General features: G+C 40.5%; 57 protein-coding genes, 1 tRNA gene and 2 pseudogenes (2 of these 60 only partly in view). 36 read left to right on the top strand and 24 right to left on the bottom strand.

Going from position 1 to position 57,433, the window contains the following annotated elements; genetic code table 11:
• The 12 genes from tuf (GNP35_RS13280) to rpoC all read left to right on the top strand — a co-directional run.
• A protein-coding gene (gene tuf / locus GNP35_RS13280) for an elongation factor Tu (RefSeq protein ID WP_155696579.1) crosses the window boundary here: on the top strand, positions 1-8 show its 3' end. Its footprint begins 1,177 nt before the window's first position; only the last 8 of its 1,185 coding nucleotides appear in the window; its start codon lies off the left edge, out of view; the stop codon is at positions 6-8.
• Positions 9-250: 242 nt separating this feature from the next.
• A complete protein-coding gene (locus tag GNP35_RS16400; protein ID WP_330997820.1) occupies positions 251-1,027 on the top strand; it encodes an amidohydrolase in 777 nt (258 codons plus the stop codon).
• Positions 987-1,913 carry an amidohydrolase gene (locus tag GNP35_RS16395; protein ID WP_330997819.1) on the top strand — a complete coding sequence of 309 codons (927 nt, stop codon included), beginning with the start codon at positions 987-989 and terminating at the stop codon, positions 1,911-1,913. Before GNP35_RS16400 ends, GNP35_RS16395 begins: the two co-directional genes overlap by 41 nt.
• Positions 1,914-2,064: 151 nt before the next feature.
• A tRNA-Trp gene (locus tag GNP35_RS13270) sits at positions 2,065-2,141 on the top strand.
• Between the two features lie 84 nt (positions 2,142-2,225).
• Complete coding sequence (secE, locus tag GNP35_RS13265; protein WP_155696604.1) at positions 2,226-2,603, top strand: preprotein translocase subunit SecE; 378 nt, start codon at positions 2,226-2,228, stop codon at positions 2,601-2,603.
• Between the two features lie 3 nt (positions 2,604-2,606).
• Positions 2,607-3,230: a transcription termination/antitermination protein NusG gene (nusG, locus tag GNP35_RS13260; protein ID WP_155696602.1), complete on the top strand. Its 624-nt coding sequence runs from the start codon at positions 2,607-2,609 to the stop codon at positions 3,228-3,230.
• A gap of 178 nt (positions 3,231-3,408) precedes the next feature.
• Positions 3,409-3,837, top strand: a complete 429-nt coding sequence (gene rplK, locus GNP35_RS13255) for a 50S ribosomal protein L11 (RefSeq protein WP_155696600.1) — start codon at positions 3,409-3,411, stop codon at positions 3,835-3,837.
• 3 nt (positions 3,838-3,840) lie between these two features.
• Positions 3,841-4,542 carry a 50S ribosomal protein L1 gene (gene rplA / locus GNP35_RS13250; protein ID WP_155696598.1) on the top strand — a complete coding sequence of 234 codons (702 nt, stop codon included), beginning with the start codon at positions 3,841-3,843 and terminating at the stop codon, positions 4,540-4,542.
• Between the two features lie 217 nt (positions 4,543-4,759).
• Positions 4,760-5,248 (top strand): 50S ribosomal protein L10, encoded by a 489-nt coding sequence (gene rplJ, locus GNP35_RS13245; RefSeq protein ID WP_155696596.1) that lies wholly within the window; start codon positions 4,760-4,762, stop codon positions 5,246-5,248.
• A gap of 91 nt (positions 5,249-5,339) precedes the next feature.
• On the top strand, positions 5,340-5,702 hold the full coding sequence (gene rplL, locus GNP35_RS13240; protein WP_155696595.1) for a 50S ribosomal protein L7/L12: 363 nt from the start codon (positions 5,340-5,342) through the stop codon (positions 5,700-5,702).
• A 355-nt stretch (positions 5,703-6,057) separates the two neighbouring features.
• A complete protein-coding gene (gene rpoB, locus GNP35_RS13235; protein WP_155696593.1) occupies positions 6,058-10,086 on the top strand; it encodes a DNA-directed RNA polymerase subunit beta in 4,029 nt (1,342 codons plus the stop codon).
• Between the two features lie 96 nt (positions 10,087-10,182).
• Positions 10,183-14,337, top strand: a complete 4,155-nt coding sequence (rpoC, locus tag GNP35_RS13230; protein ID WP_330997818.1) for a DNA-directed RNA polymerase subunit beta' — start codon at positions 10,183-10,185, stop codon at positions 14,335-14,337.
• A 74-nt stretch (positions 14,338-14,411) separates the two neighbouring features.
• On the opposite strand, the gene exaC is transcribed toward rpoC, so the two are convergent.
• Positions 14,412-15,932 (bottom strand): acetaldehyde dehydrogenase ExaC, encoded by a 1,521-nt coding sequence (gene exaC, locus GNP35_RS13225; RefSeq protein ID WP_155696589.1) that lies wholly within the window; start codon positions 15,930-15,932, stop codon positions 14,412-14,414.
• A gap of 158 nt (positions 15,933-16,090) precedes the next feature.
• On the opposite strand from exaC, the gene GNP35_RS13220 reads away from it, so the two are divergent.
• From GNP35_RS13220 to tuf (GNP35_RS13200), 5 genes are all read left to right on the top strand, one after another.
• On the top strand, positions 16,091-16,999 hold the full coding sequence (locus GNP35_RS13220) for an AraC family transcriptional regulator N-terminal domain-containing protein (RefSeq protein WP_155696587.1): 909 nt from the start codon (positions 16,091-16,093) through the stop codon (positions 16,997-16,999).
• Positions 17,000-17,190: 191 nt separating this feature from the next.
• Positions 17,191-17,565 carry a 30S ribosomal protein S12 gene (rpsL, locus tag GNP35_RS13215; protein WP_155696585.1) on the top strand — a complete coding sequence of 125 codons (375 nt, stop codon included), beginning with the start codon at positions 17,191-17,193 and terminating at the stop codon, positions 17,563-17,565.
• Between the two features lie 77 nt (positions 17,566-17,642).
• Complete coding sequence (rpsG, locus tag GNP35_RS13210; protein ID WP_155696583.1) at positions 17,643-18,113, top strand: 30S ribosomal protein S7; 471 nt, start codon at positions 17,643-17,645, stop codon at positions 18,111-18,113.
• 36 nt (positions 18,114-18,149) lie between these two features.
• A complete protein-coding gene (gene fusA, locus GNP35_RS13205; RefSeq protein ID WP_155696581.1) occupies positions 18,150-20,252 on the top strand; it encodes an elongation factor G in 2,103 nt (700 codons plus the stop codon).
• 60 nt (positions 20,253-20,312) lie between these two features.
• Entirely contained in the window at positions 20,313-21,497 is a 1,185-nt protein-coding gene (gene tuf, locus GNP35_RS13200) for an elongation factor Tu (protein ID WP_155696579.1), read from the top strand.
• A 102-nt stretch (positions 21,498-21,599) separates the two neighbouring features.
• Here the strand turns inward: tuf (GNP35_RS13200) and GNP35_RS13195 are convergent, their stop codons facing one another.
• Together GNP35_RS13195 and GNP35_RS13190 are read right to left on the bottom strand one after the other, a co-directional pair.
• Positions 21,600-21,830, bottom strand: a complete 231-nt coding sequence (locus tag GNP35_RS13195) for a PGPGW domain-containing protein (protein WP_155696577.1) — start codon at positions 21,828-21,830, stop codon at positions 21,600-21,602.
• Between the two features lie 15 nt (positions 21,831-21,845).
• Positions 21,846-22,718, bottom strand: coding sequence for a DUF4097 family beta strand repeat-containing protein (locus tag GNP35_RS13190; RefSeq protein ID WP_155696575.1), 873 nt, complete (start codon positions 22,716-22,718; stop codon positions 21,846-21,848).
• A 221-nt stretch (positions 22,719-22,939) separates the two neighbouring features.
• Here GNP35_RS13190 and GNP35_RS13185 point away from each other — a divergent pair, with 221 nt between their 5' ends.
• Positions 22,940-23,734 (top strand): M48 family metalloprotease, encoded by a 795-nt coding sequence (locus tag GNP35_RS13185; protein ID WP_155696574.1) that lies wholly within the window; start codon positions 22,940-22,942, stop codon positions 23,732-23,734.
• An 81-nt stretch (positions 23,735-23,815) separates the two neighbouring features.
• Here the strand turns inward: GNP35_RS13185 and ahr are convergent, their stop codons facing one another.
• The 3 genes from ahr to GNP35_RS13170 form a co-directional block, all read right to left on the bottom strand.
• Complete coding sequence (gene ahr / locus GNP35_RS13180) at positions 23,816-24,817, bottom strand: NADPH-dependent aldehyde reductase Ahr (RefSeq protein WP_155696572.1); 1,002 nt, start codon at positions 24,815-24,817, stop codon at positions 23,816-23,818.
• A gap of 132 nt (positions 24,818-24,949) precedes the next feature.
• Positions 24,950-25,492 (bottom strand): hypothetical protein, encoded by a 543-nt coding sequence (locus GNP35_RS13175; RefSeq protein WP_155696570.1) that lies wholly within the window; start codon positions 25,490-25,492, stop codon positions 24,950-24,952.
• 226 nt (positions 25,493-25,718) lie between these two features.
• Positions 25,719-26,198 carry a Spy/CpxP family protein refolding chaperone gene (locus GNP35_RS13170; RefSeq protein ID WP_155696568.1) on the bottom strand — a complete coding sequence of 160 codons (480 nt, stop codon included), beginning with the start codon at positions 26,196-26,198 and terminating at the stop codon, positions 25,719-25,721.
• 216 nt (positions 26,199-26,414) lie between these two features.
• Between GNP35_RS13170 and GNP35_RS13165 the strand changes: the two genes are divergently transcribed.
• From GNP35_RS13165 to GNP35_RS16390, 4 genes are all read left to right on the top strand, one after another.
• Positions 26,415-27,038, top strand: a complete 624-nt coding sequence (locus GNP35_RS13165; RefSeq protein WP_230961470.1) for a response regulator — start codon at positions 26,415-26,417, stop codon at positions 27,036-27,038.
• 16 nt (positions 27,039-27,054) lie between these two features.
• Positions 27,055-28,455 (top strand): ATP-binding protein, encoded by a 1,401-nt coding sequence (locus GNP35_RS13160; RefSeq protein WP_155696566.1) that lies wholly within the window; start codon positions 27,055-27,057, stop codon positions 28,453-28,455.
• Between the two features lie 180 nt (positions 28,456-28,635).
• The gene (locus tag GNP35_RS13155) at positions 28,636-29,922 is read left to right on the top strand and encodes a multidrug effflux MFS transporter (protein ID WP_155696564.1); all 1,287 of its coding nucleotides are present in this window, start codon (positions 28,636-28,638) and stop codon (positions 29,920-29,922) included.
• Position 29,923: 1 nt separating this feature from the next.
• A complete protein-coding gene (locus tag GNP35_RS16390) occupies positions 29,924-30,463 on the top strand; it encodes a prepilin-type N-terminal cleavage/methylation domain-containing protein (RefSeq protein WP_155696562.1) in 540 nt (179 codons plus the stop codon).
• Here GNP35_RS16390 and msrA read toward each other — a convergent pair whose 3' ends face one another.
• Positions 30,464-31,837, bottom strand: coding sequence for a peptide-methionine (S)-S-oxide reductase MsrA (msrA, locus tag GNP35_RS13145; protein WP_155696560.1), 1,374 nt, complete (start codon positions 31,835-31,837; stop codon positions 30,464-30,466).
• 264 nt (positions 31,838-32,101) lie between these two features.
• Here msrA and GNP35_RS13140 point away from each other — a divergent pair, with 264 nt between their 5' ends.
• Positions 32,102-34,210, top strand: a complete 2,109-nt coding sequence (locus GNP35_RS13140) for a TonB-dependent receptor (protein WP_155696558.1) — start codon at positions 32,102-32,104, stop codon at positions 34,208-34,210.
• A gap of 141 nt (positions 34,211-34,351) precedes the next feature.
• Here GNP35_RS13140 and GNP35_RS13135 read toward each other — a convergent pair whose 3' ends face one another.
• Positions 34,352-34,864: a PepSY-associated TM helix domain-containing protein gene (locus GNP35_RS13135; RefSeq protein ID WP_196492523.1), complete on the bottom strand. Its 513-nt coding sequence runs from the start codon at positions 34,862-34,864 to the stop codon at positions 34,352-34,354.
• 89 nt (positions 34,865-34,953) lie between these two features.
• The gene (locus GNP35_RS13130; RefSeq protein ID WP_155696555.1) at positions 34,954-35,433 is read right to left on the bottom strand and encodes a DUF4920 domain-containing protein; all 480 of its coding nucleotides are present in this window, start codon (positions 35,431-35,433) and stop codon (positions 34,954-34,956) included.
• Between the two features lie 168 nt (positions 35,434-35,601).
• On the opposite strand from GNP35_RS13130, the gene GNP35_RS13125 reads away from it, so the two are divergent.
• Positions 35,602-36,000: a histidine phosphatase family protein gene (locus GNP35_RS13125; protein WP_155696553.1), complete on the top strand. Its 399-nt coding sequence runs from the start codon at positions 35,602-35,604 to the stop codon at positions 35,998-36,000.
• Positions 36,001-36,253: 253 nt separating this feature from the next.
• Here the strand turns inward: GNP35_RS13125 and GNP35_RS13120 are convergent, their stop codons facing one another.
• The 8 genes and pseudogenes from GNP35_RS13120 to GNP35_RS13090 all read right to left on the bottom strand — a co-directional run bounded on the left by GNP35_RS13120 (position 36,254) and on the right by GNP35_RS13090 (position 43,333).
• Complete coding sequence (locus GNP35_RS13120; RefSeq protein ID WP_155696551.1) at positions 36,254-36,856, bottom strand: hypothetical protein; 603 nt, start codon at positions 36,854-36,856, stop codon at positions 36,254-36,256.
• Complete coding sequence (locus GNP35_RS13115; protein ID WP_155696549.1) at positions 36,856-37,353, bottom strand: RNA polymerase sigma factor; 498 nt, start codon at positions 37,351-37,353, stop codon at positions 36,856-36,858. The genes GNP35_RS13120 and GNP35_RS13115 overlap by 1 nt, the downstream gene beginning before the upstream one ends.
• Before the next feature lie 130 nt (positions 37,354-37,483).
• Positions 37,484-38,799 (bottom strand): annotated as a pseudogene (locus tag GNP35_RS13110) (ABC1 kinase family protein).
• Positions 38,800-39,102: 303 nt separating this feature from the next.
• Entirely contained in the window at positions 39,103-40,935 is a 1,833-nt protein-coding gene (gene glmS, locus GNP35_RS13105; protein ID WP_155696547.1) for a glutamine--fructose-6-phosphate transaminase (isomerizing), read from the bottom strand.
• A gap of 10 nt (positions 40,936-40,945) precedes the next feature.
• Positions 40,946-41,707: a DeoR/GlpR family DNA-binding transcription regulator gene (locus GNP35_RS13100; protein WP_155696545.1), complete on the bottom strand. Its 762-nt coding sequence runs from the start codon at positions 41,705-41,707 to the stop codon at positions 40,946-40,948.
• A 71-nt stretch (positions 41,708-41,778) separates the two neighbouring features.
• Positions 41,779-41,988: a hypothetical protein gene (locus tag GNP35_RS15885; protein WP_230961438.1), complete on the bottom strand. Its 210-nt coding sequence runs from the start codon at positions 41,986-41,988 to the stop codon at positions 41,779-41,781.
• Positions 41,989-42,031: 43 nt separating this feature from the next.
• Positions 42,032-42,595 carry a CPBP family intramembrane glutamic endopeptidase gene (locus GNP35_RS13095; RefSeq protein ID WP_230961436.1) on the bottom strand — a complete coding sequence of 188 codons (564 nt, stop codon included), beginning with the start codon at positions 42,593-42,595 and terminating at the stop codon, positions 42,032-42,034.
• 123 nt (positions 42,596-42,718) lie between these two features.
• Positions 42,719-43,333, bottom strand: a complete 615-nt coding sequence (locus GNP35_RS13090) for a LytTR family DNA-binding domain-containing protein (RefSeq protein WP_196492522.1) — start codon at positions 43,331-43,333, stop codon at positions 42,719-42,721.
• Positions 43,334-43,710: 377 nt separating this feature from the next.
• Here GNP35_RS13090 and GNP35_RS13085 point away from each other — a divergent pair, with 377 nt between their 5' ends.
• From GNP35_RS13085 to GNP35_RS13075, 4 genes are all read left to right on the top strand, one after another.
• Positions 43,711-44,217 (top strand): DUF3087 family protein, encoded by a 507-nt coding sequence (locus GNP35_RS13085; protein ID WP_155696541.1) that lies wholly within the window; start codon positions 43,711-43,713, stop codon positions 44,215-44,217.
• Between the two features lie 77 nt (positions 44,218-44,294).
• Positions 44,295-44,465 (top strand): hypothetical protein, encoded by a 171-nt coding sequence (locus tag GNP35_RS15325; RefSeq protein WP_196492521.1) that lies wholly within the window; start codon positions 44,295-44,297, stop codon positions 44,463-44,465.
• 18 nt (positions 44,466-44,483) lie between these two features.
• Positions 44,484-44,693: a hypothetical protein gene (locus GNP35_RS13080; protein WP_155696540.1), complete on the top strand. Its 210-nt coding sequence runs from the start codon at positions 44,484-44,486 to the stop codon at positions 44,691-44,693.
• 16 nt (positions 44,694-44,709) lie between these two features.
• Entirely contained in the window at positions 44,710-45,408 is a 699-nt protein-coding gene (locus GNP35_RS13075) for a DNA alkylation repair protein (protein WP_155696538.1), read from the top strand.
• 1 nt (position 45,409) lies between these two features.
• On the opposite strand, the gene GNP35_RS15880 is transcribed toward GNP35_RS13075, so the two are convergent.
• A complete protein-coding gene (locus tag GNP35_RS15880) occupies positions 45,410-45,661 on the bottom strand; it encodes a hypothetical protein (RefSeq protein WP_155696536.1) in 252 nt (83 codons plus the stop codon).
• A gap of 222 nt (positions 45,662-45,883) precedes the next feature.
• Here GNP35_RS15880 and GNP35_RS13065 point away from each other — a divergent pair, with 222 nt between their 5' ends.
• Complete coding sequence (locus tag GNP35_RS13065) at positions 45,884-46,351, top strand: hypothetical protein (protein ID WP_155696535.1); 468 nt, start codon at positions 45,884-45,886, stop codon at positions 46,349-46,351.
• Positions 46,344-46,562 carry a helix-turn-helix transcriptional regulator gene (locus tag GNP35_RS13060; RefSeq protein WP_155696532.1) on the top strand — a complete coding sequence of 73 codons (219 nt, stop codon included), beginning with the start codon at positions 46,344-46,346 and terminating at the stop codon, positions 46,560-46,562. Before GNP35_RS13065 ends, GNP35_RS13060 begins: the two co-directional genes overlap by 8 nt.
• 96 nt (positions 46,563-46,658) lie before the next feature.
• Here the strand turns inward: GNP35_RS13060 and glmU are convergent, their stop codons facing one another.
• The gene (gene glmU, locus GNP35_RS13055) at positions 46,659-48,020 is read right to left on the bottom strand and encodes a bifunctional UDP-N-acetylglucosamine diphosphorylase/glucosamine-1-phosphate N-acetyltransferase GlmU (RefSeq protein ID WP_155696530.1); all 1,362 of its coding nucleotides are present in this window, start codon (positions 48,018-48,020) and stop codon (positions 46,659-46,661) included.
• A 136-nt stretch (positions 48,021-48,156) separates the two neighbouring features.
• A complete protein-coding gene (locus tag GNP35_RS13050; protein ID WP_155696528.1) occupies positions 48,157-49,677 on the bottom strand; it encodes a protein adenylyltransferase SelO in 1,521 nt (506 codons plus the stop codon).
• Positions 49,678-49,831: 154 nt separating this feature from the next.
• Here GNP35_RS13050 and GNP35_RS13045 point away from each other — a divergent pair, with 154 nt between their 5' ends.
• Positions 49,832-50,134, top strand: a complete 303-nt coding sequence (locus GNP35_RS13045; protein WP_155696526.1) for a c-type cytochrome — start codon at positions 49,832-49,834, stop codon at positions 50,132-50,134.
• Between the two features lie 163 nt (positions 50,135-50,297).
• Here the strand turns inward: GNP35_RS13045 and recQ are convergent.
• Positions 50,298-52,149: pseudogene (gene recQ, locus GNP35_RS13040) on the bottom strand (DNA helicase RecQ).
• Between the two features lie 29 nt (positions 52,150-52,178).
• Here recQ and GNP35_RS13035 point away from each other — a divergent pair.
• The 5 genes from GNP35_RS13035 to GNP35_RS13015 all read left to right on the top strand — a co-directional run bounded on the left by GNP35_RS13035 (position 52,179) and on the right by GNP35_RS13015 (position 56,049).
• Complete coding sequence (locus GNP35_RS13035) at positions 52,179-52,634, top strand: thioesterase family protein (protein WP_155696524.1); 456 nt, start codon at positions 52,179-52,181, stop codon at positions 52,632-52,634.
• Positions 52,635-52,777: 143 nt separating this feature from the next.
• Positions 52,778-53,671 (top strand): EamA family transporter RarD, encoded by an 894-nt coding sequence (rarD, locus tag GNP35_RS13030; protein WP_155696522.1) that lies wholly within the window; start codon positions 52,778-52,780, stop codon positions 53,669-53,671.
• Positions 53,672-53,897: 226 nt separating this feature from the next.
• Positions 53,898-55,169, top strand: coding sequence for an OmpP1/FadL family transporter (locus tag GNP35_RS13025; protein ID WP_155696520.1), 1,272 nt, complete (start codon positions 53,898-53,900; stop codon positions 55,167-55,169).
• A gap of 2 nt (positions 55,170-55,171) precedes the next feature.
• The gene (locus tag GNP35_RS13020) at positions 55,172-55,594 is read left to right on the top strand and encodes a YeeE/YedE family protein (RefSeq protein WP_330997816.1); all 423 of its coding nucleotides are present in this window, start codon (positions 55,172-55,174) and stop codon (positions 55,592-55,594) included.
• 11 nt (positions 55,595-55,605) lie between these two features.
• A complete protein-coding gene (locus tag GNP35_RS13015; protein WP_155696518.1) occupies positions 55,606-56,049 on the top strand; it encodes a DUF6691 family protein in 444 nt (147 codons plus the stop codon).
• Here GNP35_RS13015 and GNP35_RS13010 read toward each other — a convergent pair.
• The 3 genes in view from GNP35_RS13010 to GNP35_RS13000 are tightly spaced (at most 54 nt apart) and all read right to left on the bottom strand, a layout consistent with a single transcriptional unit that may run on beyond the window.
• Positions 56,046-56,519: a peroxiredoxin gene (locus tag GNP35_RS13010; RefSeq protein ID WP_155696517.1), complete on the bottom strand. Its 474-nt coding sequence runs from the start codon at positions 56,517-56,519 to the stop codon at positions 56,046-56,048. The two genes, GNP35_RS13015 and GNP35_RS13010, sit on opposite strands and share 4 nt — an antisense overlap.
• Before the next feature lie 54 nt (positions 56,520-56,573).
• Positions 56,574-57,347: a class I SAM-dependent methyltransferase gene (locus GNP35_RS13005; protein WP_155696516.1), complete on the bottom strand. Its 774-nt coding sequence runs from the start codon at positions 57,345-57,347 to the stop codon at positions 56,574-56,576.
• Positions 57,344-57,433 carry the end of a DNA-3-methyladenine glycosylase I gene (locus GNP35_RS13000; RefSeq protein WP_155696515.1) on the bottom strand. The gene runs 615 nt beyond the window's last position, so 90 of the gene's 705 nt are visible here — the last part of the coding sequence; its start codon lies off the right edge, out of view; the stop codon is at positions 57,344-57,346. Before GNP35_RS13000 ends, GNP35_RS13005 begins: the two co-directional genes overlap by 4 nt.

Raw genomic sequence — 57,433 nt, 5'->3', positions numbered from 1 at the left:
TCGCTTAATTCTGCTGAGTTAGGAAGTTAGCTTTTGGGTTAACGGAATAACAAAGTAGATGAAGAAAAGCCCCGGTTTCGTAAGAGCTGGGGCTTTTTTGTTTTTAAAATTTAGTTCTTAATAGGTCCAATATTTCCTATAGACTTAATAAAAGGTTTAATTCATCCAAATTATTCAGGCACCTATCTTAAAATAGTTACAGTGGCACTAGAGCGTGATAGGTTATTAAAAAATATTTTTAGGATAGAAAATGAAAAAAATATTACTACTCACGCTAGCAGTATTGAGTTTTCAAACGTTAGCGGAAATCACCATTATAAAAAATGTGTCGGGTTATACATTTACGAATGAGCGAAACTTGGTCACTTTTAGTGCATTAGCGTTTGAAGATGGACGAGTCTTAAAAGTAGGTGATAAATTATTACCTTCACAATATCCAAACGCTAAAGTAGTAGATGGAAAGGGCAAAGTAATGTTGCCGGGTTTAGTAGATGGTCATGGTCACCTTCTTGGTCTAGGCTTCAATTTATTAAATGTTGACGTCAGAGACATTATCAGCGCGCGCGAAACAGCTAAAAAGGTTGCGGATTATGCCGCTAAAAATCCAAATATAAATTGGATAAAAGGCAGAGGTTGGAACCAAGAGGTTTGGGCTTCTAATGAATACCCTACGGCAAAACAACTAGACGAATACATAGCCGATCGTCCAGTTTATTTAAGTCGGGTTGATGGCCATGCAGCTTGGTTAAATACTAAAGCGCTAGAGTTGGCCGGAATTACAAAAGACACTATCTCTCCGCCAGGTGGTGAGATACTAAAAGATGAAAATGGAAACCCGACGGGTGTATTAATCGACAATGCTGAAACATTAGTCATGAATAAAATACCAAACCCGACTAAAGGTGAAATGACGGCTGCATTAAACAAAGCCACAAAACATCTACTGTCTTTAGGCATAACAAGTATGCACGATGCGGGAATTGACCATGAAACCTATCACTTATACAAAGAAACACGCAGCATCTGAAAAACTAGCCGTTCGAATTTATGCAATGTTATCTGCAACTGACCCAAAACTCTCAGAGATGTTAAAACATGGTTATGTATCGGATAAAAATGATTTCTTGTCTATCCGTAGCGTAAAAATATATGGTGACGGAGCATTAGGTAGCCGTGGAGCTGCTCTATTAAAGCCTTATCATGATGATGCAGATAACGTGGGTTTACTTGTAACGTCAAAAGAAAAGTTAACACCGCTATTTGATGAGATTCTAAATCATAGATTTCAAATCAATATTCATGCGATCGGTGATAGAGCAAATAAGATTGCACTAGATGAGTTTAAACGAGTTTTCAAAAGTCCAGAGTCAGTGTTATACAGTGGTAAAGAATTAAGACACAGAGTTGAGCACGCGCAAGTTGTTCAGCCTTCTGATATACCAAGATTTAAGCAACTTAATATTTTACCTTCTATGCAACCAACGCACGCAACCTCTGATAAAGACATGGCACCAAAACGAATTGGTAATGAGCGCCTAAAAGGGGCATATGCTTGGCAGCAATTTTTGAAGCAAGGAAGTCGCGTCATTGCGGGCTCAGACTTTCCTGTAGAGCTAGCAAATCCATTTTTAGGTCTTCATGCGGCTGTTACGCGTCAGGATAGAAAAAACCAGCCAGAAGGTGGATGGATTCCATCTGAGTCAATGTCTACAGCAGAGGCATTTAGAGCTTTTACTATTGATGCAGCCTTTGGTGCCCATCAAGATAAGGTTTTAGGTGGTCTTCAAGCTGGTAAATATGCAGACTTTATCCTCGTTGATGAAGACATTTTTACCATCAACCCTGAAAACCTTTGGAAAGTTAAAGTATTGGAAACTTGGGTGGCTGGTAAACAAGTATATAAGCGTCTATAAATTAGATGTGAATAATAGTTTTTAATTGCGTCATTAACCTAGTTAAGTATAATGGCGCTCCCCACTTTTATGATTCCCTTAAAAATTAAGATTTCACAAAAGTGGTGTAACTGTCTGTTGATTGATTAATAGACATAAATGGTGTTGTTGCAGGGGCGTAGTTCCAATTGGTAGAACAGCGGTCTCCAAAACCGATGGCTGGGGGTTCGAGTCCCTCCGCCCCTGCCAAACCTCAAAGAACAGTATTAAATATTAGTATTGTCCTTTGGGGTTTATAACAATTTTCACAAATGTAGTAATTAAGGTGTTTCGATGAGTGCCAATGTTGAACAGTCAAACAAAGGACTGGATTTAGTTAAATGGGTAATCGCAATTGCATTATTAGCAGGCGCGGTTGTAGCAAACAACATGTTCGATCAAGAATCTGTACTGATTCGCGCAATTGGTGTTGTTGCGGCTGTAGTAGTTGCTGGCTTCTTTGCAGCGACGACTGAAAAAGGTCGTACATTTATTGGCTTCTCTAAAGAATCTAATAAAGAAATTCGCAAAGTGATTTGGCCATCTCGTCAAGAAGCGACGCAAACTACATTAATTATTTTTGCCGCTACTGCAGTTATCGCGATTATTCTATATTTCTTAGATATGTTTTTACGCTGGGCAGTAGCTCTACTTACAGGTATAGGATTTTAATATATGTCTGAATCAGAATTAAACACCGAACAAAATGTTGAGCAAGAAGTTGAACAGAATGTAGAACAACCAACTGAACAAGCTTCTGAAAACAAGCTTCGTTGGTATGTTGTTCAAGCTTACTCAGGTTATGAAGGGCGTGTATCTAAAGCACTAGAAGAGCATATCAAAGTAAACGCAATGGAAGATTACTTTGGTCGCATCTTAGTTCCAACTGAAGAAGTTGTTGAAATGCGTGCTGGTCAGAAACGTCGTTCAGAGCGTAAATTCTTCCCTGGCTATGTTCTAGTAGAAATTGCTATGAACGAAGATGCTTGGCATTTAGTTAAAAACACGCCTCGCGTATTAGGTTTCATTGGTGGTACATCAGATCGCCCAGCTCCTATTTCTAATCGTGAAGCGGATGCTATCTTAAATCGTCTAGAAGAAAACATTAACAAACCTAAGCCTAAAACATTGTTTGAACCAGGTGAAGTTGTTCGTGTTACAGACGGTCCATTTGCTGACTTTAACGGTGTTGTTGAAGAAGTGGATTATGAGAAGAGCCGAGTTAAAGTATCTGTACTTATCTTTGGTCGTTCTACTCCAGTCGAACTTGAGTTTGGTCAGGTAGAAAAAGATAAATAATCGAAGTTAATTTCGAATTACAGTCTTGAAAAGGGTCGCGATTGTCTATATAATGCGCGACCCTTTTGTATGTGTCTTAAGCAAACGTTTTAGACGGTATAAAAATTTTAAAACGGGAAGCCGATAAGTAAGAAACCTCGTTCTTACTAGGCGATGACCCATTAATGAGGAAGCTAAAATGGCTAAAAAAGTTGAAGCCCTAATCAAGTTGCAAGTAGCAGCTGGTATGGCAAACCCAAGTCCTCCGGTTGGTCCTGCTCTAGGTCAACACGGTGTGAACATCATGGAATTCTGTAAAGCGTTTAACGCGAAAACAGGCGAAATGGAAAAAGGTGCTCCGGTTCCTGTTGTTATTTCTGTTTATAGTGATCGTTCGTTTACATTCGATACTAAAACTCCACCTGCATCTTACTTACTTAAGAAAGCAGCTGGTATCAAATCTGGATCTGGTCGTCCAAACACTGAAAAAGTGGGTACGGTAACACGTGCACAGTTGGAAGAAATCGTAAAGACTAAAGAACCAGACCTAACTGCAGCCGATATGGATGCAGCAGTACGCACTATTGCCGGCTCAGCTCGTGCAATGGGCTTGAATGTAGAGGGTTAATCAATGGCTAAATTAACAAAACGCGCACGTTTAATTCGTGACAAAGTTGATGCAACTCGTGAATACGGCATCGAAGAAGCGGTAACTCTACTTAAAGAATTAGCGACTGCTAAATTCACAGAGAGCTTTGACGTTGCTATTAACCTTGGCATCGATGCTCGTAAATCTGACCAAAACGTTCGTGGTGCAACTGTACTACCAAACGGTACTGGTAAAGACGTACGCGTAGCAGTATTTACACAAGGCGCTAACGCTGAAGCAGCTAAAGCAGCTGGTGCAGATATCGTTGGTATGGAAGATCTTGCTGAGCAAGTTAAAGCTGGCGAAATGAACTTCGACGTTGTTGTTGCATCTCCTGATGCGATGCGTGTTGTTGGTCAACTAGGTCAGATCTTAGGTCCACGTGGCCTTATGCCTAACCCGAAAGTTGGAACAGTTACTCCAGACGTAGCAACAGCAGTTAAAAATGCTAAAGCTGGTCAGGTTCGTTATAGAAACGATAAAAACGGTATTGTTCACGCATCTATCGGTAAAGTTGATTTTGACGCAGCTGCGATCAAAACTAACTTAGAAGCTTTATTAGACGCTATCGTAAAAGCAAAACCTGCTTCTGCGAAAGGTACTTTTGTTAAGAAAGTTAGTCTTTCTACTACAATGGGTGCTGGCGTTTCGATTGAACAAGGTTCAATCAAAGCTGAAAAGTAAAACAGTATTCGGGTTGAGACGCTTTTAAAGCGTCTTCATCCAAGACCGTAGGTGTTAGCGTAATAAAGTTTTACTTAATTACAAAAACTTAATTTCCTACGCAGATGGTGCAAACCCCAGAAGATTATACTTCTGGCTTTCACCGGAGCCGTTCAAGACTTGTCTTGAACATAATGAAAACGGTTAACCCCGTTTCCACTAACCAGGAGAAAAGCTAATGGCATTAAATCTTGATGGCAAAAAAGCAGTAGTTGCTGAAGTCCAAGAAGCAGCCAAAGACGCTCTGTCTGCAGTAGTAGCAGACGCTCGTGGTGTATCTGTAACTGCAATCACTGCACTTCGTAAAGAAGCGCGTGAGAATGGCGTATGGATGAAGGTTGTTCGCAACACTTTAGCCAAGCGCGCAGTTGAAGGTACTGACTTCGAAGTCTTAAATGATTCGTTTACAGGTCCAACTTTAATCGCATTTTCTAAAGAGCACCCAGGTGCTGGCGCACGTCTTTTCAAAGACTTCGCTAAGAAAAACGAAAAGTTTGAACTTAAAACTGCATCATTTGAAGGCAGCGTAGTAGATGTTGAAGTTCTTGCTTCACTACCTACATACGACGAAGCGATCGCACGTTTAATGAGTGTTATGAAAGAAGCTTCTGCAGGCAAACTAGTGAAGACACTAGCTGCAGTAAAAGAAGCGAAAGAAGCTGCATAATATTACTGAGCTACGTGCTCGTAATTATCCAGTTTTTAGGTGAAAGTTATTACAAGCGAGTTTATCGCTTAAACAAGTTAGGAATTATAAAATGTCTGTAACTCAAGAACAAATCTTAGACGCAGTTGCTGAAATGTCAGTAATGCAAGTAGTTGAACTAGTTGAAGCTATGGAAGAAAAATTTGGTGTAACTGCAGCTGCTGCTGTTGTTGCTGCTGGTCCAGCTGAAGCTGCTGAAGAGAAAACTGAATTTGACGTTATTCTTACTGCTGCTGGTGCAAACAAAGTTGCATCAATCAAAGCTGTACGTGGCGCGACTGGCCTTGGTCTTAAAGAAGCTAAGACTATGGTTGAATCTGCTCCAATCGCTGTTAAAGAAGCGGTATCTAAAGGTGAAGCTGAAGAACTTAAAGCTACACTTGAAGAAGCAGGCGCATCTGTTGAAATTAAATAATCTGACGTTTGTTAGATTGTTTGCCTAAATTTTAGGCAAAGGCTGGTGATAAAATATCACCGGCCTTTTTGCGCTATATCTGTGTAAAAACTTTTATAGTGCACAAAATGATGGTAAAACTTTTTTATACCACCATTTGTATTTAAGAATTACATGCACTTAGGCAAATTAGTTGTTATAAAATTTGCTCTAAATAGCAAACCAACTTGGGGCAGATTTGCCTCAGTAAATGCCAAAAGGCGTGTAATGATTTAATACTGAAGCGGGTTATAGCAAAATTTTGCTGTTAAAAGGTAGTCTGTTCCTTAATTGAGACAGGCTTATAGGGTCAAAAATCAGCAAGCTGAGGAACCACATGGCTTACTCTTATTCTGAAAAGAAACGAATTCGTAAGGATTTTGGCAAACGCGAACACGTTTTGGACATGCCTTATCTTCTACAAGTTCAGCTTGAATCATACAATAAGTTTATTGAAGCGGACGTAGACGGTAATAATGGCATCGAAGCGGCTTTCCGTTCTGTTTTCCCTATTAAGAGCTATTCAGGTAGCGCCGAATTACAATTTGTTAGCTATCGCGTTGGAGAACCTGTCTTCGACGTGAAAGAATGTCAAATTCGTGGCGTTACATATGCAGCACCATTACGTGTGAAACTGCGTTTAGTTCTAATGGACAAAGAAGCTGCTCCTGGTACTGTTAAAGATATCAAAGAGCAAGAAGTTTATATGGGTGAAATGCCGTTAATGACAGACAACGGTACTTTTGTCATAAACGGAACTGAGCGAGTAATCGTATCTCAGTTGCACCGTTCACCAGGTGTATTCTTCGATCACGACAAAGGTAAAACTCACTCATCAGGTAAAGTTTTATATAATGCCCGCGTAATTCCTTACCGTGGCTCTTGGTTAGACTTTGAATTCGACCCTAAAGATAATTTATTCGTTCGTATAGATCGTCGCAGAAAATTACCTGCTTCAATCATGTTACGCGCGTTAGAGTATTCTACAGAAGAGATCTTAGACTTATTCTTCGACCGCATCGCTATAGAAATTAAAGGCGATAAGATCTTAATGGAATTGCAACCGTCTCGCCTTCGTGGTGAAACTGCTGCGTTCGATTTTAAAGATGCTGACGGTGAAATCATCGTTGAAACTGGTCGTCGTATTACTGCTCGTCATATCCGTTCAATGGAAAAAGCGGGTATTAATCAAATCGAAGTTCCTCACGAGTACATCATTGATAAAGTAATCGCTAAAGATTACATCGATGCATCTACAGGTGAGCTAGTTGCGAATGCCAATGACCTAATTAGCCTAGAATTACTAGCTAAAATGGCAGAAGCAGGACACAAGTCTTTCGAAATTATTTACACGAATGAATTAGATCACGGTTCATATATCTCAGACACATTACGTATCGATAGTTCAACTAACCGCCTTGAAGCGTTAATTGAAATCTACCGTATGATGCGTCCGGGCGAGCCACCGACTAAAGATTCAGCGGAAGCTTTATTTGACAACCTATTCTTCTCTTTAGAGCGTTATGACTTATCCTCTGTAGGTAGAATGAAGTTTAACCGTCGAGTTAGTCGTGAAGACCTAACTGGTGAAGGTACATTAAGCAAAACAGACATCACTGACGTTATGAAAGTGCTAATTAGCATTCGTGACGGTAAAGGTGACGTGGACGATATTGACCACTTAGGTAACCGTCGTATCCGTTCTGTTGGCGAAATGGCTGAAAACCAATTCCGTGTTGGTCTAGTTCGTGTTGAGCGTGCTGTTAAAGAGCGCCTAAGTTTAGGTGACCTTGATAACACTACTCCACAAGACTTAATTAACGCTAAGCCGATTTCTGCAGCAATCAAAGAATTCTTTGGTTCAAGTCAGTTATCTCAGTTCATGGACCAAAACAACCCGCTATCAGAAGTGACGCACAAACGTCGTATCTCTGCATTAGGCCCAGGTGGTTTGACTCGTGAACGTGCAGGCTTCGAAGTTCGAGACGTTCACCCGACTCACTATGGTCGTGTTTGTCCAATCGAAACTCCGGAAGGTCCAAACATCGGTCTAATTAACTCATTATCAGTATACGCTCGCGTAAACTCTTATGGTTTCTTAGAAACGCCTTACCGCCGTGTAGTTGATGGCCAAGTAACTGGTGAAATCGATTATCTTTCTGCTATTGAAGAAGATAAATTCGTAATCGCACAGGCATCAGCGGAAATGGACGCGGAAGGTCGACTAGTTAACGAACTAGTTCCTTGTCGATTCAAAAATGAATTTACAATTACGTCTATTGACCAAGTTCAATATATGGACGTAGCGCCTCAACAGGTTGTATCTGTAGCTGCCAGCTTAATCCCGTTCCTAGAACACGATGATGCTAACCGTGCCCTAATGGGTGCGAACATGCAACGTCAGGCCGTTCCTACTTTACGTGCTGATAAGCCGTTAGTTGGTACTGGTGTGGAAGCGGTTGTAGCGAAAGATTCAGGTGTAACAGTTGTTGCTAAACGTGGCGGCGTAGTTGATTACGCTGATGCATCTCGCATCGTTGTTAAAGTTAATGAAAGTGAATGTTTACCTGGCGAAGCTGGTATCGACATTTACAACTTAACTAAATACACACGTTCTAACCAAAATACATGTATTAACCAAACGACAACAGTTAGCTCAGGCGAACCTGTTCAACGTGGCGACGTGTTAGCTGACGGTCCTTCAACAGACTTAGGTGAATTGGCTCTTGGCCAAAACATGCGCGTAGCGTTCATGCCTTGGAATGGTTATAACTTCGAAGACTCGATCTTAGTATCTGAGCGCGTTGTTCAAGAAGATCGTTTAACTACGATCCACATCCAAGAGCTAAGCTGTGTTGCTCGTGACACTAAGTTAGGTCCTGAAGAAATTACTTCTGATATTCCAAATGTTGGCGAATCAGCATTAGGTAAATTAGATGACTCAGGTATCGTATACATTGGTGCAGAAGTTAAGGGTGGCGACATCCTAGTAGGTAAAGTTACACCTAAAGGTGAAACTCAGCTTACTCCTGAGGAAAAACTTCTACGAGCTATCTTTGGTGAAAAAGCGTCTGACGTTAAAGACAGTTCTTTACGTGTTCCAAACTCAGTGTCTGGTACCGTAATCGACGTTCAAGTATTTACACGTGACGGCGTAGAAAAAGATAAGCGCGCGCTAGACATTGAAGAAATGCAACTAGCTCAAGCGAAAAAAGACTTAAACGAAGAATTCCGTATTCTTGAAAACAACACGTATGCAAGAACTCGTGAGCTTCTAATCTCTGGTGGATTAGATGCAGACACAGTTGCTTCAATTGCTGGTGATAAATTGTTCCAACAGAGCCTATCTGATGAAGGTAAGCAAGCTGAATTAGAACAACTTGCAGCAAGCTATGAAGAGCTTCGTGGCGAATATGACAAAAAGTACGAAGTTAAGCGTCGTAAGATCACTCAAGGTGATGACTTAGCGCCTGGCGTACTGAAAATCGTTAAAGTTTATTTAGCTGTTAAACGTCGTATACAACCTGGTGATAAAATGGCCGGTCGTCACGGTAACAAAGGTGTAATCTCTACCATTGTTCCTGTTGAAGATATGCCACATGATGAGTTCGGTACTCCTGTAGATATCGTACTTAACCCGCTAGGTGTACCATCTCGTATGAACATCGGTCAGATCCTTGAGACCCATTTAGGTATGGCGGCTCGTGGACTTGGTGAAAAACTAGACCGTATGATCAAAGAGCAAAAAGAACTTGCGGAAATCCGTGATTTCTTAGGAAAGGTTTATGCTTCTGGTACATCACGTCAAGAAGTTGATATTGATAGCTTCTCTGATGATGAAGTACGTCGCCTTGCTCAAAACCTACGTGCTGGTGTTCCAATTGCGACACCTGTATTTGACGGTGCAGCTGAAGAAGAAATTAAAGACTTATTTGAACTAGCTGATATGCCTCGCAGTGGTCAATTTACCCTGTTTGATGGTCGTACTGGTAACTCATTTGAGCGTAAAGTAACTGTTGGTTACATGTACATGTTGAAACTTAACCACTTGGTTGATGACAAGATGCACGCGCGTTCAACTGGCTCTTACAGCCTAGTTACACAGCAACCACTTGGTGGTAAAGCTCAGTTCGGTGGTCAGCGTTTCGGAGAGATGGAAGTATGGGCACTAGAAGCTTACGGTGCTGCTTACACGCTTCAAGAAATGCTTACAGTTAAATCTGATGACGTTAATGGCCGTACTAAGATGTATAAAAACATCGTAGACGGTGATCATCGTATGGAACCTGCGATTCCAGAATCGTTCAACGTATTGTTGAAAGAGATTCGCTCGCTAGGTCTAAACATCGAGCTGGAAGAAGAATAAGCCTAGTCGGGAAACCGATTGGTTCTTTAAATTGAGTGGTGGGGCGTAGCGTATACATTCTACGCCCTAATGTTTCACTCCTTCAGGAGAACAAAAGTGAAAGACTTACTTAAGTTTTTGAAACAACAAAATAAAAGCGAAGAGTTTGATTCAATTCGAATCGGCTTAGCGTCTCCAGACGTAGTTCGCTCATGGTCTTTTGGTGAAGTTAAAAAGCCAGAAACCATTAACTATCGTACGTTCAAGCCTGAGCGTGATGGTTTATTCTGTGCGCGTATTTTCGGCCCAGTTAAAGACTACGAGTGTTTGTGTGGTAAGTACAAACGTCTTAAGCACCGTGGTGTTATCTGTGAAAAATGTGGTGTTGAAGTTACCCTAACTAAAGTACGTCGTGAGCGTATGGGTCACATCGAATTGGCTAGCCCAGTTGCACACATTTGGTTCTTGAAATCATTACCGTCTCGTATCGGCCTTATGCTTGATATGACGTTACGTGATATTGAACGTGTTCTTTATTTTGAATCATATGCGGTTACTGAACCTGGCATGACTACCCTTGAAAAAGGTCAAATGTTGTCAGAAGAAGAATACCTAGATTCTTTAGAAGAGCATGGCGATGAATTTGAAGCGAAAATGGGTGCTGAAGCCGTTTTTGATCTTCTTAAAGACATCGACATCAATCAGCAATATGCAGAAATGAAAGAAGAATTACCAACGGTAACTTCTGAAACTAAGCGTAAAAAGCTGACTAAACGTCTTAAATTAATGGAAGCATTCTGTAATTCAGGCAACCGTCCAGAGTGGATGGTAATGACTGTACTTCCAGTTCTTCCACCAGATCTTCGTCCTCTAGTACCACTAGATGGCGGTCGTTTTGCGACTTCAGATCTGAACGACTTATACCGTCGTGTAATTAACCGTAATAACCGTCTTAAGCGTCTATTAGACCTTGCTGCGCCTGACATTATCGTACGTAACGAAAAGCGTATGTTACAGGAAGCCGTTGATGCGCTATTAGATAACGGTCGTCGTGGTCGTGCAATTACCGGTTCTAACAAGCGTCCTCTTAAATCTTTAGCTGACATGATTAAAGGTAAGCAAGGTCGTTTCCGTCAGAACTTACTTGGTAAGCGTGTTGACTACTCTGGTCGTTCTGTAATTACCGTTGGTCCTACACTGAAACTTCATCAGTGTGGTCTACCTAAGAAAATGGCACTTGAATTATTCAAGCCGTTTATCTACGGAAAATTAGAACTTCGTGGCATGGCTACAACTATTAAAGCCGCGAAGAAAATGGTTGAACGTGAAGCAGCTGAAGTTTGGGATATCTTAGATGAAGTTATCCGTGAACATCCAGTTATGCTTAACCGTGCACCTACTCTTCACAGACTTGGTATTCAAGCATTTGAACCAGTTCTAATTGAAGGTAAAGCTATCCAATTGCACCCATTAGTTTGTGCGGCTTATAACGCCGACTTCGATGGTGACCAAATGGCGGTACACGTACCATTAACACTAGAAGCTCAGTTAGAAGCTCGTGCGTTAATGATGTCAACTAACAACATCCTATCTCCAGCGAATGGTGAGCCAATCATCGTTCCTTCACAGGACGTTGTATTAGGTATCTACTACATGACTCGTGACCGCGTAAATGCACGTGGCGAAGGTCAAGTATTTAAAGATACTAAAGAAGCTGAAAAAGCATACAGAAGTGGTGTTGCTGACTTACATGCGCGCGTAAAAGTTCGTATTAAAGAAGTAACTATTGCTGAAGATGGTACTCGTACTTCACAATTAGTGATTAAAGAGACAACAGTGGGTCGTGCAATTTTATCTATGATTGCACCTGAAGGTTTCCCATTTGATTTGATGAACCAAGCAATTGGTAAAAAGCAAATCTCAATGTTGATCAACGAGTGTTACCGTCGTCTTGGTATTAAAGACACAGTAATGTTTGCAGACCAAATCATGTACACAGGTTTCCATTACGCAATGTTAGCGGGTAACTCTATCGGTATCGACGATATGGTTATTCCACAAGCGAAATACGACCTAATTGAAGATGCTCAAGCTGAAGTTGCTGAGATTCAAGACCAGTTCCAACAAGGTCTAGTAACAGCGGGTGAGAAGTACAACAAAGTTATCGATATTTGGTCAACGGCCAACGAAAAAGTATCGAAAGCGATGATGGACAACTTATCTACTGAAGCTGTTATCAACGCAAACGGCGAAGAAGAAATTCAACCTTCGTTTAACAGCGTATTTATGATGGCAGACTCTGGTGCTCGTGGTAGTGCCGCTCAGATTCGTCAGCTAGCTGGTATGCGTGGTCTAATGGCTAAGCCAGATGGCTCAATCATCGAAACACCAATCACAGCGAACTTCCGTGAAGGTCTGAACGTACTACAGTACTTCATCTCTACTCACGGTGCGCGTAAAGGTCTAGCCGATACGGCACTTAAAACAGCTAACTCGGGTTACCTAACTCGTCGTCTAGTTGATGTTGGCCAAGATTTGGTAATCAACGAACATGATTGTGGTACCACTGAAGGTCTAACAATGAAGCCTCTTATTGAAGGCGGTGACGTTGTTGAACCATTACGTGAACGTGTACTAGGTCGTGTAACATTATCTGACGTTACTGCTCCTAACTCTGAAGAAGTGTTAGTAGAAGCTGGCGTTATGTTAGACGAAAAACTGTGTGACCTTCTTGAAGAACATTCAGTTGATGAAGTTGAAGTACGTTCAATTATCACTTGTGATAATGACTTTGGTGTTTGTGCAGCGTGTTACGGTCGTGACCTAGCTCGTGGTCACTTAATCAACCAAGGTGAAGCCGTTGGTGTTATTGCAGCACAATCAATCGGTGAGCCAGGTACACAGCTTACGATGCGTACGTTCCATATCGGTGGTGCGGCATCAAGAAATACAGCAGCAAACAGTGTTCAAGTTAAGAATGACGGTACTATTCGTCTTCATAACGCTAAACACGTTACAAACGCAGATGGTAAGTTAGTTATTACTTCTCGTTCAGCTGAAGTTACTATCATTGACGACCACGGTCGTGAGCGTGAGCGTTATAAACTGCCTTATGGTGCAGTGATGACAATCGCTGATGGTGCTGAAGTTAAAGGTAACGATACTGTTGCTAACTGGGACCCGCATTCGCATCCAATCATTGTAGAACGTCCTGCTAAAGTTCAGTTCTCAGACGTTGAAGAAGCGAATACCGAAGTTCAAACTGATGAACTTACTGGTCTTACACGTACAGTTGTTAAAGATTTATCTCTTGCAAATGCAAAAGAGCCTAAGTTAATTATTGACTCTGGTGATTCTGGTATGCAGGAAATTCGTCTACCTTCATTTACTACAATCGAAGCTAAAGATGGCTCAAACGTAGTTCCAGGTGACGTATTAGCACGTATCCCTCAAGAAGGTTCAAAAACTCGTGATATCACGGGTGGTCTACCTCGAGTAGCCGACCTATTTGAAGCTCGTAAGCCTAAAGAGCCTGCTATCCTCGCTGAAATCAGCGGTTCAGTAAGCTTTGGTAAAGAGACTAAAGGTAAGAAACGTTTAGTTATTACTCCTGTAGAGGGTGATGCACACGAAGAGATGATTCCTAAGTGGCGTCAACTTAACGTGTTCGAAGGTGAATCTGTTGAACGTGGTGAAGTTATCGCCGACGGTCCAGAGTCTCCACATGACATCTTACGTTTACGTGGCATTACTGCTTTCTCTAACTACATCGTTAATGAAGTACAGGAAGTTTACCGACTGCAAGGCGTTAAAATTAACGACAAGCACATCGAAGCTATCTGTCGTCAGATGTTACGTAAAGCAATTATCACTGATGCAGGTCAGTCTGAATTCCTAATTGGAGAGCAGGTTGAAGTATCTAAAGTGAAAATCGCTAACCGTAAGTTAGCTGCTGAAGGTAAAGACTTAGTTAAGTTCACTCGTGACTTACTAGGTATTACTAAAGCATCTCTTGCAACTGAGTCATTCATCTCAGCCGCTTCGTTCCAAGAAACTACCCGTGTTCTTACAGAAGCAGCCGTGAGTGGTAAACGTGATGATTTACGTGGTCTTAAAGAAAACGTAATCGTTGGTCGTTTGATTCCAGCTGGTACAGGTTTCAGCTACCATCAAGAAAAGGCCGCAGCTGCAGCCGCTTTTGATGAAGTAGAAGAAACTGTTTCTATGGAAGATGCAGAGCAAGCCTTAACGGACGCGTTAAACGCTGAATAACGAATAATTAATTCGTATCAAAAAACCCGCTTAATTGCGGGTTTTTTATTTTAAGGCGAATAAACTTTTACAGACTAAAAGAAGCCTAGTGGATTGGTGTCATAACTTACCAGTAAGTTTTTTGTTTGTTGGTAATGCTCTAATGCCATTTTATGTGTCTCTCTGCCCACTCCGGATTTTTTGTATCCACCGAATGCAGCATGCGCAGGATACATATGATAACAATTAGTCCAAACCCTACCGGCTTGAATGCCTCGGCCCATTTTAAATGCTTTATTTGTATCTCTAGTCCAAACACCAGCCCCTAAGCCAAATTCAGTTTGGTTTGCCAATGTTAACGCCTCGTCATCATCCTTGAACTTAGATACCGAAATAACCGGTCCAAAAATCTCTTCTTGGAAAATTCTCATATTATTATGACCTTCCAATAGAGTTGGTTGAATATAAAAGCCGTTGCTCAAGTCATCCGCTGATTTTTCAATTTCACCACCAATAAGGACTTTTGCGCCTTCTTTTTTACCTATTTCAATATAAGACAGTATTTTTTCAAACTGTTCTTGAGAAGCTTGAGCACCAACCATGGTTTCTGTGTCTAAAGGATCACCTCGTTTTATTTCTAAACTGCGTTGAATTACCTTTTCTATAAAGCGGTCATAAATATCTTCATGCACAAACAGTCGCGAAGGGCAGGTACAAACCTCGCCTTGGTTAAAGTAAGCCAGTACAGCGCCTTCAATACATTTACTTAGATAAGTATCTTCATGATCCATAACGTCGGCAAAGAATAGGTTAGGGGACTTCCCTCCTAACTCAACCGTAGATGGAATAATATTTTCAGCGGCACATTTGAGGATGTGTGAACCCACAGGTGTCGAGCCAGTGAAGGCAATCTTTGCGATTCGTTTATTGCTCGCTAATGCTTCGCCTGCTTCAATGCCAAAACCATTGACTATATTCAAAACACCAGCGGGTAAAACGTCTTGTATTAACTCTAATAAAACGAGTATTGAAACGGGTGTTTGTTCGGCTGGTTTAAGTACGACACAATTTCCGGCGGCTAATGCCGGGCCGAGCTTCCAAGCAGCCATTAAAATAGGAAAGTTCCAAGGAATAATTTGACCAACAACACCAAGTGGTTCGTGAATATGATACGACATAGTATGCTCGTCAAGCTCAGCTAAAGAACCTTCTTGAGCACGTAAACAGCCTGCAAAATATCTAAAATGATCAATGGCTAATGGGATGTCGGCTGCTAATGTTTCGCGAATTGCCTTGCCGTTGTCCCAGGTCTCTGCCACCGCCAACAACTCTAAGTTGGCTTCCATTATATCAGCTATTTTTAAAAGCTTGTTAGAACGTTCAGCTGCGGCAGTTTTCCCCCACGCATCTTTTGCTTTGTGTGCAGCGTCTAGTGCTAGTTCTATATCTTTATGGTTTGAGCGAGGTATTTTACAAAACGCTTTACCGTCAACGGGACTAACGTTGTCGAAGTAAACACCATCAACTGGTGCAACCCATTGTCCGCTAATAAAATTTGCGTAGGTTTCTTTAAAAGAGATGAGTGACTCTGCTGTTCCGGGTTTTGAATAGATCATAATAGTTTCCTGTTAATATTTAGTTGCTTATTGTTTTATTTTTGTGCTTAATATTTGTAGTTTTTTTAGACAAAACACAGGTTACATTAGTTGTATTTTCAAATGAGTTCTTTGCTGCTAGTTCATTTCTGTTAACTGGCAGTCCGCAGGGAGAAAGAATGATTAGCAATATAATAAAAAGAGAACCAAGAACATTAGTCGAAAACAAAATAAGCTTTGCCGCTGAGCACAGTGAATTGGGTATTTACGATACTTACCAAGCCGCTAAGAAAGTAGATTTACGCTCAGATCAAATCCTTTTTTGTGGCATGGTGACTGGCAAGAAGATAATGCATATTAACGGAGACAATATTGAATTCTCACCTCATGAATCCTTTATATTGGCACCAAACCAACTTGTTAAAATTGATTTTCCTTTAGCCAAGCTAGACTCTCCAACAACATGCATCGCAATTGAAATTGCCCCAGAACGAGTGCAGCAAGTTTCTGATAGCCTCAATAATTGTACTCCTATGCTGCAGGACTTTGGAGAGTGGCAATATAATCCTACCGCCTTACATACCCATCATTCAGAGCAAACTCAGCAATTATTGACTCGAATAGTGTCGCTATACTCTGAAAATAATCCAGACCGCGCATACCTTATTGACCTTGCCATTAATGAGCTTAGCGCTCGTTTGTTAAGACAGCAGTCTCGTGACTTTATAATTGCACATAGCGCAAAAGATCCTGAAGCCAATCAAATTAATCGAGTGATCCAATACATACTGGGTAATTTATCACTCCCGATAGATATTGATCATTTATGCAAAATTGCCCTAATGGGAAGAACAAAATTCTTTAATGTATTTAAAAATCACTTAGGTTGCACGCCAATTGCTTTTCAACAACAAGAGCGCTTAAAGCTAGCGGCAAAACTATTAGAGAAAGGTGTGCAAATCACAGAGGTTGGTTTTGAAGTTGGTTTTTTAAGTTCGAGTCATTTCAGCAAAGCGTTTAAGTGTTTTTTTGGCCAATCACCTAAATTTTACCAAATGAGCAAGCTAAAACCGCAAATCATTAATTAACCAGATCCTGGTGATCATAGCCATAAATAAAGAATATCCAGTTATTTGAGCGTGATACCGTCTTTTTACTTGATCCAGGGCACATTTGATTGACAGTTTAAAAACTGAACATTAGAATACGTCACCCCTAATTTTGGGGGAGGCGCAATAGTGCGCTAATGGGTAGTAACAACTAATCAGGAGCTTATTTAATGGCAACTATTAACCAGTTGGTACGTAAGCCTCGTCGCCAAAAGACAAAACGTAATATGTCTGAAGCATTGGACGCATGTCCTCAAAGACGTGGTGTATGTACTCGTGTTTATACAACAACACCTAAGAAGCCGAACTCTGCACTACGTAAAGTAGCTCGTGTTCGTCTAACGAATGGTAACGAAGTAACATCTTACATCGGCGGTGAAGGTCATAACCTTCAAGAGCACAGTGTAATCCTTATCCGTGGTGGTCGTGTTAAAGACTTACCAGGTGTACGATTCCACACTGTACGTGGCGCACTTGACTGTGCTGGCGTAGCTGATCGTAAAGTAGGCCGTTCTAAATACGGTACGAAGAAGCCAAAATCATAACGGTTCTCCGTTAGTAAGGCCAAGCAAACTTAATTTATTAGTTTTGGGATTATCCTGAAGCAACCGGAGAATTTAAAATGCCAAGAAGAAGAGTCGTAGGTCAACGTAAAGTTCTTCCAGATCCTAAGTTCGGATCGGAACTACTGACTAAATTCATCAACGTAGTAATGTTAGATGGTAAAAAAGCTGTTGCTGAAAAAATCATCTATAACGCGTTAGATGTAGCTGCTGAAAAAACAGGTAAAGATCACCTTGTAGTTTTAGACGAAGCTCTAGACAACGTCCGCCCTACAGTCGAGGTTAAATCTCGTCGTGTTGGTGGTTCTACATACCAAGTTCCTGTAGAAGTTCGTCCAGTTCGTCGTAACACTCTAGCCATGCGTTGGTTAGTTGAAGCTGCCCGTAAACGAGGTGAGAAATCTATGGCGTTACGTCTAGCTCACGAGATTGCTGATGCGATTGACAATAAAGGCTCTGCTGTTAAGAAACGTGAAGACGTTCATAAAATGGCTGACGCTAACAAAGCATTCGCTCACTACCGTTGGTAGAAACAAAAATAATAATACTGGAACAAAGAGGAATTTATGGCGCGTAAGACACCAATTGAGCGATACCGAAATATCGGAATCGTGGCTCACGTTGATGCTGGTAAAACAACAACAACTGAGCGTGTACTATTTTACACAGGTCTTTCTCATAAGATCGGTGAAGTACATGATGGTGCTGCTACCATGGACTGGATGGAGCAGGAGCAAGAACGTGGTATTACCATAACTTCTGCTGCTACAACCTGTTTTTGGCGCGGTATGGATGCTCAGTTTGATGAACACCGTATTAATATTATTGATACTCCGGGACACGTAGATTTCACTATTGAAGTTGAACGTTCTTTAAGAGTATTAGATGGTGCGGTTGTTGTGTTATGTGCGTCTTCTGGCGTACAGCCCCAAACTGAAACTGTATGGCGACAAGCTGATAAGTATCATGTGCCACGTATGGTATTCATTAATAAAATGGATCGTACCGGTGCGGATTTCTTCTCAGTTGTAAACCAAATTGAGAATCGCCTGGGGGCAACCCCTGTGCCAGTGCAATTGCCTATTGGAGCGGAAGATAACTTTCGTGGTGTAGTTGATCTTTTCAAAATGAAAGCGATTAACTGGACTGAATCTGATCAAGGCATGACCTTTACTTACGAAGATATTCCAGCTGACATGGCTGATGATGCAGAAGCTTACCGCCAAGAGATGATCGAAGCGGCTGCCGAAGCGAACGACGTGTTAATGGATAAATATTTAGAAGGTGAAGATCTCACTGAGCTCGAAATCAAAGATGCGTTACGTCAACGTACCTTAGATAACGAAATTGTTCTTTGTGCGTGTGGCTCAGCGTTCAAGAACAAAGGTGTTCAAGCCGTCCTCGATATGGTTGTCGAATTTATGCCTTCGCCAACCGAAGTTCCAGCTATTAAAGGTATTCTAGACAATGAGTCTGAGGGTGAACGTCAAGCCGACGATAACGCGCCATTTGCAGCGTTAGCCTTTAAGATAGCCACAGACCCATTTGTAGGAACCTTAACGTTTTTCAGAGTCTACTCTGGTGTCGTAAAAACTGGAGACAGTGTTTATAACCCAGTGAAAGGCAAAAAAGAACGCTTTGGGCGCATTGTTCAAATGCACTCAAATAACCGCGAAGAAATTAAAGAAGTACGCGCGGGAGATATTGCAGCTGCGGTAGGGTTAAAACAAGTTACTACTGGTGACACTTTGTGTGACAGTGATAACAAGATTACGCTAGAGCGTATGGAGTTCCCTGATCCAGTTATCTCAATTGCAGTAGAGCCAAGATCAAAACCTGACCAAGAAAAAATGGGTGTTGCGCTAGGTAAACTAGCGGCCGAAGATCCTTCTTTCCGTGTTGAAACGGATGAAGAATCAGGACAAACCATTATTTCTGGGATGGGTGAACTTCATCTAGACATAATTGTCGATCGTATGCGTCGAGAATTTAGTGTTGAATGTAACGTAGGTAAACCACAAGTGGCTTACCGAGAGTGCATTACAGCGCCTGTAGAGATTGAAGGTAAGTTTATACGTCAGTCTGGTGGTCGTGGCCAATATGGTCACGTATGGCTGAAGCTAGAGCCTATGAGTATTGAAGGCGATACCCCTTACGAGTTCAGTAATGAAATTGTAGGTGGTACAGTTCCTAAGGAATTTATTCCTGCGGTAGATAAAGGCATTCAAGAACAAATGAAAAGTGGTGTCCTTGCGGGATATCCAGTTCTTGGTGTTAAGGCAACATTATTTGACGGATCGTTTCATGATGTTGACTCTAACGAAATGGCGTTTAAAATTGCGGCATCGATGGCATTTAGAAATGGTGCCTTGGATGCTAAACCAAAACTTTTAGAACCAATGATGAAAGTAGAAGTTATCACACCTGAAGAATCTATGGGTGATGTAGTAGGTGACTTAAACAGACGTCGCGGGATGATAGAAGGGATGGACGAAGCGCCGGCGGGACTAAAAGCAATAAATGCTCAAGTGCCTTTAGCGGAAATGTTTGGCTATGCCACTGACTTGCGTTCAGCGACTCAGGGGCGTGCTTCATACTCGATGGAATTCCTAAAGTATGCGGAAGCGCCTAACAATGTTGCTGAAACTATTATGTCAGCAAGAAATTAAATTTTATTTTTAATATTTGTGTCTAAAATTAGATCACTTTCAATTTAAGGAAACTTAAAAATGGCAAGAGAAAAGTTTGAACGTACTAAACCGCACGTTAACGTTGGTACAATTGGTCACGTTGACCACGGTAAAACTACATTAACAGCTGCAATCTCTGCAGTTCTTTCTAAAACTTACGGTGGTGAGTCTCGCGATTTCGCACAAATCGATAATGCTCCAGAAGAGCGTGAGCGTGGTATTACAATCAATACTTCTCACATCGAGTACGATACTCCAACTCGTCACTACGCACACGTAGATTGTCCAGGACACGCCGATTATGTTAAAAACATGATCACTGGTGCTGCTCAAATGGACGGCGCGATCTTAGTTGTTGCTGCAACTGACGGCCCTATGCCTCAGACTCGTGAGCACATCCTACTTTCACGTCAGGTTGGTGTACCTTTCATCATCGTATTCATGAACAAATGTGACATGGTTGATGACGAAGAGTTACTAGAATTAGTAGAGATGGAAGTTCGTGAACTTCTTTCAGAATACGAATTCCCAGGTGACGACCTTCCACTAATCGCTGGTTCAGCTCTTAAAGCTCTTGAAGGCGAAGCAGAGTGGGAAGCGAAGATCATCGAACTAGCTGAAGCACTAGATACTTACATTCCAGAGCCAGAGCGTGACATCGATAAGCCATTCATCATGCCTATCGAAGACGTATTCTCAATTTCTGGTCGTGGTACAGTTGTAACAGGTCGTGTTGAGCAAGGTATCGTTAACACTGGTGACTCAGTAGAGATCGTTGGTATTAAAGACACAGTAACTACTACTTGTACTGGTGTTGAAATGTTCCGTAAATTGCTTGACGAAGGTCGTGCAGGTGAGAACATTGGTGCACTATTACGTGGTACTAAGCGTGAAGACGTAGAACGTGGTCAAGTATTAGCGAAGCCTGGTTCAATCCAGCCTCACACTAAATTTGAATCAGAAGTTTACGTACTTTCTAAAGAAGAAGGCGGACGTCACACTCCATTCTTCAAAGGTTACCGTCCACAGTTCTACTTCCGTACAACTGACGTAACTGGTGCTGTTGAGCTTCCAGAAGGCGTAGAAATGGTAATGCCTGGTGATAACATCAAGATGGTTGTTGAGCTAATCGCACCTATCGCGATGGACGAAGGTCTACGTTTCGCGATCCGTGAAGGCGGTCGTACAGTTGGTGCTGGTGTTGTAGCAACAGTAATCGCTTAATTCTGCTGAGTTAGGAAGTTAGCTTTAGAGTTAGCGGAATAACAAAGTAGATGAAAAAAAGCCCCGGTTCGTAAGAGCTGGGGCTTTTTTATTTGTAGTGATTTATCTGTATTTTCTTGCTCTAATTTTACTATCTATCCAGTTTGCGCTTTTCTTTAACATCAGTTGACATTTTTTGAGCCAAACTCGAGCAATCTCATATTCAAAGCTAAGAATATATAGTCCTGGTATTAACAATAATAAAGAAGGCCCAGGAACCACTATAAATATGAGGCCCATTAATACTAATGAACCTCCAACAAGGTGAATGAATAATTGTTTTAAAATATTCATTTATTACCTCCTAAGTTAATCATCAAGCGATACGGGTCCATTTATTTCTTTTATATAAAGTTGACCGCTGCCTGAACCGTTTATCTCTAAACCTTTAGTATTTTTAACAGTAATGTCACCGCTACCATCTTCGATATAAACTTTATTCATAATATTTTTGATAGATAAATTACCAGAGTCATCTAAAACTTTTGTAAAGCCATCAACATTTTTAATAGATAAAGAGCCAGAGCCGTCGTCGACGTCTACTCCACCTTTAATATTCTGAACCGACAAATCACCTGATCCATCATTCACAACAACGTCACCGCCGATGTCTCTAATATTAATATTTCCTGAACCGTCGGTAATATCTAAGTTGTTTGATACTTTTTCTATGGTTAGGTTACCAGAACCGTCATTTACTTTTACTGAGCCACCCACATCTGATAACTCGATAGAACCAGAACCATCATCTATATCAAGGTCACTACCAATACTTTCTACATTAATACTTCCAGAGCCGTCGCTAATAGATAGCGCAAGATGTTTAGGCATTGTTACATCTATGTCTATTTTAGTATTACTGCTGCCCCAAGAGCCAAACGAGTTACTAGCATATGCTACGAGTCGAGCTTCATCACCGGATTGAGTCAATGACAACTTATGGCTACGATCATCATCAGTCCAAACATGTGCTTTAACATTAATGCTTGTTTGCCCTTCCACGCCAATAATATTAATTGAGCCAGAGCCATTTTCTACCAATAACTGATTAATACTGTCTGCATTTAAGGTTAACTCTTCCTTAAACTCAACATCAGCTGCATGTGACTTACCTACATGAATAACACAGCCAGATAACGATAAACTTACAAGTAGGGCTGATGCGATTGCTTTTAATTTCATAATTTAATCCTTTTAAATACTTTATAGTTTGTTTTTAATAAGCAAAATATAGGCAAGCTTGCGAAAATATAAAAGTGTATAAAAATCAATGATTAATGAACTTTATAACTGTTCCTTAAATTGATGACGTGGCTTAATTAGCTATTTGTTAGGGAATTTGCTCAACAATCCGTGTAATCTTTATTATAGTTAATTTAAATCATTTAAAAGGCCTCTATTTAATGAAGTTCAAGTTAAAACTATTATCTGGTGTTTGTATTGCGTTGTGTCTATCCGCCTGCAGTACTTCTCCAACTGGTCGTAATCAAATTACCATGTTCTCAGGCGATAAAATGTCAGCAATGGGTTCAGAGTCATTTGAACAAATGAAAAAGGACATTCCAATAAGCTCAGATAAAAAGCTTACTGCCTATGTTCAGTGTGTTGCTGATCAAATAACGCCAAATGTAAGTAAAGAAGCTCACGATGGCAGCTGGGAAGTGGTTTTATTTGAATCAGATCAAATTAATGCCTTTGCGTTGCCAGGCGGCAAAATTGGCGTGTATACCGGCATACTCAAAGTGACTGAAAATCAAGATCAACTTGCAGCAATAATGGGACACGAAGTTGGGCATGTTATTGCAAATCATTCAAATGAAAGGCTGTCTTCTAATTCGGTAGCACAAGGTGCTTTACAAATTTCAGGGGTTTTATTGTCAGGACAAGATGAACAAACTCAAGGTTTAGTAATGGCTGGATTAGGTGTAGGTGTTCAATACGGTGTGCTCATGCCTTATGGTCGAACACATGAAAAAGAAGCTGACATTATTGGTCAAGAGCTAATGGCAAAGTCAGGTTTTAAACCTAAAGCGGCGGTTGATTTGTGGCACAATATGGCGAAGGCGAGTAGTGGTGCTCCACCAGAGTTTTTGTCTACTCACCCATCAAACGAAACTCGCATTAAAAAACTGACTGAGCACCTAAAAGTGACTCAGCCAATGTATAAAGTAAGTACTCAAAAGCCAAACTGTGGTTAACCAAAATCAGTTAACGATTAACCATCTTTAGTATTTGTTAGACTCTTTTAGCAAGCTTACTTTTTTAACGTATTAAGCTTGCTATTTTTCTAATACAACTCGATAACGAGCTTTACCACTTTCTACGTGCGCAATCGCGTTATTAATATCATCAAATTTAAACATTTCAACTTGAGGTTTGATGTTATGTTGATGCGCGAATTCTAACATTGCTTTGATTGTAGAGGGGCTTCCAACAGGCGATGATGAAATGGAACGTTGCTTCGCCATTAAACCAAATACGCCAATATCAAGAGGCTCAAGTGTTGCCCCTACAAAGTGAAGTCTGCCTTTTGGCTTTAAGGTAGAAATATACAAGTTCCAATCCAGCTTTACATTTACCGTTGAAAGAATGTAATCAAAAGAGCCAGCTGCTTTTTCTATATCAGCTTCACTCCGAGAGTTAATAGTGTGGTGCGCACCTAAAGACTTGGCTTCTTCAGTTTTACTCTCACTCGATGTAAAAGCAGTAACTTCACAACCCCAAGCATTTAAAAATTGCAACGCAATATGGCCAAGTCCACCAATTCCAATAACGGCAACTTTATCTGTTGGCTTTATATCAAACTGAACCATTGGGTTAAATACAGTGATACCGCCGCAAAATAAGGGACCGGCAGACTTTGTATCCATCCCGTCGGGCAGTGCAACAACAGATGCTTCATTTGCCTTTACTTGCTCTGCAAAACCACCATGTCTGCCAATAATTGTTGGTTGTGCGTGATCACACAAATTCTCATCACCCGTACCGCAACTGCTGCAAGCTTGGCAGTAGTCAGAATGCCAACCTAACCCAACGGTTTGGCCTACTTTTAGTGTTTTTACACTGCTTCCGACAGCATTTATCTTGCCGACTACTTCGTGGCCTGCTACTAAAGGGTAACTAGACATCCCCCATTCATTATTTAACATTGATAAATCTGAGTGACAAATTCCACAATATTCAACATCGATGAGTACTTCATTAGTATCCAAACTACCTAAATCGATGTCGATGAGAGACAAACTTCCGCCCGCTTCTTTTGCCGCATAAGCTTTAGCCATTATATATTCCTTGTTAATTTTTAGACGTTACTTGGTACGTTACGTATTTAATAATGAAATAGATTAATAGTAAGGATAGCCTGCTTTTTAGAGAAGGGCGGTAAGCTAGACAATAAGTTTACTTCGGTCTTCTTAGAATTGATAACGAGCCGAGAAGTTTAGATGACCTACATTATCTTCTCGGTTTTTGTTCTCTCCGTAACCAGCTTCAAACCTAAGTTTCCAACCTGATTGATTCAAGCCATTAAAACTATAACCGTAAAATAACGCTGCGCCTTGCGTTGTTTCATCTCCGAGTGCAGCTGAGATTGCGCAACCCAATGCGTCTGAAAATGCACCACCAATGATAGTGCCAAAATCATCATTTTTGTTATTGGCAGTGGTATCTATGTTTTCGCATTTATTATCCTTAATACCAACAGCGCCAATATATCCGCCTACTGAGTGACGCGGATTTTCTAATGCTTTTTCATATCCAATAGAAAAACCATCATCTAAGCCAATTTTATAATTTACAAAAATGTTTGATGAATCGTCCAATTTATAATTTGTTCCAACGGTTGCAAAATATGGATAGCCAGAACCTAAAGTAAAGTTCCAATCATCTTGCTTAGCTTGCGCTGTGTAGGAAAGGCTTGAAAATAACGCTAGCGTTAGAAGATTTTTATTAAGCATTTATTAGTCGTCCATGTAGTTGTTTTTGCTTTATTTTAGGGCTAACTTACAAGTAGACGCAATATTTTCACTGTAACAAAATGTACTTTTAGATTCTTTTACTATAGTTAAATTGTTATCAATTATCCGAATATGAAAAAGCAGCCACGGGTACTGCCCACTTGGCTGCTTCATTAAGTGATTCAGTTTCCAGCTTTAAGTTATAACGGAAACTGAAGTTAACTTCTTACGCTCGATCTTTACCACCGTGATGACGAGCTTTGCGTTGTTTTTTCTTTTTCCATTTAGCAATCTTTTCTTGCTGCTCTTCATTTAGAACTAACTGAACGGCTTTTTCAGTTTGAAGGCGTTTTACTTGCAATTTAGCTTTAAGAGCCGCTTGTTGGTTCGCTACATCTAACAATGATTGCTCGTCTAGCGCATCTGCTTTAGACAATGTACGCCACTGTTTTTTTAGTGACTTAAGACTCTCTTTATCAGCTTTTGTTTCCGATTTAGCCTGTTCAAAAATTTGCTTTATTTGGTTCTGTTGAGCTTCAGTCAAATCAAGCTTTTCTGCCACGCGCTCAGATAAAAGCATTGGGCCTCGCTTTTCCATATGAGCTTTACGTTCTTTATGTTTGCCTTCAGCGTGAGCTGGCTGGGTTGCAGAAACGGCTACTAACGCCACTACCGCAGACAATGATAAAAGTAATTTAGTATTCATAAGCACCTCGCTTTGTTAAGTTGATATTAATACTAAACCCTGCAATGCAAAGTAATGCCAAGGGAGTGCAAAGTAATGTAAAGATTAACGTTCATTGCTGTTTTTTGCTTAAAATGGCATTTCTACCTTAATAGCTGAGAAACTATCGTGGCAAAAAAATCTATTTTAATCATCGATGATGACACTGAACTTACGCAATTATTGTCCGAATACTTAATGTCTAATGACTTTGATGTAATGGCGCTACATGATGGGCAACAGGGCTTAGAGGCGGCGATAAAAGATGATTACGACCTAATATTACTCGACGTTATGTTACCAAGCTTAAATGGGTTTGAAGTTTTACAAAAACTGAGACAGGCCAAAGCAACGCCGGTAATCATGTTGACAGCTAAAGGCGAAGACTACGATCGGATCTATGGTTTAGAAGTGGGAGCGGACGACTATATAGCTAAACCGTTTAATCATAGAGAGTTGCTAGCTCGCGTAAAAGCGATGGTTCGTCGAGTTGATTTGCTCACTCAACCCCAAAATGGGCATACAATTACTTTTGAAGATATTGAGTTATGTATTCAATCAAGAAGTGCAAAAATTAACCAGCAGGCCATTACACTAACCGGTACTGAATTCGAGATTCTTATTTTACTGCTTAAAGATCCACTCAGCATCGTAAGCAAGGAAACCATAAGCCAAGAGGTGTTAGGTAGACGTTTGGCGGCTTATGACAGATCCATTGATATGCACGTAAGCAACTTGCGTAAAAAGATTGCCCAGTACTCAAATCATGAGCGGATTCATACAATAAGAGGTTCTGGTTACATAATGGTTGGCGGTAAGTAGTGGCTGGAGGTAGTTTATGGCGCGTTTAAACAGTTTGTTATTCAAAGTATTTGCATGGTTTTGGTCTTCAATAGCTATCACCATTGTTATTCTATTATTAATTAGTTCAGTGAGCTTTACCGATTTGGTATCTAAACCATTGGATTCTAGAAAAATCAGAGGAATAGAAAAGTACGCATTATTTATTGAGAAGCGCTTTAACAGTTTACCCACTAGCAAGCAGTTGCAGAGGTTATTGCATCGTTCGTCGAGAAAGAGAGTCTTGTTCTTAAAAGGCTCGACCTCAGAGATGTCGGTATTGAGTGGCCCGGTTCCTGAAAGTATTGACTTGAACTTATTAGCGGAAGTTGATGACTTAACGCCGCAATATATTTTTACAGAAAACTACCACGCCATTGGCCCCATTAAAGTAAAGATAAACAATGAGGTGTTTCATTTATACGAAGTAACGCCCAAACGTAACCCACCGTTACTTATTAAGTTTAGTTTGTTGCCCATTTGGCTGAAGTTTACCGTGCCTATTTTAGTCTCTTTAGGTTTGAGCTTCTTATTTACTCGTGGCATTGCAAGGCCAATTAGAGAGCTCAGAGATGCGGCTGAAAAAGTTGGTAAAGGTGAGCTAAGTAGCCGAGTGCCCAACAAATATGTGGGCAAGGATGAACTTGGTGAACTGTCTGCAGACTTTAATAGCATGGCTGAGCAGTTAGAGGCATCCATGGGTGTGCAACGACGTTTACTTGCCGATATATCACATGAGCTTCGTTCACCTCTTACAAGGCTGTCACTCGCCGTAGGTTTGGCAAAAGAGTCTAATGAAGAAAGACGAGAGGGTTACCTAGCTAGAATCGAAAAAGAAGCCGAGCAGCTTGACCAAATGATTGGCTCTGTTTTGATGCTGTCGCGTTTAGAAACAAAACAACAGCATTTAGATTTACAAGAATATGTACTGTCTGACGTTTTAATACCTGTATTACAAGATGCCGAATTTGAAGCCGAGTCATTAGGTAAAAAAATTAATATCGAGGCATTGCCAAACTTAAACATAAGGGTAGACAGAAAAATCGTATCTAGTGCAATTGAGAATATTCTCAGAAATGGTATTCGATATGCAAAAAGTCAGATCACTTTTGAGGCGAAAGTTGAAGGCAACAAGGTTCAACTCATTATTGAAGATGATGGACTTGGAATCCCAGATCATTTGTTGTCAAAAATCTCAGAACCGTTTTATCGTCATAGCGACGCTAGAGAAAGAAATAGTGGCGGGGCAGGTTTAGGCTTAGCTATAGCGAAAAAAGCCATGACGGCTCATTCTGGCTATTTATTATTAAGTAATAAGCCTACTGGTGGTCTTAGTGTTGAACTAGTCTTCAACAGTTTGGCAGAGGCAACCCAAAATACACAGTCACCTAAAGGGTAAAGTGACTGTCTTGAAATAGTTTGATAATTAAGCGGCTTTTATTAAGTCGCTTCTTTCAGGTTAATAATTCACTAAAAACAAATCACCCATCTTGTGAAAAACGAGAAAACCTACCTATAATGCGGCTGATTATAATATTCTAAAATCATCGTATCTAGAATGTATTCGCCGGAGGTTTAGTTGTCCTATTCGTTTTCCCCTATCGTCAAAAATAATAGTAATTTAGGTAAAAAAGGCATTGTTTGGTTAATGATGCTGTTTATGATCTTAAACCTATTGCCTGTGGATATTTATTTACCAGCGGTACAGTTAATCGCGACCGACCTAAATACCTCTGTTGATAACGTGCAACTAGGCATCTTTTTTTACTTAATAAGTATGGGAGTTGGGCAGTTATTTTTAGGAGCGTTGTCAGACAAGTATGGAAGAAAGCCTATCGCTTTGGTTTCGTTATTTGTTTATATACTGGCATCAATACTGGCAACAATATCAACTAACCTCGAAACACTCATTGCCAGTCGACTTATTCAAGGCATTGGTGCTTGTGGTTGTGCTGTGACCGCGCTAGCGGTTGTACGTGATTTATTTGATGAAGATGAAAGCGCAAAAATATACTCAATTTTGAACGGCGCACAAAGTATTGTCCCTGCACTTGCACCTTTATTAGGTGGTTTGATATCAGTACAGCTAGGTTGGCGTTATTGTTTTGCATTGCTGGTGGTTTTAGGAGCAATGACGTTTGTATTTACTAAATTTAAAATGGGCGAAACAAACCAATCGGTAAAGCTTCAAAGCTTGGATTCAGGTAAGTCATCAACGATTGGAAATACAGTGAGGGAAGCCAATACAATCCCTCCTGAATCAAGCTCGACAGAGTCAAATAAGAGTTTTTGGTATATATTGTCTCACGCTAATTTCACGCCTAATGCAATCGCGTCAATGGCCTCAATGGCTTTTATTGTTCAGTATGTTGTTAAGTCACCAGTGTTATTAATTGATAACTTAGGCTTAACGCCAACGGAGTTTTCGTTAGTTTTTGGCAGTAATGCTTTTTTAATTATGTTTGCGGCGTTTTGCGCAACTAAACTTATCGGCCTGCTTTCCGCAAGAACAACATGCAATATAGGTTTGTTGCTAATGGGGATTTCGTCAGCTATGTTTTTTGTAGTACCTAACCCCGAGTCATTAATTCAATATTTACTATTTTTGAGTATAGGCAGTTTTGGTTTCTCTTTTAGTTTAGGAAGCTCTATAGGTATGGCGCTAGCTCCGTTCCCTGAATGTGCAGGCAAAGCATCATCAGTATTAGGGTTCCTACAATTTACGGTTACTTCAATTGTTGGGATTATTGTTGGCTATTATTTTCCAAGTGGTGCAATGTCGTTGGCCATAACCGTACCTGCATTTGCATTGGTGAGTGTATTACTGGATTTCTACTTAAATCGTTCTAGTAAAATAAAGGAATAAAATGAAAAATCGTCAGTCTCAAGGTTTTACGTTAATCGAACTTATAATAGTCATTGTTATTTTAGGTATTTTAGCCGTAACTGCAGGGCCTAAACTGATAGGTATATCTTCAGATGCGCGTATTTCCATACTGCAAGGTATTCAGGGTGCAATGAAGTCTTCTATGTCTATGACCTTATCTTACGGTCATGTACAAGGTGTAACAAATGCCCTTAACCAAGACTTAACGTTACCAAATGGCGAAGTTGTAAGGTTAGACTATGGGTATCCAGAGCACAGTTGGGAAACCGCTTGGCAACAAATGTTAGAGGGTGACTTTGAACTCAAAAGCTCAGGCGGAATTTGTGATGGCGACGCTGATCTTTGTGTAGATAGTGACTTTAATATTGGTGGTGATGTCAGTGTGGCTGGCTCTTCGAGCGCTATGGTTATTTGGCCTAATGGCGTAAGTACCGCGGACAATTGCTACGTTTATTACGCTTACAGCGCAGCAAGTCGAGGAAATGAACCTGTTATAGGCGCAATCCTCGACGGTTGTTAACTAAGTTCTAGGCACAAAATCCAAAACTGTTGCATTGATACAGTATCGTTTACCACCATTAGGACCATCATTAAAAACATGACCTAAATGAATACCGGTAATCTTAGCTCTAACTTCAGTTCGTTCCATGCCAAAAGAGTTATCTTCATGGTAAGTCACAGAATCTTCAATCGCACTATGAAAAGACAACCAGCCCGTACCAGAATTAAATCGGTCAGAGGTATCAAACAGCGGCGCACCAGATAAACTGTCGATAAAAACGCCTGGTGGGGTATTCTTAAATTTGTCGTAAGCTTTGCAAAAACGGTTATCGGTGCCTTTACCAAATGCCACCTTAAAAGCCTCGGTATCCCCAAGTTTGAATGCCCCCAGCGCCTTATAAAAAGAGTCGCTGCTCATATAACCCATATGACCTAAGCGCTCTTTACCATCTTCAATAAACAAAATGGTTGGCGTACCAAAAGTTGGCGACGAAATCGTTAACCCATCTAATTGGCTCGCTAAACGGAAGTGCAACGGTATATCGCCAGCATAATCATTGGTCACGTCCTCTTTAAAACGTTCGCAATAAGGGCAGTTTGGTGCATCGATGACAACAATTTGTTTACCCGTAAGAAGGCCAATATTGTCCACTTTTGTTGGTGGTTCAGTCATCTTTTTTGCGAGCAGCGGCCAGTCTTCAAACGTTACGCCAGTGCTGTGATCAGGGCAGTAGCCATTTGGGTTTCTAGCAATATAATCTTGATGGTAATCTTCAGCAGGGTAAAACTTATCCAATGGTTTAATTTGGGTTTGAATTAAACCTTTACCTTTTTCATTTAAACGTTGCTGAAAGGTTTTCGTTAAACGAGTTGCAATGTCAGCTTGTTGTTCAGAATTATAAAGAATAGTTGAGCGATACTGAGTGCCAACATCATTTCCCTGTCTATTTTTTTGAGTAGGGTCATGCATTTCATAAAACAGTTTAATTAAAGTGCTCGTGGCAATGACACTCTGATCATATTCAACGCGGATAACTTCAGCAAAATTATCGTCATTAAACTTCTGCTTTAATTTTGTGATTTCGCGATAAGTAGGTTTTAATCCTCGCCCGTCCGCATATCCAGATAAAACATTAATAACACCAGGAAGTGCTTCAAAGCGTTTTTCGGCACCCCAAAAACAACCTAAGCCTAAAACTAAGGTTTGATGCTGTATTGTCGCGTCGGAAATGTCAGAGGACTCAAGCAATTCAGTAGCTTGATTTATATCACTAAACTGACTTTGTCCTAGTTTAGCCTGTGTAGGTGAGGCTTGAATAGATTTAAAAGAAAGCCCAATCAATGCCACAAGTAAAGCAACAACAGCAAATTTTAACGTCGCATTATAATTCATAATTTATTCCAGTTCTTTTTACAATAAACCGTGAAAGCCACAAAAAACTTTCAAAAAGATTAAACGAAAAATCATCGAAGACCGATCAGGCGTGGGGGATATTCGCCATTTAAAATCTAGTTTGAATGTCATAAATCGACAATTCCACAAACTAACAATATGAGTTAATTTTATCTGCATCCAATTTTATTAGGTATCCGTATAATACGGGCAATAAGAAAAGCCCACTGGCTGTTTTCTAATAAAGATTTGAAAGGATACATAATGAAGCATAATCAATGGCTGTTACCAATCGTTCTTGGCTCAACAGCACTGCCATTTTCTACCTTAGCAGAAACCAGCGACTCGGCTGGCCCAGAAAATGAGACGCTTGAAACTATTACCGTTGAAGGCCGTAAAACGAATCTAATTGGCGATGCAATATCCGCATCTGAAGGCATAGTTGGCCAAGAAGAAATTTCAATACGACCACTATTAAGAACCGGTGAAGTACTAGAATTAGTGCCAGGAATGGTTGTGACTCAACATAGTGGTACAGGCAAAGCGAATCAGTACTTTTTACGAGGCTTTAATCTAGACCATGGCACCGATTTCTCAACTTTTGTTGATGGCATGCCAGTTAACATGCGCTCGCACGGGCATGGGCAAGGTTACACCGATTTAAACTTTTTAATACCAGAAAGTGTTGAACGATTGAGCTACAAAAAGGGCTCTTATTATGCCGATGTTGGCGACTTCAGTGGTGCGGGTCATGCGGCTTTCTCTACGTTTAAAAAGGTAGAACAAGGACAAGTTGAGCTAACGCTAGGCGAAGATAACTATCATCGTTTTGTTGTACTCAATGATGCCCAAATAGCCGGTGGCGATACATTATATGCGTTTTCTCATACTGGCTATAATGGACCTTGGACTGACATTGACGAAGACTTAGACAAAACTAATTTATTGCTAAAGCAAACTTATGAATTAGAAGACGGCTTTATTAGTGCTACATTTATGGCGTATGACAATACGTGGAATAGTGCTGACCAAATACCTGGTCGCGCGGTTGAATCCGGTTTAATTGATGAGCTAGGTTCAATTGATACTAGCGTGGGAGGTGAGTCTTCGCGTTATAGTTTAAGTGTTGATTGGCAACAAGGTCAGTGGCAAGCCAATGCGTATGCCATTAATTACGACATGACTTTATGGTCAAACTTCACTTATTTGCTAGACGATAATGTTGATGGCGATCAGTTTGAACAAGTAGATGACCGCACAATTTGGGGTGGTTCGTTAAGTTATAAATTAGACGAAATAAAGTTATCTAATGACATGGCAATGAACAACTTAGTTGGAATTGAGCTTCGTAACGATGACGTTGCAGAAGTGGGTTTATTCCGCACTAAAGAACGCCAACGTCTAGGAACTATTCGCAGAGATAGTGTGGATGAATTTAGCCTAGGTGCGTATTGGCAAAACAGTATTGATTGGAACGAACGCGTTCGCACTGTGATTGGTCTACGCCATGATTATTATGACTTTGATGTTCGTGATCGCGTTGGTAATGGAGCAACGTCTACAAATATTAATAATGTGAACCTTGCAGCCAATAGTGGTGAGTCTGACGATAGCCAAACTTCTTTAAAAGCCAATGTGATTTATTCAATCAATGACGCTTGGGAAGGCTATCTTTCTTATGGCCAGGGTTTTCACTCAAATGACGCTAGAGGCACAACTATACGCATTGACCCATCAAACGGTGAGGCTGTTGATGCAGTAGATCCACTTGTAAAATCAACAGGCTATGAGCTTGGTTTGCGCGGTTACATGAGTGAACTGTTTAATGTCTCTATTGCATTGTGGCAATTAGACTTAGACAGCGAATTACTATTTGTTGGCGATGCTGGTAATACTGAAGCAAGCGACGCTTCTGAACGCCATGGTTTAGAGTTAACAACTTATTACTACTTTAATGAAACGCTAAGTGTTGATTTAGAATATGCCTATACAGAAGCAAAATTTGCGGGTAACCCAGAAGGCGGAGATCTAATCCCGGGAGCACCAAAGCACGTTGTACAAGCCGGTGTAAATGTCGATATTGACGAAGCTTGGTTTGGTAGTTTTAGAGTAAGGTATTTTGGTAAGAGACCATTAATCGAAGACGGTTCGGTATACTCTGATGCGAGCTTTATCAGTAACTTAAGAGTAGGTTACCGTGATGGTCCACTAACGTATAAAGTTGATGTTCTAAACTTAACGAACAGTAACGACCATGACATTGACTACTTTTATGAGTCTCAACTAGCGTCAGAAATGAACCCAGTTGAAGATGTTCATTATCACGTGTTTGAACCGCGTACTATTAGGTTGTCGGTAAACTACCAATTTTAATATTGAGTAATAGCACAACGACAAAAAGTAGTTGAGCTATGCCTAAAACGAGCTGAGCTACGGTGAAAAATAGCTGAGTCATGCTTAACGTTAGCTGAGCTATCGCCAAAGTAAAAAGCCGAACTTGTGTCGGCTTTTTTATTAACTGCTGTACATAACCACAAAACCAATAGGAATAGCGATACCAGCAATAATTAACAATCCTCTTTTGCCTAACGGACCGTACTTGCCTTTGACCATAAACAAGGCTGAAAGCGATAAAAATATTAACATGACCGCATAAGCGTCAGAAAAATAGGTCCATGCCTTTCGTGCTTCGTTTAAATGTAAAAAGTTTGCGGCTCGCAGTAATACTCTTGGTTTCACCTGCTCAATCACTACTTCGTTGTTTGCTGGCGAAATAATTAACGTATGATTTTGTTTGCTAAATAGCTTTAAGCGATTAGGTGTCTCCCAAAACTGAGCTTTAATCGTAGTTTGCAAATTAAGCTCAGCTAATAACCATTGCTCAAACTCTTTTTGCTCAAAATCCAGTTTCTCAATCTGATCAGAAAGGCCAATAAGCGTTACGGTTTCCTGGGTGACATCGTAGTTTGGGTTCCAGTCTTCAACATGATTCACGGCAATGCCAGACACAGCAAAGATTAACGTCATACCAATGCAAAAATAGCCTATGTCGCGATGTAATGACCGATTTAACTTAAGCCAATTAACGGATTTAAACCAATTAATGGACTTAGACATTAATCGACAATCGTCACGCCATGAGGCGCAAGTTGATAAACGGTTATCGCTTCAGTTACAGAGTCAGGATCAAAGCTTTCTTGCATCTCTTCGGCCTGATAAGCCAAATACTGCTTGGTGCGCTCTAAAGTCATAGGAAAACCTTGAATCTTACCAGTTGCGAATGCTGTTTTTCCCATTGCGGTCATAGGAAATACCATGTCACCATCTCTTACTTTAACTTTAAACGTTTGAAATTTTTTGTCTGACGTCAGTTCCATCCAACATCCACGTTTCTTACAAACCTTAACAATAGTGCCCTTTATCGTAACGTCTTTATCAAGGTAATCATCTGGAGACGCCAAAATCGTCGATATTTTTGAAACATTATCAGTGTTGGCGCCAGAGCCGAATGTTTGAGGGCTTGACGTTGCCAAGACACTCCATGATGCTGCGGCTAATATTATGACCAAGTTAATTATTATTGAATTAATTTTCATCGTTTCACCTACTTATTGGTAGAAAGGTTAACAGCGACTTCTTGTTGTTTAACGAAAATTATCATCAAATGTAGCCATGCGTCGCTATGTAGCTATTATGTAAATAGTTATGTAGTTATGTAGTTATGTAGTTATGTAGTTAGTAATGTAATTAGAAAGGACTCAAACATGAAGCAATTTAATGCAAAAGCAATGATCTTATTCTTCACACTTAGTATGGCTTTATTTACGGCTGATATTGAAGCGAAAAACAATGCGTTAGACACCAGTGATACTTTTCATATTTATTTAGTGAGGCACGCCGAAAAAGATACAGAAGGGTATCCGAATAGTAAAAACCCACCTTTGACTAAGTGCGGGAATACACGAGCGGAACGACTTGCCAGCATGTTAGCTAATACAGCAATACAAACAATTTACAGCACTGAATACCTTCGTACACAGCGAAACAGCAGCTCCTACGGCGACAAACAGAATTTACCGATTACTAGTTACAACCCTAGAGAGTTAACCGCATTTGCAACACGCTCCTCCAGAAACAGAAACCGTACTGGTGGTAGGGCATAGCAATACAACAGACAAACTTGCGTCAATATTATCAGGACAGAAGGTGAGCCAGATTGATGAGTCTGAATATGATCATTTGTTTATCGTGTCACGCTTTGGTAAAAAAGCCTCGCTGCAGCGGTTACAGCAAGGCTTTGTTTGTGATGAGTAGTTTGTTGAATGAGTCGTTAGTTTAACGAAATAGGTTCATTTGTTACCCAACCATCCTTAGGTTAACTTACATAGTTGTTTACTGCATGATTGTATACTTTTGTTATTTAGGTAAGTGACTAGATAATCTCTCTATGTGACTCTCTAACAGGGCTTTTTGTTTTTTTAGCCAAATAAAAATGCCAACAAAAAGTACGCTGCAACTCAGTGCAACACCGCCCACTAAGTAGTGTTTTATTTCTAGTGTTTTACTAAACGCTACAAATACAATCAACGCCACTAACAACGTACTCATTACCAAAGCTATTACACAAATAAATCGGCTAAAAGCAATTGCTTTTAAGTTACCTTTTGACTGATTTATTAACGTCAATATGTGGTGATGCGTAGTGTTTGCAGAAGTTTGGTTTGAGCGCCTTGTTGAAAAAACAGTAAATAAACCAACAGATATAGAAAGAGCTAAAAAAACCGAATACAAGACTGTATCCGCGACAGATGGCAATCCAGCATACATTTCAAAGATGATATAGCTAGATAGTGCAACACTGGCAATCAATGAAAGGATGGTTGCCACTTTGTCATTAAGGTTTTGCTTATTTATTTGCTCTATTAAATCCTGATCAGATGGCAGTGCATTACTGAGGCCATCATCGTTTGCATTCCAGTTTTGGATTAAGTCGTCCCAAGCGTTTTGTTGTTGATTCATTATTCTCTCTCCAATAGCTTGTTAAGTTTGGTTTTTGCTCTGTTTAATTGCACTCCAACATTAGTCACCGAAAGGCCGGATATATCAGCCATGTCGTTGTAACAAACACCTTCTAAAGACAAAGTAATTAACTGTCTTTGTATAATGGGTAATTTTCCTATCTTGTTTGTTAAATAACTCAATGACTGCAAGGCACTAACATGAGATTCAATATCACTTCTTTTGCATTCGATACTGTCTGTCAGCTCGTCAAAGTTTTGGTTTTTACGCTGTTTAGTCACGTGAGTTAACGCTTGGTTATAAGCAACTTTATAGATAAATGTATGTAGAGAGCTTTGTTCTTTAAACGAAGCTAAAGCCTGCCAAATAGCAACAAACATCTCCTGAAGTAGGTCAAGTCGTAAAGTAGGATCAGCTTCAAAAGTCGAAGCCACTTTGAATAGTGAAAGTCGATATTTAGAAATAATTGATTCGAAGTTTTGCTGATATTCAGACATAACCGACCTTCGGAAAAGTTAACCTTGGGCCGGAATAACTGAGATTAAGTTGATGGTTCATTTGTTATCTCCCGAATGATTGTTATTTCATTAGTAGAGATTGAAAACCTTTTATTACAAATATTTCTATTTAATTTCTCAGGTGTAAAAACTCTGTGTAAATTTCTTTAATATTAACAGACGCATTTAGTTTTGAGGCAAGTAAGTATAACCCACCTAACTTTCGGTGAATAAACAGCGCATCAACTGGTGGAGTGTGCCATTCAGAACGATGGTTTTTAATGTTTAAGCCCACATCGCGAACTCTACTGGCCAGCTGGCTGGTGGCGAAGTTAAACTCACCATCGTACTTCAAAGGTTCGCAGGCCATATCGAATATTTTCATTACTTCGTCTAAATACTCTGGGCTAATTTGGTCATTAAAAAACCAATTTGTTTCGCCGCTAACAATGCTTCTTCTCTATTGTCGTTCACACCTGCCGCTATCAGTTTTTGGTAACCTTCACTTATATGTTGCGGAATAACTCGGGTCGCTCCAAAGTCTAACAAGCCAATTTTTTTAGAGGCTGGGTCATATAAAAAGTTTGCGAAGTTTGGATCTGTTTGCATTAATCGAAAGTCAAAAAGCTCTTTCAAGAACAGCCAAATTAGATTACGAACGATTTGATTGCGAACGTTTAAAGGCTGATTGACCGCTTTTTCTATGGTTTCTCCTTCGATGTAATGCATTACCAAAATATCATCTTGAGTCAGGCTTTCATTAATTTTCGGGACGATAAACTCATCATTATCTAAGTGAGACTGGTATTTTTTGATGTAACTGGCTTCAAGAGCGTAATTCGCCTCATCTTGCAATTGTGATTTAGTGGCTTCTAACAAATCGCTCATATCTACTTGAGCGGGTAAAAGTCCTGACATATTTAAAAGTGTACCCACGTTGTCCACATCACTAGCGATTGAATCCCTAACTCCAGGATATTGAATTTTAACCGCTAATTTTTGCCCATTTTCAAGTCGTGCAAGGTGGACTTGGCCAATGGATGCTGCTGCAAAAGGACGCAATTCAAACTGACTAAAATTATCCAACCAATTCTCACCCCAATGACTTTTTAGCAAGGCTAATAATTGTTTATGTTGCATAGGCGCGGCGTCAGATCGTAGCTTCCCAAGTACGGCACTTAACTCGGGCGAAATGAGCTCACCGGCATCCATAGAAATCATTTGACCTAATTTCATCGCGGCTCCACGAAGGTGCGATAACTTATTTGCAACATGACCAATATTGGTTGGGGTCAGAAGTAGGTTTTGACTTGAGGGCTTCTGGCCTTTACTCAATTGTTTAGCGCCGTCTACAAGCATATTGCCAGCCACACGTGCTGCTAGGCCACCAAAGTGACTAAACCTAGATAACCGGGATTTTGGGATTTTGCGACCGTTTTCAGAAATAACACACCCACCTAAAATAAGTTGAAGTAATAGCTTATCAATACGTAATTGAAGTTAAACAGTTTAGTGCGGTTTCGTTAGAAAGCAGACATAAGCAGGCAAAAAGTAAACAAAACAATATAGCCGAAACTAATAATGTTCAAACTGAGCACATAAAAAAACCTTCAAACATTATTCAACGCTTGAAGGTTTTGTTGTTTTTAGTGACTTGGCTTCCAAATAAATTATTCCCATTACTAGAATAATTAATATTGTTACCAAATAAATTAGCCTTTGATAGTAAGGTCAATTTGCTCTAGCAAATTATTCAACCGTCACTGATTTTGCTAAGTTACGTGGTTGGTCAACGTCAGTACCTTTAATAATAGCAACGTAGTAGCTCAGTAATTGCAGGGGAATTGTATAGACAATAGGGGCAATCAACTCATCAACGTGTGGCACTTCAAGTACACGCATTGTGTCGTCGCTCTTGAATTTCGCATCTTTATCAGCGAAGACATATAAGATGCCGCCACGAGCACGAACTTCTTCAACGTTCGACTTAAGCTTTTCAAGCAGTTCATTGTTTGGCGCTACAACAATAATTGGCATATCTGCATCAATTAACGCTAATGGACCGTGCTTAAGTTCACCAGCCGCATAAGCTTCGGCGTGAATGTAAGAAATTTCCTTAAGCTTTAAAGCACCCTCCATCGCGATTGGATATTGCTCGCCGCGACCCAAGAATAAGCTGTGGTGCTTATCAGCAAACTCTTTTGCTAACTCTTCAATGCCATCAGACATTAACAACGTCTCTTCTAACTTAGCTGGTAGGCTAGCTAGTGCTGAAACTAATTGTTTTTGTAATTCAGCTGACATGCCTTTTTGCTTGCCTAACGCAGCAGTAAGCATAAGAAGTGCAACTAACTGAGTCGTAAATGCTTTTGTTGAAGCAACACCAATTTCCGCACCAGCGTTAGTCATAACCGCAAGGTCAGATTCACGAACCAATGACGAACCAGGTACGTTACAAACTGACAAGCTCGCTTTATAACCAATTTCTTTTGCTAAACGCAATGCTGCTAGCGTATCTGCTGTTTCACCTGATTGTGAAATCGTTACGATTAGTGAGTTTTTAGGCACGTATGACTTTCTGTAACGGAACTCAGAAGCAATCTCAACATTACAGCTAACGTTTGCTAATGACTCTAACCAATAACGAGCAACCATACCTGAGTGGTAAGACGTACCACAGGCAATAATTTGAACGTGATCAATACCTTCTAAAATTGCAGCTGCATTTTCACCTAAGTATTCTTCGATAACCGTTTCGTCGTTAATACGATTTGCTAACGTATTACGAACTGAAATTGGTTGCTCATGAATTTCTTTTAACATGTAGTGACGGTATTCACCTTTGTCACCGGCATCGTGAGTAATGTCAGACTCAGTGATTTCACGCTCAACTGGGTTGCCATCAGTGTCGAAAATGCTAATGCGATCACGAGTGATTTCAGCTACGTCACCTTCTTCCAAGAAGATAAAACGACGTGTTACCGGAAGAAGTGCCAGCTGATCAGAGGCAACAAAGTTTTCACCAATACCAACACCAATTACTAATGGTGAGCCAGAACGCGCAACAACGATAGTATCTGGGTTTGACGGCTCCATGATAACAGTACCGTAAGCGCCTTCTAATTGTTTAACTGAGGTTTGAACGGCTGCTAATAGTGATGCAGACGATTGACGGTTTTCGTTCACTAAGTGAGCAATTACTTCGGTGTCAGTATCAGAGCTGAAGGTATAACCTTTAGCTTGAAGTGACTCACGTAACGTTTCGTGGTTTTCAATAATACCGTTATGCACCAAGGCAATTTTTTCGTTCGACATGTGTGGGTGTGCATTTTTTTGAGTAACGCCACCGTGTGTTGCCCAACGAGTGTGAGCAATACCCGTTACACCGTTAACACCAGACTTTGCAACAGCATCAGCCAAGGCTTGTACTTTACCTACTTCACGTTCACGCATTAACGTGCCATCAGTTTTTAGTAACGCAACACCAGCAGAGTCATAACCACGGTATTCAAGGCGCTTTAGGCCTTCTAATAAAATATTTACAATATGACGCTCAGCTACGCCACCAACAATTCCGCACATAATTTAATCCTTAAACTTTAATTACTTGGACATTGTGAGCGGTAATTTTTCGCTCACTGTCGATATTAATGTCAGCATCGGTCACTAGAATATCTATGTGTTCCCATGCTAATTCTAAATTGGGTATCTTTCGGTCTAACTTTTCAGACTCGGCCATAACAATAACTTGCTGCGATACATTGGCCATGGTTCGACTTAGATTTGTTAGCTCATTAAATGTAGTTGTGCCACGCTCAACGTCTAAACCTGATGCGCCTAAAAACGCTTGGTCAAAATTATAGGCACGTAACATGTTTTCAGCGAATTGACCTTGCAATGAGTGAGATTGAGCATCCCACGTACCGCCGGTCATTAATAAGGTAGGTTCGTTTTCTAATTCTAGAATACGATTCGCAACGGAAATTGAATTTGTCATTACCACTAAACCGCGAACGGATTGAGCATGTTCTAATAAAGCGGACGTTGTACTTCCGCTATCAATAACAATTCGGTTGTGATCTTTAATAAGAGCCGCCGCCGCTTTACCTATCGCTTGTTTCGTTTTTGAAACGTCAGTGTTTGTGAGCTCTGAAGATTCAGTTGGCAATGCCACTGCACCGCCATATTTGCGTAACAATAAACCATTGGCTTCAAGCGCTGATAAGTCTTTACGAATAGTGACCTCAGACGTATTGAACTCATCTTTTAACTGTTCAACGGACACTTCTTGAAAGGCAATTACCTTATCAACAATTGCACGACGACGGGATTGAGTGTTACGTTTCTGGACCATTTTCTTCCGACTTAAGTTTCGAACCGAAAGTATTATAGTCAAAACGTAACAAAAATAAACAATAACTTTACCTAAGCGGTCACTCTATTTGATTGAAAAGTAACCTCGGCCTCTCTGTTTTTAAACAAGCGCTGTTTTGTTACTTCTCTTTTCTTACCATTTTTAATTAACCAAGTGACATAAACGATGCTCAATACAATGGCAGAGGCTTTAAATATATTGGCATCCGCTTCTCCCATTGCACCACCTGACATACCAAATATGCCGTAGGCTGCGTTCATAATGAAGTGCATCCACATTGGGTACCAAATTCGATAGCCACATTCACAATACAACCAAGCAAACCAAGAAACCTGCGATCGCCATAAACCCGAACATCATGAGTCCAGACATAACATCGTTAGTTTGGTATAGATGACCAAATCCAAAAATCAGTGAGCTGACCAATGCTGCCGGCACAAATCCCCACTTACAAATTCTAAACAGCAGCCCAAATAGAACACCTCTGAAAATGATTTCTTCGAAAAAGGCAGGGTACACTGAGCCAGTTAAGATATTAGCGAGTGATAGATCTAAGCTTGTTGATAAGTGAGCATAGCCAATACACATTGGTATACAGGTTATGACAGCAGCTTTAAAATACCATTTGCCATTGTCAGAGCGTAAGCCAAGTGTGGTTAACCAGTCTTCGTTTCTAAACAGGATTAACGTTAATACGACAAAAGGCCCAAAAATAAAGAGCCAACTGACCAAAGACAAAACAACGCCCGAGCCAGTATCTAATTCACGTAGAGTGCTTACCCACTCTGAAGGAAAAAGACTGCGCATGAATAAGTGGCAACACACGAATACGATAAGAAGTAATATAGCTTTTATATTTTTGTTCATTTTCACTTTCCTCAATGAAATTTAATTAACGAGGTGAAGTGTGAGATAGGCTTTCATTCTCAGCAATGGGACAGGGGTGAAAGCCCTTTTTTTGGGCTGTTTGCGCTTATTAGGGGCGAATGACTAGGTGTCTGTGGTGGCCAACAAAGACTGTTTTATGGCATCCACAAATTTACGAGATACCGGTATGTTCTCTTCAGTCACGTTTAAGGCTAGTTGTAATCCATTGGCATTGCCTGAGCTACTTTTCACAAATGATAAATTGACGGCATAAGAGCGATGGCACTTAATGATCCCTTTATTTGAAGGAATCTGTTCTATTGCACGGGACAAAGGAATTCTCAGTACCGTGGTGTGTAGCATCTCATTTTTATAAGTGTAAATATCACAATAGTTGTCAGCCGCTTTGAGGTAAACCAGCTCTTCAATCGTTAGAGTAAGTTGCTCTGTTTTGTTGTCGCCATACAAGGTAAACCCAGTGGTATGTACGTTGGCTCGTTCATTTGTAGGGTCTAGTGTTTTTGCTTGATCTTCAAGACTGCTCGTTTTTGTGCCTTGAGTAGCTTCTTGCTTAATGCCTTGGCGACTTTGCTCTTGTATATACATGATAGACAATGGGAAAGTAGCAATGGCAGAGACATAAATAACAAACATTAGTTGGTTGCCCCAATGCCACTGTTCTAGGATGGCGACGACAAAGTAACTGTGATTAAAAACGGCCGCGATGATTAAGTTCATAACTAATATCCCAACGGGATAAAGCCTATATTGAGACTTAAAGCGAGTTAACTGCAACTCAATGAGCCCAGACACAATTATGGCAAAGAAACGTAGCAAGCCCATAACCGGTGAGTTTTAAATACTTAAAGGAATCTTGCGACTCGTAAGTCCCAAACGGTTGAAAAATGAATAGCACAGCAACGGTGAAAAAGGAGATGAAAAAAGCGCGCTTTTGTAAATAGAGGCGAGCTTGCATCGTATTATTTAAAAGTAACATGTTGTCTGTGCAGTAATATATCCATTTAAAAACGCTAACATAATTCCCTAATAATAAATACTTTAAGTTAAACTGTGGTAAGTCAATTTTATCCATTATATTTAGTAGAATATCTCAAATGAAACTTGAATCTATAGACAAACAAACCTACCGAAAACACTTAAATATTATTATATTTATCAGCATCGTAAGCTTTGCTGGTTTGTCGTTGGGTATTTCCCAGACCGCTATTTACTTTTTTACTGATAGAGAAGGTACCCACTTTTGGCTCAACGTGATGGGTGTTGTATTCGGTATGATTATTGTTGGGTCATTACTTAATAGGTATAAAGAACACCCATTTTTAGCTGAGGCTTATTATGTTTGGCGCCTTAAACAACAGATAAACTTTATTTATCGTAAGCAAAAAAAAATTGAAGCCGCGATTGAAGATGACAATGTGGATGCCATGCTCATAATGACTTTTTATTATAAAGCCTGTGAACAACTTTATAACTTAGACGACAATACCATCACGATTAGCGCGCTTAATAAAAAATCAAATGAACTTAAAGAAAAGCTCGAAGAGCTAAGACTAGAAGTTAATGTAGAAGACTATAAACAAGAGTTGTTACAAAGATTTTGAACTTGCTAGCCATTTTTCTGTCAGTATTTGAAGTCGATAAACAGTAAAGTAATTTAAAACGAATTAAGGATGTTTGAATGGAAAAGCAGACTAAAGATGATTTAAAAACAACGGCTATGTTGTTTACTGGCACATTAACAGAGTTTGCTTTATTGAAGTCTATGACTCAATCAAAAACATTGACCGCAATGGTAATCATTGGCTTAGCCATGTTTGCTGGTCTAGGGTTTTTCTTACTTTCGCAGTAAGAGCTAAAAGGATTTATGATGAAAAAATTGATTACATTATGTGTTGCGTTATTAATGAGTGGTTGTGCCGTTGTTGCTGAAACAACATTAGAAAATATTTACGACAGCAAAGTTGAAAAAAACAGCCACTGCCAAACTATTGCGGTGAGCTGTGCAGACCTAGATGGTAGACATTATATTGAGTGGCAAACATCGAGCGGTGAAGTTCGATGTCAATGTCAAAAGTAATACCAAAAGGTCAACGATGAATAAAGCACAAGTGTTTGAATTACTAGAGCAAAACAAAAACCCGCGTGGCATTGAAAACTGGCAAAAGTTAACGGAGACAGGCGGTTTGTCTAGTTTTGGTATTGGATTAACAGTACAGCGCAAACTGGCTAAACAAATAGGTAAAAACCGTCCGTTGGCGCATGAATTGTGGGCGACGGATAATTACGACGCTAAAGTACTTGGGCTGTTAATAGACGATCCAAAGCAAATAACCACAGAGCAAGCAGAACAACAAGTTGAAGAACTTAATAGTGGCATGTTGCGTCATGTTTTTTCTTCATGCGACGCGACGCTCGCTAAATCTTCAGTGGCGTTTGAAGTAGCAAAGTCGTGGCTCAATAGTGATGATGAAGTTCGACGCAGTTGTGCCTACGGATTGATTTACGAATTGTCTAAGAAAAAAGCGAAGGTTTATACCGATGAGTTTTTCTTGTCTGTGATCAGTAATATAAATAAGAATGCAGACAAAGAGTCAAAACGTGTTCAGTTGGCGATGGGCGGCGCGTTAATGGGCATCGGCAAGCGAAACTTAGAGCTTAATCGTGCAGCGTTAGACGTTGCTGAACGCATTGGTCCAATAGACTTTAATGAAGATGGTCAGAAGTGTGATCCATTTGATGTCGTAAAACATCTCACTAGTGATTATCTGAAGAAAAAGCTGGGCATTGCTTAGGTTATTTAAACCAGACCTTTCCACCAATAAATTTAAAAGCAGGCGTGCCCCTCACTAAGGTGTCACGAGCAAACACACTGTTGCACTGAGGGCAGGTACAATTCTCCGTTGTATAATCCTTTGTAATTCTCTCTTTAAAACACTTTATCAACGCACCTTTGCCACCTTTTTTGTATTTAAAAAGGATGTGCTGACACTTTTTGCAGTAAATAGTCACCGACTTATCTGGCGCTTTTGCATTCGGTTTGGCCAAAGTAACCTCTAATAATCAAACGTGAATCAAGCAAGTAATATAACACTCTGATAGTCCATATAGAATTTCATTTAGCCATGTCCTTTTGTGACTCGTATGTTTGGAGTTGCTCAAAATAAAATCATTTTATTTAAACTGGGCTCTTGATCTTAATGTAACCCTAGGGTATCTTTTGATACCTAGGGGTTACAAATTTAGATAAATAAAATTAAGGATTTAGATATGACTGCACAATCAACACCAATTAACGAAGAGATTCTTTTAAAGCAAACAGGCCTATTGGGTTTTTTCGCTGGTAGTATTATTTTACTGCCAGTTATTAGTGATATTTTAAAGTCCACATCTTTAGGAGGTGAGTCTTTGATTACAGCTAAGGTATTAATATTTTTAGCTTTGTTTATTGGACTAATTGTAAGTCTGGTTAAACAAATAAAGGCTGGAAAAAAAGTGGATAGTAAAAACTATTGGTTCTCAAATTTCGAGGATGAGTTTTTTAACCATATCAATGAAAAGGCTTATAAGTACTCTTGGACGATGTCGTTAACCACGCTTATTGTATTTTCTCTTTATGGAAGTTCAATTACTAATGAAGCGGCTTCAGTAAATCAAGTTTGCCAAGCGATAATAGGTGTTATGCTTTTTTCTTTTGGGTTGACAATTCTTATAAAGCTAAGAGGTAACAATGACTGATTTTTTACGAAACGATATTGCACGATTCAGGAGTGATAAAAAGGTATCACAACAGGAGTTAGCCGATGCGATAAGCGTTTCACGAAAAACAATTAGTACTGTTGAAACAGGTCGTTTTACGCCCTCAGTAGTCATTGCGTTAAAGCTCGCAAACTATTTTGGTGTAGCTGTTGAAGATCTTTTTGAGTTGGCAGTTAAGGGTGACAAGTAGCTAGTTTCGTAATGACGTTGAATTTTTTGACTAGTAAATATACGCCAGTGAATTTAGTATTCCCTGGCGTATGGATTTTAACGAAGAAACAAGCCGCTAGCCCTTTGTAGGGCGCTTCCAACCGTCAATATTGCGCTGTTTGCCACGCGCAATTGCAAGACCATCTTTGTCGATGTTTTTAGTCACCGTTGAGCCGGCTGCAACAAATCCGTTTTCTTCAATGGTAATTGGCGCCACTAACGTTGAGTTTGTACCAATAAATGCGTTGTCTTTAATATCCGTTTTAAACTTATTCACACCGTCGTAATTGGCCGTAATCACGCCTGCACCAATGTTTACGCCAGCGCCAATTGTCGCATCGCCTAAATAAGAGAAGTGGTTTGCTTTTGAACCTTCGCCAAGTACTGACTTTTTCATTTCAACAAAGTTACCAACTTTGGCTTTATTGCCAACAATTGCACCAGGACGTAAACGAGCAAATGGACCAATTTGAGCATTCGCCCCTACTTTTGCATCGTCAACTAAAGAGTTAGCTTCAATAGTAGCACCGCTCTCAATGACACAATCTTTTAGTACACAGTTTGGGCCAACGGTTACGTTGTCGCCTAGAACAACAGTGCCTTCAAAAACCACGTTGACGTCTAACGACACATCATGACCTACCGTCACGTCACCACGAACGTCTATTCGAGCTGGGTCACGCATTGAAGCGCCAGATAACATTAACTGCTCTGCTGCACGACGTTGATATTCACGCTCTAACGTAGCAAGTTGAACACGATTGTTAGCGCCTTCTACTTCAATGCCACTTTCTGGATGAGCCGTGTTGATGACATAACCTGCTTCATTCGCCATCGCAATGACGTCAGTTAGATAGTACTCACCTTGCGCGTTATCGCTAGACAAGTTGGCTAACCAGCCTTTTAACAAGTCACCGTTTACCGCCATAATGCCAGTGTTCACTTCATTAATTAGAAGTTGCTCTGGGTTCGCGTCTTTTTGCTCAATGATGCCAACAACTTTGTCATTTTCATCACGAACAATACGGCCATAACCCGTTGGGTTATCTAGTTTAACCGTTAAAAGTGCAATGCCTTTTTCAGGTTTCACAGCTAACAAACGTTCTAACGTCTCTGTTTGAATAAGCGGTACGTCGCCGTAAAGAATTAGAATGGTTTGGTCGTCAGGCATAAATTCGTCAGCGACTTTAACTGCGTGACCTGTGCCTTTTTGTTCAGCTTGAAGCGCCCAATGCACTTTGTTTGAAGAAAGGGCTTCTTTTAACTGATCACCACCGTGGCCATAAACCATAGTAATGTTGTCTGAATTAAGTGCCTTCGATGCATCGATAACGTGTTGCACCATAGGTTTATGGGCAACAGGATGTAAAACCTTTGGAAGGCTAGATTTCATGCGCGTGCCTTTACCGGCCGCTAAAATAACTACTGATAAGTTCATTTAATAAGTTCCTTTATTGATGCCGTCATTATACGTTTACAGCGGCTAAAATCTCAATGCTTAAGTGTACACAATAGCGCTTTTATATTACTGTTTTATTGAACGTAAGTGCACGCTTACTTTCTTTTAATATTTCCTAACTGCTACACGAAATGCTCAGCTCTTCACTCCATGCTGGTGGATGTTGTGCGTAACGTGAGTACTCTGGTTGAGAATCGTATGGACGTTTTAGTACTGAATAAAGTTCTTCAAGAGGTCTGTTGTCACCCTGTTCGGAAGCTTCTATGACTTGCTGTGCTAAATAATTGCGTAATATATATTTAGGGTTAATGGCTTGCATTGTTTGGGTTCGTTTTTCATCGCTGCGTGTTTCTATTGTAAGGCGATTACTGTATTTCTTTAGCCATTTAAGTGCCGCGTCTCTATCGATAAACAGGTCGGTAAACTTGTTGCTTTCAACAATGACATTGTCCATTTCGCTCAGTGTGCGCCAAACAATTGAATAGTCGGCTTTGTTTTCCTGCATTAACGATAGAAGCTCGCCAAGTAGGATACGATCGTCGGTTTTATGTTTTGCAAAACCCATTTTTTGACGCATTAAATTTGAATATTCGGCTAATAAATGAGGCTGATATTGCTCCAGCTCAGCTCGTAAAATTGGTCCATCAAGTAAGCCTGACAAAGAGTGGCCTAGTACATTTAAGTTCCACAAGGCAACGCCGGGCTGCTCGTCGAAAGCATATCGACCGGTGTGATCAGAGTGATTGCAAATGTGTTGTGGATTATATTGGTCTAAAAAGCCAAACGGACCATAGTCAAAAGTAAGGCCTAAAATAGACATGTTGTCGGTGTTCATTACGCCATGGCAAAAACCATGAGCTTGCCATTTAGCCACCATTTCAGCAGTACGTTTTATGGTAAAGCGAAACAATAGACGCGTTTTTTCTTCAATGCTAACGTCGGAAGCATCAGCCTTATACAGCTCGACTAAATCAGAGTGTTCTTTCGGTAACACGTGATTTATACAATATTCAACCAGTCGGGTTTGTAAGTCGGTGTCACCATGATGAAAGGCATTTTCAAAATGGCCAAAGCGGATATGGCTCGGGCATACTCGTATTAGTGCAGCACCTTGTTCAATCGTTTCTCTTTGAACTTGTTCGCCAGTGGTAAATACACCTAATGCTCGAGAGGTAGGAATACCTAAATGATGTAATGCCTCAGAGGCCAAAAACTCACGAATACTGCTGCGAACCACAGCTCTGCCATCACCAAATCTAGAGTAGGGCGTTTGTCCTGCCCCTTTTACGTGGATATCAAAACGACCATGGCTAGATTCTACTTCACCGAGCAGTACGCCACGACCATCACCTAGTTGTGGGTTGTAGTGGCCAAACTGGTGACCAGTATATTTTTGTGCAAAAGGTTGAGCTCCGCTTACCAATGATTTACCAGCAAACCAATCTAAAGAACTTTCACTTAGCCATTGAAGAGACGGAAACGAAGGCGAACTTAATAGCTCTGCTGTATCAATACTGGTAATAAGCCAACTTGGCTTGTTAAATTTTGCGGGATTAATCACTGCGCCTAGTTCAGGCAAGTATTTGATATAGGTGTTGTTAAATAGAATGTCTGGATTATTCTTTTGTGTAGACATGATTATCCTGAGGCCTTTTGATCTGGCTTAATAAAATCTTAGTAAAACAGTATACGCTATTCGCTGTTTTTAGATTTTGGTGTTATTTTTATTACAGTACTTTTGTGACTGTAATTTTATTAAAGTTTATTTTGTTTCGAGAATCGGAGTATATATGAAAAAAGCATTTTTATTAGCTATTGCGGCTGTGGCTGCGTTTTCTACACAAGTTCAAGCGGCAGATATTGAAGCCGGTAAAGCAAAAGCTGCAACTTGCGCTGCCTGTCATGGAGCTAATGGCATTAGTGCAATCCCTACGTACCCAAATTTAGCGGGACAAAAACCAGCTTACATTGTGCAACAATTAAAGGCGTTTAAGTCTGGTGAGCGTAACAACGCAATCATGAAGCCAATGGCGACGATGCTAACGGACGCAGACATGATTAATGTTGCTGCGTATTACGCGTCATTAAAGTAGGGGCTTTAGTTAAGCCGCGATAGGTTACGAAGTTTAAGAAAAGGCAGCTCTATGGGTCACTCCATAACAGCTGCTTTTTTATTGTAAACAAAATGAGAAAACAAAAATGAGAGAACTAAACTGAAAGAATTAAACTTAAAGTTATAAGCTAGTGTTTAGCTTTTTAAACGCCGCTTTCAAGGTGGCGATTTATAACCTGAATAAAGGCCTCTCCATAACGCTTGAGTTTGGTTTCACCTACACCAGACACTGCTAACATCTGACGTTGATTGGTTGGCAACTTATTCGCCATATCCACCAGTGTTGCATCATTAAAGACCACAAATGGTGGTACGTCATGCTCATCAGCAATAGAAACGTCGAAGGCTTTTAAGTCTCGCGTACAAACGTTTGTCGTAGTTAACCAGCAGAGGTTTTTCATCGTAAACTTTACGACCAATTCTCGGTTCAGCTAGGTTCAATACCACTTCACCTTTTAAAATTGGGCGGGCCTTATCGGTCAGCATCAACTGGCTGTTGCGGCTAATGTCTTGCTCTACAAAACCTCGGTGAATTAATTGACGAATGATACTCATCCAGAATTCATGGCTTTGAGTCTTACCAATGCCAAACGTAGAGAGTTGGTCGTGATTTTGTTCACGGACTCGGCTATTTAAACTACCACGTAAAACATCAATCACATGACCAATGCCTACTCGTTGTTCACAACGATAAATACAAGACAAGGCTTGCTGCGCTGGAATAGTGGCATCAAAAGACTTCGGTGGGTCTAAACAAATGTCACAGTTGCCGCAGGCATCATTACTAAATTCGTTAAAGTAGTTGAGTAAGACTTGACGACGACAAGTTTGAGCGTCGGCCAATGCCACCATCGCATTAAAACGTTGAGTCTCAACTTTCACTCGTTCTTCGTTGGGATTATCGGCTATCATTTTTTTAATACGAGGCGCATCACCAGAATCAAAAAATAACAAACACTCTGCCGGTAAACCATCACGTCCCGCTCGGCCTGTTTCCTGATAATAGCTTTCGATAGTGCGCGGTAAGTCGTAGTGCACAACAAATCGAATATTAGGCTTGTTAATACCCATACCAAAAGCAACCGTCGCCACAACAATTTGAACATGGTCGCGTTGAAATTGTTCTTGAACGCGGTTTCTGGTTTCTGTGTCATAACCTGCATGGTAGGCTGCCGCTCGATAACCTTTCGCAATAAGCTTTTCGGCTATATCGTCAACCCTTGCTCGACTTGAACAATATATAATACCGGACTGATCAGACTGAGATTTCATAAATGTCATTAACTGACTCAGCGGCTTAAACTTTTCTTCAATAGTGAATCGCAGGTTAGGGCGATCAAAACTACCGGTATGAACTAACGGATCTTGTAGCTGCAGTTGCGCCGCAATATCGTAGCGAGTAGCTCTATCAGCCGTTGCCGTTAGCGCCATAATGGGAACATTTGGAAAGTGCTGTTTAATCATGTTTAGGCGTAAATAATCTTGCCTAAAGTCGTGGCCCCAATGCGACAAACAGTGAGCTTCATCGATGGCAAACAAACCAACACCACAAAACTTAATGTGTTCTAAAAACTGGTATTGCAGTAAGCGCTCAGGAGACACATAAAGAATTTTAATTTCGCCATGCTGTAACTGATTTAGGATGTGAGACTGTTGTTCACGAGTCTGTTGGCTGTTAACAAATGCTGCTGCAACGCCTGATTCCAATAGCTGGTCTACCTGGTCTTTCATTAACGAAAGCAAAGGCGTCACAACGATAGTGACCTTATCTAAAATTAACGCAGGAATTTGATAACACAAACTTTTACCGCCGCCCGTTGGCATCAGTACCATTACATCTTGGCCGCTTAGGCTCGCGTCAACAACAGCTTGCTGCCCTTCTCTAAATTCAGAGTAGCCAAAGACTTGTTTTAAAACGCTAATTGGAGAGTTTGTTAATTCAGACAAAAGATTCTTAACTTTAGATGTGACACAACTTGGTGAGCATTGTACCATCTCAACCTTCAACATGGGCAGGGAAAAGTATGTTATCTAAACAAGAAATTCAACTTTGGTTAACGAGTGTTTTTAATAGCTTGAACTTTAATAAAAATTTGGGCTTGAACATCACTATTTGTGAGTCAGACAAAGCGGAAATTAGATTTGCTTGGGACGACAAGCTAATGGGCAATCCAATGCAAAAAATCTTGCATGGCGGTGTAACAGCAACTGCGTTAGATACGGTAGGTGGCATACTCGCCATTTATAGCCGACTGGACAATATGGACATTGTTAACCAAGAGCAACTAGTTGAATTTACAAAACGTGTAGGCACCATCGATTTACGAACTGACTATTTAAGGCCAGGACGAGGAGATGAATTTATTGCGTCGGCTAAACTAATTCGTTCAGGGAGTCGGGTTTGTGTTTGCCGTATGGAACTACACAATAATAAAGGCGATCAAATTGCCTTTGGAACAGGAACTTACCTAGTTGGTTAATCCACCTATACTTAATCCAATTGTACTTAACCCAACTTAACTTATTTTAATTAACAGCTTGCTCCTATGGTATTACTACCTAGGTCTATGTTAAATAAATCGTTATTGCTTAACTCGCTATTACCTAAATTAGAGATCACTAAATGAAATTAGAAACCAAACACGGCATGATTTACGCAGTTTTTGCATTTGTCATGTGGGGCCTAGCGCCGCTGTTTTTTAAACAACTACAGTTTATGCCGTCGTTGGAAATTCTTGCGCACCGCGTGATTTGGTCTGCATTACTGCTCGTTGTGATCATTGGTCTTCGTAAAAATTTACACAAAGTTAAGGCAATACTAACTGATCCTAAAACCCTGCTGGTCCTTGTCATTAGTGCCACATTGCTGGGCTTTAACTGGTGGTTATTTATTTGGTCGATTAACAATGACCATATTCTGGATGCAAGTTTAGGTTATTACATTAATCCACTTCTTAATATCGCCTTAGGCACCTTATTCTTAAAAGAGCGGCTGTCCAAATTACAATATGCGGCCGTCGCACTTGCTGTCGTTGGTGTAATGATTCAAGTGGTTACCTTTGGCTCATTCCCTATAATTGCGTTTAGCTTGGCTATTAGTTTTGCAATATACGGGCTAATAAGAAAGTTAGCAGCGGTAGACGCAATGCCTGGGCTATTAATCGAGTCACTTGTTTTGATATTGCCAGCGATTGTGTATTGGTATGGTTTTGCGGACAGTCCAGCGGCTAATTTGTTAGAAAATAGCTGGTATTTAAATGCGTTAATTATTGGAGCAGGGCTCGTAACCACAGCGCCGTTACTGTGCTTTGTAGAAGCGGCTCGCAGACTTGAATACTCAACCTTAGGCTTTTTCCAATACATTGGCCCAAGCATAATGTTTATGTTTGCCGTTTTCTATTACCACGAACAGTTTGACCAAGAACGTTGGGTCACCTTTGGATTTATTTGGGCTGCGTTAGTGGTGTACAGCTATTCGAGTTATCGCAATATGAAGAAACTAAAAGTGACGCTTTAAATCAGTAAGAAATCCGTTTTTACAGTTATTTGAGTTTTTAATTAATTCATCGATTATAAATAACGGCTAACTTGTACCTAAGATTAAGTGTTTGAAGTGAAGAGGTTTGCTGCTGATAAGCTAACTTCTTTATTCACTTTCGGTATATATAATCTTTTTAAATTCTTTTTTGAAATAACAAACCTTGACTAGTATTCGCCCATAATATTTATTCAAGGTTTTATAAATGAAAAAGCAATTTGTATTAAGTGTAATAGCAGCCAGTGTTGCTGTGTCACCTGTTGCCAGTGCAACCAATGGTTACTTTACTCATGGTTATGGAACTAGCCATAAAGGTATGGCTGGTGCAGGCGTTGCCATCTCGGAAGACTTAATGTCTGCCGCTACAAACCCTGCCGCATTAAACCTAGATTACTTAAACGGTAAAACGGGCATTATTGTAGGCGCTGAGCTTTTTTCTCCTGATCGTGAATATCGTATTTCCCAACCTGACTTTTATGCACCGGAAGGCTTTTATCTTCAGTCACCAGGTAAAAAAAGCGGTAATTCTCTTTTTGTGATCCCTGAATTTGCGATTGGTAAAAAGCTTAACGACAAGTGGAATGCAGGTCTTGTCGTTTATGCGAATGGCGGCATGAATACAGAGTACGCTGCGCAGGCTGCCGAACAAGGTACTTTTTACGCAGGTAAAACCGGTGTTGATCTTAAGCAGTTATTCATCAGCCCAACCTTCAGTTATAAAGTGTCTGAATCAACACAAGTTGGTTTTGCACCTTTGCTTGTGGTTCAGCAATTTAAGGCAACGGGTTTAGCGAGTTTTGGCGGCTTTTCATCATCGCCTGAGAATCTGTCAAACCAAGGTACAGACACTACTACAGGTTTGGGCCTTCAAGTAGGTATTCAACATCAAATATCAGAGCCGTTACGTGTTGGTTTTAGCTACCGTTCGTCGGTATCTATGGATGAATTTGATAAATATGCTGGCTTGTTTGCAGAACAAGGTGGTTTTGACTTACCAAGTTCACTGCAAGTTGGTGTTGCGTGGCAAGCGTCTGCGGAACATCAGTTTTTGTTAGATTGGCAGAAAATTAATTACGCTGAAGTAAATAGCATTGCGAACCCACTAAGCAACTTAATGGTTGCGCCTTTGGGTGCAGATAACGGCGCTGGTTTTGGCTGGGAAGACATGTCAGTGGTTAAGTTTGGTTGGCAATGGCAGCGCACAGCAGAGCAAAAACTGCGATTAGGCGTTTCCTATGGCGAACAACCTATTCCTTCAACTCAAACATTATTTAATATTTTGGCGCCTGGCGTTCAAGAGTGGCATTACACGGCCGGGTTAACTCAGTCGGTAGGTGATAATACTAAATTGAGCTTAATGGCCTTTTACTCACCATCAAAATCAGTGACTGGAAGTAATATGCTAGCGCCTAATCAAGACATAACGCTTGAAATGAGCCAAAGTGGTTTTGCTGCTTCATTTGAGTGGGCGTTTTAAACGTGCTTACAGAATTTACTCCTATTAGTGCGTCCGTTGGTGGCGCGCTTATTGGCATCGCGAGCGCTATTTTGTTAATGGTATTTGGCAAAGTGGCGGGCATATCTGGAGCAGTACAATCTTTATTAAACCCGCTTCAAAAAGGAGCAGGTTGGAAATTAGTGTTTGTTGCTGGCTTACTAATCGCGGGTGTTATTGTGCAGCTTGTTCAGCCTGAACTTCTTGTTGGCGAGCTGGATTTACCGCTGTGGTTAATTGTAGTTGCGGGCTTACTCGTTGGCGTAGGTACGTCACTGGCAAACGGCTGTACTAGTGGTCATGGCGTGTGTGGCATGTCTCGATTTTCAGCTCGTTCATGGGTCGCCACTATTACTTTTATGGTTATTGCGTTTGTAACAGCCAATGCCATGTACTGGTTAGGTTAAGGAGTGATGAGATGAAAAACAAAGTCGTTACTTTTTCTTTAACTTTAGTGGTGGGTATAATTTTTGGACTTGGTCTTATCATTAGCCAAATGACCAACCCCGCGAAGGTGATTAACTTTTTAACCGTAGGCGAAAAGTGGGATGCAAGCCTAATTTTTGTTATGGCAGTGGCCATGGGAATTATGATGATTGTGTGGCGTTGGACTTCTAAACGTTCTGCGCCTTTGCTGGCAAATAGCTTTACACTCAGTGACTTTAAGCTGGTGGATTTACGCTTAATTTTAGGATCAGTATTGTTTGGTTTAGGTTGGGGCTTAAGTGGTATTTGTCCTGGCCCTGGGCTAGTTCAGTTAGTTACATTAAAACCAGACTTTATTATATTTTTTGCAGCGGTATTAGCAGGCATGTGGTTAACAAACCTGCTGAATGGTCGAAATAAAAAAGAGCCTAATTAGAGCTGCGACAACATAGTTTCAGCGTCACTGAGTTTAAACTCTTGTGGCGCTTCTACATTTAATTGAGTCACCACACCATTCTCAACTAACATTGAATAGCGAAGAGCACGAGTGCCACCAAATAAGCCGGTATCTTTACTTAGGCCCGTTTGGTTATGAAAATCCGCGCCGCCATCAGCAAGCATAATTAGCTCGTCAGCATTTTGAGACTTACCCCAAGCGTCCATCACAAAGGCATCGTTGACGGAAATACAAATAATAGTATCAACGCCTTTTGCTTTAATTTTATCCGCTAAAGCAACATAACCTGGCACATGTGCTTCTGAACAAGTGGGTGTAAACGCGCCTGGTACAGCAAAAAGCACGACCTTTTTATTTGCGAATAACTCCGCTGTATTGGTTGTTACTGTTGAGCCGTCTTTGCGAAATTGAAAATCTACGTTTGGTAATGCTTCATTTACTTTAATCATAATTTAATCCTGTTTTTCAATACTTTTGTTAGGTACGGTTTGTTATCGCCGCATCTATTTCATGGCCGCTTTGACATAAACATCAAAACGATTTTTTTTAGTCTTAATTTGAGTACTTGGCGTTTGCCCATTTAAAAACGGAGCATAGTCAGGTCGTTTCACAACAACTCTTTTTGTTGCCACTTGCATGGCTAATGGCAGTAATTCATCGGCATCGTTGTCTGTGCCTACAAACTGTTGAAAAATGGCCATGTCTTTTTTGACCGCGGCTGACTTTTCTCGGTGCGGAAACATAGGATCAAGATAAACCACATCGTATTCATCTTTATTGTCTATGGCTGTTTGTAACGCGTTTTGAGAGGAGTTGTTAATGACGGTCATGCGTTCACTAAACCAAGGTAACTCTTCACTTTGCAATGCACGTCTAAAGCCGTCTTCAAGCATTAAATAGACAGGCACTTGGCGTTCAACTAAGGTCATCTTGCAACCTAGTGAGGCCAATACAAATGCATCTTTACCCATACCGGCGGTTGCATCTAGTACCGTTGGCGTTGCGCCTTTGTTTAATCCAACCGCCTTAGCGACGGCTTGACCTTTTCCGCCTCCAAACTTTTGCCTGTGGGCATTAGCGCCGCCGGCAAAGTCCACAGAAATTTTAGTTTTGCCATCAATGGTGAGCTTAAGTTGGTCGTCTTCAAAAAGCGCATGAAGTTCATCAGTTGGTTGGTGGTTAACTTGCTGCCAATCAAATTTTTCAGTTAATTCGATAATGCTTAACGGCGCTTGTTGCCATTGGAAAAACTTCAAAGTGGAGCTTTGTTCACTCATCGCATACCTACTACGTTGTCGCCAACTGAGAATGACAAAATACGACTTAATGCCGAATAACCAAACCCAGTTTCGTCATGCCATTG

Origin of the sequence: Psychrosphaera haliotis (assembly GCF_009728465.1) — a bacterium.
Taxonomy (GTDB): Bacteria; Pseudomonadota; Gammaproteobacteria; order Enterobacterales; family Alteromonadaceae; genus Psychrosphaera; species Psychrosphaera haliotis.
Note: the sequence above shows the minus strand (reverse complement) of the source record. Positions and strands in the feature narration are given on the sequence as shown.

Coding starts and splice junctions, on each gene's coding strand:
- GNP35_RS13140 (WP_155696558.1), top strand. CDS start 32,102: ATGAAGCATAATCAATGGCTGTTACCAATCGTTCTTGGCTCAACAGCA.
- ahr (WP_155696572.1), bottom strand. CDS start 24,817: ATGGCTAAAGCTTATGCGGCAAAAGAAGCGGGCGGAAGTTTGTCTCTC.
- GNP35_RS13130 (WP_155696555.1), bottom strand. CDS start 35,433: ATGAAAATTAATTCAATAATAATTAACTTGGTCATAATATTAGCCGCA.
- GNP35_RS13195 (WP_155696577.1), bottom strand. CDS start 21,830: ATGAATATTTTAAAACAATTATTCATTCACCTTGTTGGAGGTTCATTA.
- GNP35_RS13135 (WP_196492523.1), bottom strand. CDS start 34,864: ATGACGTTAATCTTTGCTGTGTCTGGCATTGCCGTGAATCATGTTGAA.
- rplJ (WP_155696596.1), top strand. CDS start 4,760: ATGGCATTAAATCTTGATGGCAAAAAAGCAGTAGTTGCTGAAGTCCAA.
- GNP35_RS13035 (WP_155696524.1), top strand. CDS start 52,179: ATGTTATCTAAACAAGAAATTCAACTTTGGTTAACGAGTGTTTTTAAT.
- glmS (WP_155696547.1), bottom strand. CDS start 40,935: ATGTGCGGAATTGTTGGTGGCGTAGCTGAGCGTCATATTGTAAATATT.
- GNP35_RS13165 (WP_230961470.1), top strand. CDS start 26,415: ATGTCTAATGACTTTGATGTAATGGCGCTACATGATGGGCAACAGGGC.
- secE (WP_155696604.1), top strand. CDS start 2,226: ATGAGTGCCAATGTTGAACAGTCAAACAAAGGACTGGATTTAGTTAAA.
- GNP35_RS13015 (WP_155696518.1), top strand. CDS start 55,606: ATGAAAAACAAAGTCGTTACTTTTTCTTTAACTTTAGTGGTGGGTATA.
- GNP35_RS13080 (WP_155696540.1), top strand. CDS start 44,484: ATGAAAAAATTGATTACATTATGTGTTGCGTTATTAATGAGTGGTTGT.
- GNP35_RS13050 (WP_155696528.1), bottom strand. CDS start 49,677: ATGTCTACACAAAAGAATAATCCAGACATTCTATTTAACAACACCTAT.
- glmU (WP_155696530.1), bottom strand. CDS start 48,020: ATGAACTTATCAGTAGTTATTTTAGCGGCCGGTAAAGGCACGCGCATG.
- GNP35_RS13010 (WP_155696517.1), bottom strand. CDS start 56,519: ATGATTAAAGTAAATGAAGCATTACCAAACGTAGATTTTCAATTTCGC.
- rplK (WP_155696600.1), top strand. CDS start 3,409: ATGGCTAAAAAAGTTGAAGCCCTAATCAAGTTGCAAGTAGCAGCTGGT.
- GNP35_RS16395 (WP_330997819.1), top strand. CDS start 987: ATGAAACCTATCACTTATACAAAGAAACACGCAGCATCTGAAAAACTA.
- GNP35_RS13185 (WP_155696574.1), top strand. CDS start 22,940: ATGAAGTTCAAGTTAAAACTATTATCTGGTGTTTGTATTGCGTTGTGT.
- rarD (WP_155696522.1), top strand. CDS start 52,778: ATGAAATTAGAAACCAAACACGGCATGATTTACGCAGTTTTTGCATTT.
- GNP35_RS13125 (WP_155696553.1), top strand. CDS start 35,602: ATGAAGCAATTTAATGCAAAAGCAATGATCTTATTCTTCACACTTAGT.
- GNP35_RS13090 (WP_196492522.1), bottom strand. CDS start 43,333: ATGAACTTAATCATCGCGGCCGTTTTTAATCACAGTTACTTTGTCGTC.
- GNP35_RS13190 (WP_155696575.1), bottom strand. CDS start 22,718: ATGAAATTAAAAGCAATCGCATCAGCCCTACTTGTAAGTTTATCGTTA.
- rpsL (WP_155696585.1), top strand. CDS start 17,191: ATGGCAACTATTAACCAGTTGGTACGTAAGCCTCGTCGCCAAAAGACA.
- nusG (WP_155696602.1), top strand. CDS start 2,607: ATGTCTGAATCAGAATTAAACACCGAACAAAATGTTGAGCAAGAAGTT.
- GNP35_RS15325 (WP_196492521.1), top strand. CDS start 44,295: ATGGAAAAGCAGACTAAAGATGATTTAAAAACAACGGCTATGTTGTTT.
- GNP35_RS15885 (WP_230961438.1), bottom strand. CDS start 41,988: ATGAACGCAGCCTACGGCATATTTGGTATGTCAGGTGGTGCAATGGGA.
- tuf (WP_155696579.1), top strand. CDS start 20,313: ATGGCAAGAGAAAAGTTTGAACGTACTAAACCGCACGTTAACGTTGGT.
- fusA (WP_155696581.1), top strand. CDS start 18,150: ATGGCGCGTAAGACACCAATTGAGCGATACCGAAATATCGGAATCGTG.
- rpsG (WP_155696583.1), top strand. CDS start 17,643: ATGCCAAGAAGAAGAGTCGTAGGTCAACGTAAAGTTCTTCCAGATCCT.
- GNP35_RS13100 (WP_155696545.1), bottom strand. CDS start 41,707: ATGGTCCAGAAACGTAACACTCAATCCCGTCGTCGTGCAATTGTTGAT.
- GNP35_RS13095 (WP_230961436.1), bottom strand. CDS start 42,595: ATGAACAAAAATATAAAAGCTATATTACTTCTTATCGTATTCGTGTGT.
- GNP35_RS13060 (WP_155696532.1), top strand. CDS start 46,344: ATGACTGATTTTTTACGAAACGATATTGCACGATTCAGGAGTGATAAA.
- GNP35_RS13120 (WP_155696551.1), bottom strand. CDS start 36,856: ATGAATCAACAACAAAACGCTTGGGACGACTTAATCCAAAACTGGAAT.
- GNP35_RS16400 (WP_330997820.1), top strand. CDS start 251: ATGAAAAAAATATTACTACTCACGCTAGCAGTATTGAGTTTTCAAACG.
- GNP35_RS13170 (WP_155696568.1), bottom strand. CDS start 26,198: ATGAATACTAAATTACTTTTATCATTGTCTGCGGTAGTGGCGTTAGTA.
- GNP35_RS13175 (WP_155696570.1), bottom strand. CDS start 25,492: ATGCTTAATAAAAATCTTCTAACGCTAGCGTTATTTTCAAGCCTTTCC.
- GNP35_RS13025 (WP_155696520.1), top strand. CDS start 53,898: ATGAAAAAGCAATTTGTATTAAGTGTAATAGCAGCCAGTGTTGCTGTG.
- GNP35_RS13085 (WP_155696541.1), top strand. CDS start 43,711: ATGAAACTTGAATCTATAGACAAACAAACCTACCGAAAACACTTAAAT.
- rpoB (WP_155696593.1), top strand. CDS start 6,058: ATGGCTTACTCTTATTCTGAAAAGAAACGAATTCGTAAGGATTTTGGC.
- exaC (WP_155696589.1), bottom strand. CDS start 15,932: ATGATCTATTCAAAACCCGGAACAGCAGAGTCACTCATCTCTTTTAAA.
- msrA (WP_155696560.1), bottom strand. CDS start 31,837: ATGAATTATAATGCGACGTTAAAATTTGCTGTTGTTGCTTTACTTGTG.
- GNP35_RS13115 (WP_155696549.1), bottom strand. CDS start 37,353: ATGTCTGAATATCAGCAAAACTTCGAATCAATTATTTCTAAATATCGA.
- GNP35_RS13045 (WP_155696526.1), top strand. CDS start 49,832: ATGAAAAAAGCATTTTTATTAGCTATTGCGGCTGTGGCTGCGTTTTCT.
- GNP35_RS16390 (WP_155696562.1), top strand. CDS start 29,924: ATGAAAAATCGTCAGTCTCAAGGTTTTACGTTAATCGAACTTATAATA.
- GNP35_RS13160 (WP_155696566.1), top strand. CDS start 27,055: ATGGCGCGTTTAAACAGTTTGTTATTCAAAGTATTTGCATGGTTTTGG.
- GNP35_RS13005 (WP_155696516.1), bottom strand. CDS start 57,347: ATGAGTGAACAAAGCTCCACTTTGAAGTTTTTCCAATGGCAACAAGCG.
- rplL (WP_155696595.1), top strand. CDS start 5,340: ATGTCTGTAACTCAAGAACAAATCTTAGACGCAGTTGCTGAAATGTCA.
- GNP35_RS13075 (WP_155696538.1), top strand. CDS start 44,710: ATGAATAAAGCACAAGTGTTTGAATTACTAGAGCAAAACAAAAACCCG.
- rplA (WP_155696598.1), top strand. CDS start 3,841: ATGGCTAAATTAACAAAACGCGCACGTTTAATTCGTGACAAAGTTGAT.
- GNP35_RS13065 (WP_155696535.1), top strand. CDS start 45,884: ATGACTGCACAATCAACACCAATTAACGAAGAGATTCTTTTAAAGCAA.
- GNP35_RS13220 (WP_155696587.1), top strand. CDS start 16,091: ATGATTAGCAATATAATAAAAAGAGAACCAAGAACATTAGTCGAAAAC.